The 56,272-nt window shown below is 64.6% G+C and carries 53 protein-coding genes and 1 pseudogene (1 of these 54 cut by a window edge); 21 read left to right on the top strand and 33 right to left on the bottom strand.

Annotation, left to right across the window (positions count from 1 at the left end):
• The 9 genes and pseudogenes from CAF78_RS17880 to rpsB form a co-directional block, all read right to left on the bottom strand.
• Positions 1–183: pseudogene (locus tag CAF78_RS17880) on the bottom strand (outer membrane assembly protein); the annotation flags it as partial.
• A gap of 74 nt (positions 184–257) precedes the next feature.
• Positions 258–1,610, bottom strand: coding sequence for a sigma E protease regulator RseP (gene rseP, locus CAF78_RS17885; protein ID WP_085673249.1), 1,353 nt, complete (start codon positions 1,608–1,610; stop codon positions 258–260).
• A gap of 48 nt (positions 1,611–1,658) precedes the next feature.
• Positions 1,659–2,849: a 1-deoxy-D-xylulose-5-phosphate reductoisomerase gene (gene ispC, locus CAF78_RS17890; protein WP_085673251.1), complete on the bottom strand. Its 1,191-nt coding sequence runs from the start codon at positions 2,847–2,849 to the stop codon at positions 1,659–1,661.
• Entirely contained in the window at positions 2,846–3,661 is an 816-nt protein-coding gene (locus CAF78_RS17895) for a phosphatidate cytidylyltransferase (RefSeq protein ID WP_085673253.1), read from the bottom strand. The genes ispC and CAF78_RS17895 overlap by 4 nt, the downstream gene beginning before the upstream one ends.
• Positions 3,661–4,416, bottom strand: a complete 756-nt coding sequence (gene uppS, locus CAF78_RS17900; protein ID WP_085673255.1) for a polyprenyl diphosphate synthase — start codon at positions 4,414–4,416, stop codon at positions 3,661–3,663. The genes CAF78_RS17895 and uppS overlap by 1 nt, the downstream gene beginning before the upstream one ends.
• 15 nt (positions 4,417–4,431) lie before the next feature.
• Positions 4,432–4,989 (bottom strand): ribosome recycling factor, encoded by a 558-nt coding sequence (frr, locus tag CAF78_RS17905; protein ID WP_016712934.1) that lies wholly within the window; start codon positions 4,987–4,989, stop codon positions 4,432–4,434.
• Entirely contained in the window at positions 4,986–5,729 is a 744-nt protein-coding gene (pyrH, locus tag CAF78_RS17910) for a UMP kinase (protein ID WP_003252294.1), read from the bottom strand. Before pyrH ends, frr begins: the two co-directional genes overlap by 4 nt.
• A gap of 180 nt (positions 5,730–5,909) precedes the next feature.
• Positions 5,910–6,773, bottom strand: coding sequence for a translation elongation factor Ts (tsf, locus tag CAF78_RS17915; protein ID WP_085673257.1), 864 nt, complete (start codon positions 6,771–6,773; stop codon positions 5,910–5,912).
• Between the two features lie 184 nt (positions 6,774–6,957).
• Positions 6,958–7,695, bottom strand: coding sequence for a 30S ribosomal protein S2 (rpsB, locus tag CAF78_RS17920; RefSeq protein ID WP_027920037.1), 738 nt, complete (start codon positions 7,693–7,695; stop codon positions 6,958–6,960).
• Between the two features lie 346 nt (positions 7,696–8,041).
• On the opposite strand from rpsB, the gene map reads away from it, so the two are divergent.
• From map to dapC, 3 genes are read left to right on the top strand one after another with little or no spacing between them, the layout of a single operon-like run.
• Positions 8,042–8,824: a type I methionyl aminopeptidase gene (map, locus tag CAF78_RS17925; protein ID WP_004375406.1), complete on the top strand. Its 783-nt coding sequence runs from the start codon at positions 8,042–8,044 to the stop codon at positions 8,822–8,824.
• A gap of 38 nt (positions 8,825–8,862) precedes the next feature.
• Positions 8,863–11,565 carry a [protein-PII] uridylyltransferase gene (locus CAF78_RS17930; protein WP_085673259.1) on the top strand — a complete coding sequence of 901 codons (2,703 nt, stop codon included), beginning with the start codon at positions 8,863–8,865 and terminating at the stop codon, positions 11,563–11,565.
• Between the two features lie 30 nt (positions 11,566–11,595).
• Positions 11,596–12,792, top strand: coding sequence for a succinyldiaminopimelate transaminase (dapC, locus tag CAF78_RS17935; protein ID WP_085673261.1), 1,197 nt, complete (start codon positions 11,596–11,598; stop codon positions 12,790–12,792).
• A 52-nt stretch (positions 12,793–12,844) separates the two neighbouring features.
• Here dapC and CAF78_RS17940 read toward each other — a convergent pair whose 3' ends face one another.
• A complete protein-coding gene (locus tag CAF78_RS17940) occupies positions 12,845–14,491 on the bottom strand; it encodes a Na+/H+ antiporter (protein ID WP_085673263.1) in 1,647 nt (548 codons plus the stop codon).
• A gap of 242 nt (positions 14,492–14,733) precedes the next feature.
• Between CAF78_RS17940 and CAF78_RS17945 the strand changes: the two genes are divergently transcribed.
• The 6 genes from CAF78_RS17945 (at position 14,734) to CAF78_RS17970 (ending at position 18,543) form a co-directional block, all read left to right on the top strand.
• Entirely contained in the window at positions 14,734–15,012 is a 279-nt protein-coding gene (locus CAF78_RS17945) for a type II toxin-antitoxin system RelE/ParE family toxin (RefSeq protein WP_085673265.1), read from the top strand.
• Positions 15,013–15,020: 8 nt separating this feature from the next.
• Complete coding sequence (gene graA / locus CAF78_RS17950; protein WP_085673267.1) at positions 15,021–15,323, top strand: type II toxin-antitoxin system antitoxin GraA; 303 nt, start codon at positions 15,021–15,023, stop codon at positions 15,321–15,323.
• A gap of 112 nt (positions 15,324–15,435) precedes the next feature.
• Entirely contained in the window at positions 15,436–15,783 is a 348-nt protein-coding gene (locus CAF78_RS17955; RefSeq protein WP_163986014.1) for an ArsC family reductase, read from the top strand.
• A 31-nt stretch (positions 15,784–15,814) separates the two neighbouring features.
• Positions 15,815–16,849 (top strand): 2,3,4,5-tetrahydropyridine-2,6-dicarboxylate N-succinyltransferase, encoded by a 1,035-nt coding sequence (dapD, locus tag CAF78_RS17960; RefSeq protein ID WP_085673271.1) that lies wholly within the window; start codon positions 15,815–15,817, stop codon positions 16,847–16,849.
• Positions 16,850–16,930: 81 nt separating this feature from the next.
• Positions 16,931–18,136 (top strand): cysteine desulfurase, encoded by a 1,206-nt coding sequence (locus tag CAF78_RS17965; RefSeq protein WP_085673273.1) that lies wholly within the window; start codon positions 16,931–16,933, stop codon positions 18,134–18,136.
• Complete coding sequence (locus CAF78_RS17970; protein WP_085673275.1) at positions 18,133–18,543, top strand: SufE family protein; 411 nt, start codon at positions 18,133–18,135, stop codon at positions 18,541–18,543. Before CAF78_RS17965 ends, CAF78_RS17970 begins: the two co-directional genes overlap by 4 nt.
• A 110-nt stretch (positions 18,544–18,653) precedes the next feature.
• Here the strand turns inward: CAF78_RS17970 and tcdA are convergent, their stop codons facing one another.
• Positions 18,654–19,463 carry a tRNA cyclic N6-threonylcarbamoyladenosine(37) synthase TcdA gene (tcdA, locus tag CAF78_RS17975; protein WP_085673277.1) on the bottom strand — a complete coding sequence of 270 codons (810 nt, stop codon included), beginning with the start codon at positions 19,461–19,463 and terminating at the stop codon, positions 18,654–18,656.
• Between the two features lie 132 nt (positions 19,464–19,595).
• Here tcdA and CAF78_RS17980 point away from each other — a divergent pair, with 132 nt between their 5' ends.
• The 4 genes from CAF78_RS17980 to CAF78_RS17995 all read left to right on the top strand — a co-directional run bounded on the left by CAF78_RS17980 (position 19,596) and on the right by CAF78_RS17995 (position 24,637).
• Entirely contained in the window at positions 19,596–22,187 is a 2,592-nt protein-coding gene (locus CAF78_RS17980; RefSeq protein ID WP_085673279.1) for a glycosyltransferase, read from the top strand.
• A gap of 91 nt (positions 22,188–22,278) precedes the next feature.
• Positions 22,279–23,430 carry a succinyl-diaminopimelate desuccinylase gene (gene dapE / locus CAF78_RS17985; RefSeq protein ID WP_085673281.1) on the top strand — a complete coding sequence of 384 codons (1,152 nt, stop codon included), beginning with the start codon at positions 22,279–22,281 and terminating at the stop codon, positions 23,428–23,430.
• Positions 23,430–24,242, top strand: coding sequence for a putative RNA methyltransferase (locus CAF78_RS17990; protein WP_085673283.1), 813 nt, complete (start codon positions 23,430–23,432; stop codon positions 24,240–24,242). Before dapE ends, CAF78_RS17990 begins: the two co-directional genes overlap by 1 nt.
• Before the next feature lie 17 nt (positions 24,243–24,259).
• Positions 24,260–24,637: a hypothetical protein gene (locus CAF78_RS17995; RefSeq protein ID WP_085673285.1), complete on the top strand. Its 378-nt coding sequence runs from the start codon at positions 24,260–24,262 to the stop codon at positions 24,635–24,637.
• A 64-nt stretch (positions 24,638–24,701) separates the two neighbouring features.
• Here the strand turns inward: CAF78_RS17995 and CAF78_RS18000 are convergent, their stop codons facing one another.
• Entirely contained in the window at positions 24,702–24,911 is a 210-nt protein-coding gene (locus tag CAF78_RS18000) for a cold-shock protein (RefSeq protein ID WP_003252255.1), read from the bottom strand.
• Positions 24,912–25,142: 231 nt separating this feature from the next.
• On the opposite strand from CAF78_RS18000, the gene plsB reads away from it, so the two are divergent.
• The 3 genes from plsB (at position 25,143) to CAF78_RS18015 (ending at position 28,823) form a co-directional block, all read left to right on the top strand.
• Positions 25,143–27,629, top strand: a complete 2,487-nt coding sequence (gene plsB / locus CAF78_RS18005; RefSeq protein ID WP_085673287.1) for a glycerol-3-phosphate 1-O-acyltransferase PlsB — start codon at positions 25,143–25,145, stop codon at positions 27,627–27,629.
• Between the two features lie 76 nt (positions 27,630–27,705).
• Entirely contained in the window at positions 27,706–28,104 is a 399-nt protein-coding gene (locus tag CAF78_RS18010; RefSeq protein WP_085673289.1) for a YbaY family lipoprotein, read from the top strand.
• 32 nt (positions 28,105–28,136) lie between these two features.
• A complete protein-coding gene (locus tag CAF78_RS18015) occupies positions 28,137–28,823 on the top strand; it encodes a DUF4197 domain-containing protein (protein ID WP_060512621.1) in 687 nt (228 codons plus the stop codon).
• A gap of 111 nt (positions 28,824–28,934) precedes the next feature.
• On the opposite strand, the gene CAF78_RS18020 is transcribed toward CAF78_RS18015, so the two are convergent.
• Together CAF78_RS18020 and CAF78_RS18025 are read right to left on the bottom strand one after the other, a co-directional pair.
• On the bottom strand, positions 28,935–32,000 hold the full coding sequence (locus tag CAF78_RS18020) for an efflux RND transporter permease subunit (protein ID WP_085673291.1): 3,066 nt from the start codon (positions 31,998–32,000) through the stop codon (positions 28,935–28,937).
• A gap of 6 nt (positions 32,001–32,006) precedes the next feature.
• On the bottom strand, positions 32,007–33,107 hold the full coding sequence (locus CAF78_RS18025) for an efflux RND transporter periplasmic adaptor subunit (RefSeq protein WP_085673293.1): 1,101 nt from the start codon (positions 33,105–33,107) through the stop codon (positions 32,007–32,009).
• 168 nt (positions 33,108–33,275) lie between these two features.
• On the opposite strand from CAF78_RS18025, the gene CAF78_RS18030 reads away from it, so the two are divergent.
• Positions 33,276–33,917, top strand: a complete 642-nt coding sequence (locus CAF78_RS18030) for a TetR/AcrR family transcriptional regulator (protein WP_085673296.1) — start codon at positions 33,276–33,278, stop codon at positions 33,915–33,917.
• A gap of 99 nt (positions 33,918–34,016) precedes the next feature.
• Here CAF78_RS18030 and CAF78_RS18035 read toward each other — a convergent pair whose 3' ends face one another.
• Positions 34,017–34,793: a class I SAM-dependent methyltransferase gene (locus tag CAF78_RS18035; RefSeq protein ID WP_085674099.1), complete on the bottom strand. Its 777-nt coding sequence runs from the start codon at positions 34,791–34,793 to the stop codon at positions 34,017–34,019.
• 103 nt (positions 34,794–34,896) lie between these two features.
• Here CAF78_RS18035 and CAF78_RS18040 point away from each other — a divergent pair, with 103 nt between their 5' ends.
• A complete protein-coding gene (locus CAF78_RS18040; RefSeq protein WP_085673298.1) occupies positions 34,897–35,517 on the top strand; it encodes an energy transducer TonB in 621 nt (206 codons plus the stop codon).
• Between the two features lie 2 nt (positions 35,518–35,519).
• Here the strand turns inward: CAF78_RS18040 and CAF78_RS18045 are convergent, their stop codons facing one another.
• From CAF78_RS18045 to ppc, 7 genes are all read right to left on the bottom strand, one after another.
• Positions 35,520–36,209, bottom strand: coding sequence for an extensin family protein (locus tag CAF78_RS18045; RefSeq protein WP_085673300.1), 690 nt, complete (start codon positions 36,207–36,209; stop codon positions 35,520–35,522).
• 6 nt (positions 36,210–36,215) lie between these two features.
• Positions 36,216–37,046: an oxaloacetate decarboxylase gene (locus tag CAF78_RS18050; protein WP_085673302.1), complete on the bottom strand. Its 831-nt coding sequence runs from the start codon at positions 37,044–37,046 to the stop codon at positions 36,216–36,218.
• Between the two features lie 28 nt (positions 37,047–37,074).
• A complete protein-coding gene (locus tag CAF78_RS18055) occupies positions 37,075–37,944 on the bottom strand; it encodes a DUF72 domain-containing protein (protein WP_085673304.1) in 870 nt (289 codons plus the stop codon).
• A gap of 3 nt (positions 37,945–37,947) precedes the next feature.
• Complete coding sequence (locus CAF78_RS18060; RefSeq protein WP_085673306.1) at positions 37,948–38,235, bottom strand: hypothetical protein; 288 nt, start codon at positions 38,233–38,235, stop codon at positions 37,948–37,950.
• Between the two features lie 131 nt (positions 38,236–38,366).
• Positions 38,367–39,041 (bottom strand): tRNA (adenosine(37)-N6)-threonylcarbamoyltransferase complex dimerization subunit type 1 TsaB, encoded by a 675-nt coding sequence (gene tsaB / locus CAF78_RS18065; RefSeq protein ID WP_085673308.1) that lies wholly within the window; start codon positions 39,039–39,041, stop codon positions 38,367–38,369.
• Between the two features lie 87 nt (positions 39,042–39,128).
• Positions 39,129–39,779, bottom strand: a complete 651-nt coding sequence (gene adk / locus CAF78_RS18070) for an adenylate kinase (RefSeq protein WP_028691565.1) — start codon at positions 39,777–39,779, stop codon at positions 39,129–39,131.
• 257 nt (positions 39,780–40,036) lie between these two features.
• The gene (gene ppc / locus CAF78_RS18075) at positions 40,037–42,664 is read right to left on the bottom strand and encodes a phosphoenolpyruvate carboxylase (protein WP_085673310.1); all 2,628 of its coding nucleotides are present in this window, start codon (positions 42,662–42,664) and stop codon (positions 40,037–40,039) included.
• Between the two features lie 169 nt (positions 42,665–42,833).
• Here ppc and CAF78_RS18080 point away from each other — a divergent pair, with 169 nt between their 5' ends.
• The 3 genes from CAF78_RS18080 (at position 42,834) to CAF78_RS18090 (ending at position 44,708) form a co-directional block, all read left to right on the top strand.
• A complete protein-coding gene (locus CAF78_RS18080) occupies positions 42,834–43,178 on the top strand; it encodes a pilin assembly protein (RefSeq protein WP_085673312.1) in 345 nt (114 codons plus the stop codon).
• 274 nt (positions 43,179–43,452) lie between these two features.
• Entirely contained in the window at positions 43,453–43,866 is a 414-nt protein-coding gene (locus CAF78_RS18085; protein ID WP_085673314.1) for a DUF4398 domain-containing protein, read from the top strand.
• Between the two features lie 50 nt (positions 43,867–43,916).
• Positions 43,917–44,708, top strand: coding sequence for an OmpA family protein (locus tag CAF78_RS18090; protein WP_085673316.1), 792 nt, complete (start codon positions 43,917–43,919; stop codon positions 44,706–44,708).
• A gap of 178 nt (positions 44,709–44,886) precedes the next feature.
• Here the strand turns inward: CAF78_RS18090 and CAF78_RS18095 are convergent, their stop codons facing one another.
• The 11 genes from CAF78_RS18095 to CAF78_RS18140 form a co-directional block, all read right to left on the bottom strand.
• Entirely contained in the window at positions 44,887–45,213 is a 327-nt protein-coding gene (locus tag CAF78_RS18095) for a hypothetical protein (protein WP_085673318.1), read from the bottom strand.
• Positions 45,210–46,133, bottom strand: coding sequence for an alpha/beta hydrolase (locus tag CAF78_RS18100; protein ID WP_085673320.1), 924 nt, complete (start codon positions 46,131–46,133; stop codon positions 45,210–45,212). Before CAF78_RS18100 ends, CAF78_RS18095 begins: the two co-directional genes overlap by 4 nt.
• On the bottom strand, positions 46,105–47,382 hold the full coding sequence (locus CAF78_RS18105) for a flavohemoglobin expression-modulating QEGLA motif protein (RefSeq protein WP_085673322.1): 1,278 nt from the start codon (positions 47,380–47,382) through the stop codon (positions 46,105–46,107). The genes CAF78_RS18100 and CAF78_RS18105 overlap by 29 nt, the downstream gene beginning before the upstream one ends.
• Before the next feature lie 140 nt (positions 47,383–47,522).
• Positions 47,523–48,071 (bottom strand): hypothetical protein, encoded by a 549-nt coding sequence (locus tag CAF78_RS18110; RefSeq protein WP_085673324.1) that lies wholly within the window; start codon positions 48,069–48,071, stop codon positions 47,523–47,525.
• Between the two features lie 29 nt (positions 48,072–48,100).
• Positions 48,101–48,805 carry a TetR/AcrR family transcriptional regulator gene (locus tag CAF78_RS18115; protein WP_085673326.1) on the bottom strand — a complete coding sequence of 235 codons (705 nt, stop codon included), beginning with the start codon at positions 48,803–48,805 and terminating at the stop codon, positions 48,101–48,103.
• A 126-nt stretch (positions 48,806–48,931) separates the two neighbouring features.
• On the bottom strand, positions 48,932–50,434 hold the full coding sequence (gene lysS / locus CAF78_RS18120; protein WP_085673328.1) for a lysine--tRNA ligase: 1,503 nt from the start codon (positions 50,432–50,434) through the stop codon (positions 48,932–48,934).
• A gap of 93 nt (positions 50,435–50,527) precedes the next feature.
• A protein-coding gene (prfB, locus tag CAF78_RS28160) for a peptide chain release factor 2 (protein WP_139831352.1) occupies positions 50,528–51,623 on the bottom strand; the annotation gives its coding sequence in 2 pieces (ribosomal slippage) (positions 50,528–51,550 and positions 51,552–51,623; 1,095 coding nt in all).
• 92 nt (positions 51,624–51,715) lie between these two features.
• Positions 51,716–52,720, bottom strand: a complete 1,005-nt coding sequence (gene wspR / locus CAF78_RS18125) for a Wsp signal transduction system regulator diguanylate cyclase WspR (RefSeq protein ID WP_085673331.1) — start codon at positions 52,718–52,720, stop codon at positions 51,716–51,718.
• 51 nt (positions 52,721–52,771) lie between these two features.
• Positions 52,772–53,785 carry a chemotaxis response regulator protein-glutamate methylesterase gene (locus tag CAF78_RS18130; RefSeq protein WP_085673333.1) on the bottom strand — a complete coding sequence of 338 codons (1,014 nt, stop codon included), beginning with the start codon at positions 53,783–53,785 and terminating at the stop codon, positions 52,772–52,774.
• Positions 53,782–56,064 (bottom strand): hybrid sensor histidine kinase/response regulator, encoded by a 2,283-nt coding sequence (locus CAF78_RS18135; protein WP_085673335.1) that lies wholly within the window; start codon positions 56,062–56,064, stop codon positions 53,782–53,784. Before CAF78_RS18135 ends, CAF78_RS18130 begins: the two co-directional genes overlap by 4 nt.
• On the bottom strand, positions 56,061–56,272 hold the end of the coding sequence (locus tag CAF78_RS18140; RefSeq protein ID WP_085673337.1) for a chemotaxis protein CheW. The gene runs 454 nt beyond the window's last position; the window shows 212 of its 666 coding nt (coding positions 455–666); its start codon lies off the right edge, out of view — the gene reads right to left on this strand; its stop codon occupies positions 56,061–56,063. Before CAF78_RS18140 ends, CAF78_RS18135 begins: the two co-directional genes overlap by 4 nt.

Raw genomic sequence — 56,272 nt, forward strand, 5'->3', positions numbered from 1 at the left:
GGAGTCCACCAGGCGGCGATCGTCGGCCTGGTCGCCGACGTTGAGCGGCAAGGCGCCGAACACGCTGCCAGCGGATACCCGCTGCAGGCCGTTGACGCGAATATCGGAGATAGTGAAGGACTCGGCGTGAACTTCAGCGATCATCAGTGCGGACATGACCGCAGTTAGCAGCAGACGTTTCATGAAGTCCTTTTATTCCAACTGGCAATAAACAACCCGCCGCATGGAGGCGGCAGGTTCGCAATTGAGCGAAGCTTTTAAAGTCGACCCAGATCGTTGATCAGGGCGAGCAACATCACCCCTACGACCAAACTGATACCGATCTGGACCCCCCAACCTTGCACCCGTTCCGACAGCGGACGACCGCGCGCCCACTCGACCAGGTAAAACAGCAAATGCCCCCCATCCAGTACTGGAATGGGCAGCAGGTTAAGAACCCCCAGGCTAATGCTCAGGTAGGCCAGGAAATTCAGGAAATCCCCCACGCCGGACTGGGCTGAAGCGCCCGCCACTTTAGCAATGGTTATCGGTCCGCTCAAGTTTTTTACCGAGAGCTCCCCGAACAGCATTTTCTTCAGCGACTCGAGGGTCAGAACACTCATGTTCCAGGTCCGCGAGAGGCCCTCCCCCACGGCCTCCAGCGGGCCATAGCTGACTTCGCGAAGCATGCTGGCCGGCCATTCGCCGCCCTTGACACCGGCCCCGAGATAGCCGCCGGCCGCCTTGCCTTCACCTTTGCGAGCCAGCGTGACCGGCACATCCAGGGCCGCACCATCGCGCTCGACACGCAGCACCACCTGGGCATCCGGGCGGGCGCGAACGCTGTCCACCACCTGCTGCCAATCACTCAGCGCAGCACCGTCGAGCGCAAGCAACCTGTCGCCAGTCTTCAGACCAGCGGCAGCGGCCGGGCCTCTCGGATCGATCTCGGCCAGTACCGGCGACACCGCCGGCCGCCACGGGCGCAGGCCAAGCGACTGGATAGGGTCCGGCTCGTCAGCCCCCTTAAGCCAATGGTCCAGTTTCACCTGCAGCTGGCGCTCGGCACTGGCACCCTCGTCGCGCACACCTACCTGCAGTGTGCCGCTCTCGCCCAGACGCCGAACCAGTTGCAGATTGACCGCCGACCAACCGCTGGTCGCCTTGCCATCAATAGATACAATTTCCTGACCAGCGGCGAGGCCGGCCGACGCGGCCAGGCTCCCGGATTCGACCGCGCCGATGACCGGGCGGACCTGCTGGGTGCCGAGCATGGCCAACAGCCAGAAGAAGACGATGGCCAGGAGGAAGTTGGCAATCGGGCCTGCCGCCACGATCGCGATGCGCTGACGCACCGACTTGCGATTGAAAGACTGATGGGCGAGCGCCGCAGGCACATCGCCTTCACGCTCGTCCAGCATCTTGACGTAGCCGCCCAGCGGGATCGCCGCCACCACGAACTCGGTGCCCTGGCGGTCGTGCCAGCGCAGCAGCGGCGTGCCGAAGCCGACGGAGAAGCGCAGCACCTTGACCCCGCAACGGCGGGCGACCCAGAAGTGGCCGAATTCGTGGAACGTGACCAATACACCCAGGGCCACCAGGGTGCCGACAATCATGTAGAGCGCAGTCATATCAATCTCCGAATGACGTTCAGCAGAACCCTGGCAGAACGACCAGCCTCAACGGCCGTGACGCCTCAGCCACTCGCGAGCCAGCTCGCGGGCGCGCTGGTCGGCCGCGAACACGGCCTCCAGCGACAGCAGCGGCACCACAGGTTCCTGATCCAGCACCTGTTCGATCATACCCGCGATCTCCGGGAAGCGGATACGCCGCTGGAGAAATGCCTCGACCGCGACCTCGTTGGCCGCGTTAAGCACCGCAGGTGCACTGTTCCCGGCCTCGGCCGCCTGGCGCGCAAGGCGCAGGCAGGGGAAGCGTTGTTCGTCCGGCGCCTGGAAGTCCAGACGGGCGATGGCGAACAAGTCCAGCGGGGCAACCCCCGAATCGATACGCTCTGGCCAGGCCAGGGCGTTGGCGATCGGGGTGCGCATGTCCGGATTGCCCAACTGGGCCAGCACCGAACCATCGACGTAATCGACCAGCGAGTGGATCACGCTTTGCGGATGCACCACCACTTCGACCTTGGCCGGCGCCGCATCGAACAGCCAGCAGGCTTCGATCAGCTCCAGGCCCTTGTTCATCATGCTGGCCGAGTCCACCGAAATCTTCCGGCCCATGGACCAGTTGGGGTGGGCGCAGGCCTGCTCCGGCGTGACGTCGACCAGGGCCGCCTGGGGCGTCTCGCGGAACGGCCCACCCGAGGCAGTCAGCAGGATGCGGCGCACGCCAACCTGGCTCAGGCCACGGGCATAATCGCCGGGCAGGCACTGGAAGATCGCATTGTGCTCGCTGTCGATCGGCAACAGCACCGCCCCACTGCGACGCACGGCGTCCATGAACAACGCGCCGGACATCACCAGCGCTTCCTTGTTGGCCAGCAATACCTTCTTGCCTGCCTCGACCGCTGCCAGGGTCGGGCGCAAGCCGGCAGCACCGACAATGGCCGCCATCACCGCATCCACTTCAGGGGCCGCTGCGACCTCACAGAGGCCCGCCTCCCCTTCCAGCACCTGCGTGGCACAGCCGGCACCTATCAGGCCATCACGCAGGCGCGCAGCGGCCTCGCCATTGGGCACCACGGCATACACCGGACGGTGCTTGACGCACAGGGCCAACAGCTCGTCGATGCGCGAATAGCCGCTCAGCGCGAAGACCTGGTAACGCTCGGGGTGCCGTGCAATCACGTCGAGGGTGCTGAGGCCGATCGAGCCGGTAGCACCCAGGACGGTAATACGCTGCACGCTGCTCACATCACACCCCATTCGGCGGCCCACAGCAGCACGGCAAAGATCGGGATCGCTGCCGTCAGGCTGTCGATGCGATCGAGCACACCACCATGGCCTGGCAGCAGGTTGCTGCTGTCCTTGATGCCGGCACGGCGCTTGAACATGCTCTCGGTCAGATCGCCGATCACCGACGACATAACCACCAGCGCAGCACCCAGCAGCCCCAGCAGAAGCTGGCCGAAGCCCCAGTCACGGCTGATGCCGACCACCAGGGTGATCACCAGGCTGACCGCCAGGCCGCCATAGACGCCTTCCCAGCTCTTGCCCGGGCTCACCTGCGGCGCAAGCTTGCGCCTGCCGAAGGCACGGCCGGAGAAATAGGCACCGATATCGGCCGCCCAGACCAGCACCATGACCGACAGGATCAGCCAGTTACCCAACTGCCAGTGCTTGAGCAGGATCAGCCCTTGCCAGGCCGGCAACAGGATCAGCAGGCCGATCAGCAGCTTGCAGGCCGCACTGGCCCACAGCTCGCTGCTGCGCGGATAGGTCAACACCAGCCAGGTGGCCAGCCCCCACCAGATGACAGAAGCGCCGAGCACCCAGGGTGCCAGATCCGGCATGAGGTGGAGCAGCATCAGCGCTCCGGCGACCACGGCGGCATAGGCGATGCGCAGCGGCTGGGCCACAAGCCCGGCCAGGCGCGCCCACTCCCAGGCACCGAGGGTCACCACGAAGCCGATGAACAGGGCGAAGTCCCCACCGTTGAGCAGGAAGAAACCGCCCAGCGCGACCGGCAACAGGATCAGCGCAGTAATGATGCGTTGTTTAAGCATTAAGCACGAGCTCCAGCCTCGACCTGCTCGCTGGTCTTACCGAAGCGGCGCTGGCGCGAAGCGAAATCGGCCAGGGCTTTGCGCATGGCCTCGTGTTTGAAATCCGGCCAGTAGAGGTCGGAGAAGTACAGCTCGGCGTAGGCCAGCTGCCACAGCAGGAAGTTGCTGATACGGTGCTCGCCACCGGTGCGGATGCACAGGTCGGGCAAGGGCAGCTCGCCTGTGGCCAGGCAGGTCTGCAGCAGGCCCGGGGTGATGTCGTCCGGGCGCAGATGGCCGGCCTGAACCTCACGCGCCAGGCGCTGGGCGGCCTGGGCGATATCCCACTGACCGCCGTAGTTGGCGGCGATCTGCAGGATGAAGCGGTTGCTGCCCGCGGTCAGCGCCTCGGCTTCGCGCATGGCAGCCTGCAGTTCGGGGTGGAAACGCGAACGGTCGCCGATGATGCGCAGGCTGATGTTGTTCTCGTTGAGGCGCCGGGCCTCACGGCGCAAGGCCGAGAAGAACAGCTCCATCAACGCCCCGACCTCGTCGGCCGGGCGCTGCCAGTTCTCACTGGAGAACGCGAACAGGGTCAGCACCTCGACCCCGGATTCGGCACACACCTCGATGACCGCGCGCACCGCATCGACGCCGGCCTTGTGCCCGGCGACGCCGGGCAAAAGGCGCTTCTTCGCCCAGCGGTTGTTGCCATCCATGATGATCGCGACATGACGCGGCACCGACGATGGTGCCGCCAACTTGGACTTTTCCATTAAAAAACCTCGGCCTTAAACGGCCATCAGGTCCTTTTCCTTGGCTTTGTAAGCAGCATCGACTTCAGCAATGAACTTGTCGGTCAGCTTCTGGATTTCATCAGCGGCGCGACGTTCTTCGTCTTCGCTGATTTCCTTGTCCTTGGTCAGCTTCTTCAGGTCACCCAGGGCATCACGACGCACGTTGCGCACGGCCACCTTGGCGTCTTCGGCAACGCCGCTGGCCTGCTTGGTGTAGCCCTTGCGGGTCTCTTCGGTCAGGGCCGGCATCGGGACGCGGATGGTGGTACCGGCGCTGGACGGGTTCAGGCCCAGGTCGGAGGTCAGGATGGCCTTCTCGATGGCCGCGCTGAGGTTCTTGTCGTGCGCGACGATCTTCAGGGTGCGGGCGTCTTCGACGGTGATCGCAGCTACCTGGTTCAGCGGCATCTCGCTGCCCCAGGCCGTGACCTTGACACTGTCCAGGATGCTTGGGTGGGCGCGACCGGTACGGATCGCCGCCAGGTTGCGTGCCAGGGCTTCGATGGACTTGCCCATGCGCTCCTGCGCGTCTTTCTTGATGTCGTTGATCATGCTTGGCCTTCCTCGATCAGAGTACCTTCAGCGCCACCCACCACGATGTTCAGCAGGGCGCCAGGCTTGTTCATGTTGAATACCCGCAATGGCATCTTGTGGTCACGGCACAGGCAAATTGCGGTCAGGTCCATCACACCCAACTTGCGATCCAAGACCTCGTCATAGGTCAGGTGATCGAACTTCTCGGCATGCGGATCCTTGAATGGGTCGGCAGTGTACACGCCATCGACCTTGGTCGCCTTCAGCACCACGTCGGCATCGATTTCGATGGCGCGCAGGCAGGCTGCAGAGTCGGTGGTGAAGAACGGGTTGCCGGTACCGGCAGAGAAAATTACCACATCCCCGGAGTTGAGGTGGCGAATAGCTTTGCGACGATCGTAATGATCGGTGACGCCAACCATGGAAATGGCCGACATGACCAGGGCCGGGATGTTCGAACGCTCCAGCGCATCGCGCATGGCCAGGCCGTTCATCACGGTAGCCAGCATGCCCATGTGGTCGCCGGTGACGCGGTCCATGCCGGCTGCGCTGAGCGCTGCGCCGCGGAACAGGTTGCCACCACCGATCACCAGGCCGACCTGAACGCCGATCCCTACCAGCTGGCCGACTTCAAGGGCCATGCGATCCAGCACCTTCGGATCGATCCCGAAGTCTTCCGAGCCCATCAGGGCCTCGCCGCTAAGTTTGAGCAAAATGCGTTTATAGCGAGGTTGGCGACCACTCACCTGCTGAGCCATTGCGAGTCTCTCCTGCGGCGTACTTTTAGAAAATTCGTGCGAGCCGTTTTCGGCTTGCTAACTGTAGCGTGGCACCGTTTTGGTGCCAGCAGCATCGGGCCTTATAAACCCTTTGCCGTTTTGACAAAGAGGCTGCGCGCGTGAGCGGGCAGCCTCTTTGGGGCGACAGACGGGGCTGTCTTACTGCTTGGCAGCGGCTACCTGAGCGGCAACTTCAGCAGCGAAGTCGTCGACCGGCTTCTCGATGCCTTCGCCAACCTTGAAGTAGGTGAAGGAAACGATTTCAGCGCCGGCTTTCTTGGCCAGCTCGCCAACTTTGACTTCTGGGTTCATGACGAAGGCTTGCTCTTTCAGCGAGGCTTCGGCCTTGAACTTGGCGATACGACCGTTGACCATGTTCTCAACGATGTTTTCCGGCTTGCCGGCGATCTTGTCAGCGTTCAGCTGCAGGAAGACGCCCTTCTCGCGCTCGATGGCCTCGGCGGAGATTTCCGACGAATCCAGGAACTCTGGGTTCGAGGCTGCAACGTGCATGGCGATGTTCTTGGCCAGCTCGATGTCGCCGCCCTTCAGGACAACGGCAGCGCCGATCTTGTTGCCGTGCAGGTAGGCGCCAACGACGTCACCTTCAACGCGCACCAGGCGACGGATGTTGACGTTCTCGCCGCACTTGGCAACCAGGGCTTCACGAGCAGCTTCACGCGAGGCGATCAGCGGGGCAGCGTCGGTCAGCTTCTGAGCGAAGGCTTCTTCCAGGCTTTCGGCCACGAAGTTCTTGAAGTCGTCTTGCAGGGCCAGGAAGTCGGTCTGCGAGTTCACTTCCAGCAGAACGGCGGCTTTGCCGTCGGTCTTGACGGCGATAGCGCCTTCAGCAGCCACGTTGCCAGCCTTCTTGGCGGCCTTGATGGCGCCCGAGGCACGCATGTCGTCAATGGCTTTCTCGATGTCGCCGCCGGCCTTTTCCAGGGCCTTTTTGCAATCCATCATGCCTTCGCCGGTACGCTCGCGCAGTTCTTTGACCAGCGCCGCAGTAATTGCTGCCATTTCAAAATCCTCTTGGAAAGTTTTTCAACCATTCCACCCGCTCGTCACGGGCGTTAAATTCTGCAAATCGCTGCCTTTATATCAGCTCGCCCATCATGCGGGGCCGTTGCTGACAGCAGGATTTCAAGGTGGCAAAAAGGGGGCAGAGCCCCCTTTTCGCGTGCCAAGTAGACGCTAGCGCCTATTACTCAGCAGCAGGTGCAGCCGCTTCTTCAGCGTAGACTTCAGTGCCGCCGGCAACGTTGTTGCGGCCGCGGATGACGGCGTCAGCCATCGAAGTCATGTACAGCTCGATAGCGCGGATGGCGTCATCGTTACCTGGGATAACGAAGTCAACGCCTTCTGGGCTGCTGTTGGTATCGACAACGCCGATAACCGGGATGCCCAGCTTGTTGGCTTCGGTGATAGCAATGCGCTCGTGGTCAACGTCGATCACGAACAGGGCATCAGGCAGGCCGCCCATGTCCTTGATACCACCCAGGCTGCGGTCCAGCTTTTCCAGATCGCGCGAACGCATCAGGGCTTCTTTCTTGGTCAGCTTGGCGAAGGTGCCATCTTCGGCCTGGGTTTCCAGGTCGCGCAGACGCTTGATCGAAGCACGGATGGTCTTGTAGTTGGTCAGCATGCCGCCCAACCAACGGTGGTCAACGTATGGCGAACCTGCGCGAGCAGCTTGCTCGGCAACGATCTTGCCGGCGGAACGCTTGGTGCCGACGAACAGGATCTTGTTCTTGCCCTGGGCCAGGCGCTCTACGAACGACAGAGCGTCGTTGAACATCGGCAGGGTTTTTTCCAGGTTGATGATGTGGATCTTGTTACGCGCGCCGAAAATGTACTTGCCCATTTTCGGGTTCCAGTAACGGGTCTGGTGGCCGAAGTGCACACCGGCCTTCAGCATATCGCGCATGTTGACTTGGGACATGATAGTTCCTTGATAAGTCGGGTTGGGCCTCCACGTATCCCAATGACCAACCCACGAATCATGCGATCCGGGGCACCCAGGTCATCGTGTCGACACGTGTGTGGGTTTGGAGCTGACGGGGTCGTCCCCGAAAGCGGCGCATTTTATACCACAGACCGCGAGCGAACGGAACCCGGATCAGGTCGCGTCCGTCAGCAGTTTTTGCAGCACCCTGGCAAACAGGCCAGAATGCCTCCTATAGACCGCAGCATGGCCGCCTTTATCCCGACAGAATGCCGCCCTGCTCTGCTAGAATCCGGCCTTTCCCGTTTGTTCGCGCCGCCTGCGGCGCCGTAGAGAGCCTGTAATGACCGTCACCATCAAGACTGCAGAAGACATCGAGAAGATGCGCATCGCCGGCCGCCTGGCCGCCGAGGTGCTGGAAATGATCGAGGAACACGTCAAGCCCGGCGTCACCACCGAAGAGCTCGACCGCCTGTGCCACGACTACATCGTCAACGTCCAGCAGGCCATCCCGGCGCCCCTCAACTACAAGGGCTACCCGAAGTCGATCTGCACCTCGATCAACCATGTGGTCTGCCACGGCATCCCCAACGACAAGCCGCTCAAGGACGGTGACACGCTCAACATCGATGTCACCGTGATCAAGGACGGCTACCACGGCGACACCAGCCGCATGTTCCACGTCGGCACCGTGCCGGTCTGGGCCGAACGCCTGTCCAAGGTCACCCAGGAATGCATGTACAAGGCCATCGAGCTGGTCAAGCCGGGCTGCCGCCTGGGCGACATCGGTGAAGTGATCCAGAAGCACGCCGAGAAGAACGGCTTCTCCGTGGTGCGCGAGTTCTGTGGCCATGGCATCGGCAAGGTGTTCCATGAAGAGCCGCAGATCCTCCACTACGGCCGCGCCGGCACCGGCATGGAGCTCAAGGAAGGCATGACCTTCACCATCGAGCCGATGATCAACCAGGGCAAGGCCGACACCAAGGTGCTGGGCGACGGCTGGACCGCCATCACCAAGGACCGCAAGCTCTCGGCCCAGTGGGAGCACACCCTGGTGGTGACCGCTACCGGCTACGAGATCTTCACCCTGCGCAAGGACGACACCATCCCGCGCACCTCGGCCTGATTGCACCCAAGGCAACCCCTAGACAGGAACGCGACGCGATGCCCCAGGTGGATCCCGAGCTGTTCGACCGCGGCCAGTTCCAGGCGGAACTGGCCCTCAAGGCGAGCCCCATCGCCGCCTTCAAGAAAGCCATCCGCCAGGCCGGCGAGGTGCTCGACAAGCGTTTTCGCGCAGGCTGCGAAATCCGCCCGCTGATCGAAGCCCGTGCCTGGCTCGTCGACAATATCCTGCAACAGGCCTGGAACCAGTTCGACTGGGGCGACCCGAGCGGTATCGCCCTGGTGGCGGTTGGCGGCTATGGCCGCGGTGAACTGCACCCGCACTCGGACATCGACCTGCTGATCCTGCTCGGCGCCGCCGAGCATGAGCAGTACCGCGAGGCCATCGAGCGCTTCCTCACCCTGCTCTGGGACATCGGCCTGGAGGTCGGCCAGAGCGTGCGCACCGTCGGCGAATGCGCCGAGCAGGCTCGTGCCGACCTGACGGTGATCACCAACCTGATGGAAAGCCGCACCATCGCCGGCCCCGAAGACCTGCGCCAGCGCATGCTCGAGGTGACCAGCACCACCTACATGTGGCCGAGCAAGGAGTTCTTCCTGGCCAAGCGCGCCGAACTCAAGGCCCGCCACCACAAGTACAACGACACCGAGTACAACCTCGAGCCCAACGTCAAAGGCTCGCCCGGCGGCCTGCGCGATATCCAGACCGTGCTCTGGGTGGCCCGTCGCCAGTACGGCACGCTGAACCTGCACGCCCTGGCCGGCGAAGGCTTCCTGCTGGAAAGCGAGAACGAACTGCTGGCCTCGTCCCAGGACTTCCTGTGGAAAGTGCGCTATGCCCTGCACATGCTCGCCGGCCGTGCCGAGGACCGCCTGCTGTTCGACCACCAGCGCAGCATCGCCGCGCTGCTCGGCTACAGCGACGACAACCCCAAGCGCGCCATCGAACAGTTCATGCAGCAGTACTACCGGGTGGTGATGAGCATCAGCCAGTTGTGCGACCTGATCATCCAGCACTTCGAAGAAGTCATCCTCGCCGATGACGACAGCGGCACCACCCAGCCGCTGAACGCGCGCTTCCGCCTGCACGACGGTTATATCGAAGCGGTCAGGCCGAACGTGTTCAAGCGCACCCCGTTCGCCATGCTGGAGATCTTCGTGCTGATGGCCCAGCACCCGGAGATCAAGGGCGTGCGCGCCGACACCGTGCGCCTGCTGCGCGAGCACCGGCACCTGATCGACGACACCTTCCGCAACGACATCCGCAACACCAGCCTGTTCATCGAGCTGTTCAAGTGCGAGATCGGCATCCACCGCAACCTGCGGCGGATGAACCGCTACGGCATCCTCGGCCGCTACCTGCCGGAGTTCGGCCTGATCGTCGGGCAGATGCAGCACGACCTGTTCCACATCTACACGGTCGATGCGCACACCCTCAACCTCATCAAGCACCTGCGCAAGCTGCAGTACACGCCGGTGTCCGAGAAATTCCCGCTGGCCAGCAAGCTCATGGGCCGCCTGCCCAAGCCCGAACTGATCTACCTGGCCGGCCTGTACCACGACATCGGCAAGGGCCGCCAGGGCGACCACTCGGAGATCGGTGCGGTGGATGCGCAGAAGTTCTGCGAGCGCCACCAGCTGCCGGCCTGGGACAGCCGGTTGATCGTCTGGCTGGTGCAGAACCACCTGGTGATGTCGACCACCGCCCAGCGCAAGGACCTGTCCGACCCGCAGGTGATCAACGATTTCGCCCTGCATGTGGGCGACGAAACGCGCCTGGACTACCTCTATGTGCTGACCGTGGCCGACATCAACGCCACCAACCCCAGCCTGTGGAACTCCTGGCGCGCCAGCCTGCTGCGGCAGCTGTACACCGAGACCAAGCGTGCCCTGCGCCGCGGCCTGGAAAACCCGCTGGATCGCGAGGAGCAGATCCGCCAGACCCAGTCGGCCGCGCTGGACATCCTCGTGCGCGAGGGCACCGACCCGGATGATGTCGAGCAGCTGTGGTCGCAGCTGGGCGATGACTACTTCCTCAAGCACACCGCCGCCGACGTGGCCTGGCACAGCGATGCCATCCTCCAGCAACCGGCCGATGGCGGGCCGCTGGTGCTGATCAAGGAAACCACCCAGCGCGAATTCGAGGGCGGCACGCAGATCTTCATCTACGCGCCCGACCAGCACGACTTCTTCGCCGTGACCGTGGCGGCCATGTCGCAGCTGAACCTGAACATCCATGATGCGCGGATCATCACCTCGAGCAGCCAGTTCACCCTCGACACCTACATCGTGCTCGACAACGACGGTGGCTCGATCGGCGACAACCCGCAGCGGGTCAAGCAGATCCGCGACGGCCTGACCGAAGCGCTGCGCAACCCGGAAGACTACCCGACCATCATCCAGCGCCGAGTGCCGCGCCAGCTCAAGCACTTCAACTTCCCGCCGCAGGTGACCATCCTCAACGATGCCCAGCGCCCGGTGACCATCCTCGAGATCACCGCACCGGACCGCCCTGGCCTGCTGGCGCGGATCGGGCGGATCTTCCTGGAGTTCGACCTGTCGCTGCAGAACGCCAAGATCGCCACCCTCGGCGAGCGGGTGGAGGACGTGTTCTTCATCACCGATGCCGACAACCAGCCGCTGTCCGACCCGCAGCTGTGCAGCCGCCTGCAGGAAGCCATCGTGCAGCAGCTGCAGGCCGGCCAGGCCAGCGATGCCAGCCCGACCCGCGTGACTTTTTAACGATTAGACGATTGACGAGACCTTGCGCCGATGAACCATGCCTTGACCCAGCTTCAGCCCTACCCGTTCGAGAAACTGCGCGCCCTGCTGGGCACCGTGAAGCCGGCGGCGGACAAACGCGCCATCGCCCTGTCGATCGGTGAGCCGAAGCACGAATCGCCGGCATTCGTCGCCCAGGCCATGGCTGACAACCTCGACAAGCTGGCGGTGTACCCGAGCACCCTCGGCCTGCCGGCCCTGCGCCAGGCCATCGGCCAGTGGTGCGAGCGCCGTTTCGGCGTGCCAGCCGGCTGGCTGGATGCCGACCACCATATCCTGCCGGTCAATGGCACCCGCGAAGCCCTGTTCGCCTTCACCCAGGCCGTGGTCAACCGTGCCGATGACGGCCTGGTAGTCAGCCCCAACCCGTTCTACCAGATCTACGAGGGCGCAGCGCTGCTGGCCGGTGCTACCCCGCACTACCTGCCCTGCCTGGAAGACAACGGCTTCAACCCGGACTTCGACGCCGTGCCGGCCGAGGTCTGGAAGCGCTGCCAGATCCTCTTCCTGTGCTCGCCGGGCAACCCCACCGGCGCGCTGGTGCCGATGGACACCCTGAAGAAGCTGATCGCCCTGGCCGACGAGCACGACTTCGTGATCGCCGCCGACGAGTGCTACAGCGAGCTGTACTTCGACGAAGACGCGCCGCCACCGGGCCTGCTGAGCGCCTGCGCCGAGCTCGGCCGCAGTGACTTCAAGCGCTGCGTGGTGTTCCACAGCCTGTCCAAGCGCTCCAACCTGCCGGGCCTGCGTTCGGGCTTCGTCGCCGGTGATGCGTCGATCATCAAGCCGTTCCTGCTGTACCGCACCTACCATGGCTGTGCCATGCCGGTGCAGACCCAGCTGGCCAGCATCGCTGCCTGGCAGGACGAGGCCCATGTGCGCGAGAACCGCGACCAGTACCGTGCCAAGTACGATGCCGTGCTCGATATCCTGCAGCCCGTGCTCGACGTGCAGCGCCCGGATGGCAGCTTCTACCTGTGGGCCAAGGTGCCGGGCGATGACGCCGCGTTCACCCGCGACCTGTTCGAGGCCCAGCATGTGACCGTGGTGCCGGGGTCGTACCTGTCGCGTGACGTCGACGGTGTGAACCCGGGGGCTGGCCGGGTGCGCATGGCGCTGGTTGCGCCGCTGGCCGAGTGCATCGAGGCGGCCGAGCGGATTCGCGCTTTCCTGCAGAATCGCTGACTGACAGGGGCGCTTTGCGCCCCGACTTGCCCGCGAATGGCCTCAAGCAGATCTACCTGACCTGGCCCAGGTTCGCTTCACTCATATCCAGCTCACCTAGCACCTGCCTGACCACCTCATCCCCAACCAGATGCTGGCGATGCAGGTTATACAGCTCCAGCCGCTGCGCCCGCAGCGCGCGTAAGCGCAAGCGTCGCTCCAGCAAGTCCATCTGTTCGGCCAGCGCCCGTGCCTCGGCCGTATCGTTGTAGCTGTCCAGTTCATCCCGATACTCGGCCATCAACCGCGCCTTCAGCTCCGTGGCCAAGGTCGCCTGGGCCGCGTCCTGAGGCGCGCTTGCGTCGATCACTTCTTCAGCCTCAAGCGCATGGATCGCCGCCTCGGCCGTACGTCGCCAGGCTTCCTGCACTTCCTGATGCAACCGTTCGTCCGGGCTTCTGGTGACTCCGCGCAGCAGCAGCGGCAGGGCAAGACATGCACTGATCAACGACAACAGGATCACCCCGGCAGCGATGAAGATCAGCAAGTCACGCTCAGGGAACGCCTGGCCGGCCCCCATCAGCAACGGTACCGACATCACACCTGCCAGGGTCACCGCCCCACGCACGCCACCCAAGGTCAGCAGCCAGCAGGAGCGTGCAGTGGGCATCAACACCAGCGCCGGCTTGCCACGCCAGCGGCGCACCACGCCGATCGAGCGCCAGATACTCTGCACCCAGACAAAACGCAGCAGAATCAGCGCGGCGAAGATCGCCAGCACGTCCAGGCAACGCCAGGCCAGGGTCGGCCAGACGGTGGCCTCGTGGCTGACCACGGCCTTGATGATGTCCGGCAGCTGCAGGCCCAACAGCAGGAAGATCAGGCCATTGAAGGCGAACTCCAGCAGCGACCAGACGCTGCGGTTGAGCAGCCGCGTGCTGGTCTGGCGCGGCAACAGGTCGAGCCAGCTCTGCATCATGCCGGCGGCCACTGCCGAGAGAATGCCCGACACGCCCAGGCGTTCAGCCAGGACATAGGCGGCAAATGGCAACAGCAGCATGAACACCACATGGGTGGCCGGGTCATCCCAGCCACGGGCGATCATCCAGGCACGCAGGCGGCCGATCAGCCAGCTCAGGGCCACGCCCACCGCCAGGCCGCCGAGGGCGACCAGGACGAAACTGAAGCTGGCATCGGCCAGCGAGAATGCCCCGGTGATGGCGGCGGCCAGGGCGAATTTGAAGGTCACCAGGCCCGAAGCATCGTTCATCAACGCCTCACCTTGCAGCATGTGCATCAGCGGGGTCGGCAGGCGATCCTGGGTGATGGCCGACACCGCCACGGCGTCGGTGGGCGACAGCACGGCGGCCAGGGCGAAGGCCACCGGCAGCGGAATGCTCGGCAACAGCCAGTGGATGAAGTACCCGGCGCCGACCACGGTGAACAGCACCAGCCCCACGGCCAGCGCCACCACGGGCCCACGGATGCGCCACAGTTCGCGCTTGGGAATGCGCCAGCCGTCGGCGAACAGCAGGGGTGGCAGGAACAGGAACAGGAACAATTCGGGGTCCAGTGCCACATGCAGGCCCAGGGTCGGCCACGCCAGCAGCGCGCCGGCGGCGATCTGCACCAGCGGCAGCGGCAACGGGATCACCCGCCCGACCAGTTTCGACACGCTTACCAGCGTCAGCAGGATGAGGACGGTGTAGGCGGACTGCATCCGTGAAAGCTTCCTTTGTGAACCAAAAACGACAGCGGGGGCGAGAGATCGCCATTGAAACAACATGTTAGCGGGGTAAAGTGAAACGAGGCCGCTGCACGATAGTCGCAGGTGGTGGATGAATATGTAACACGATGATACCCAGCCATCGTTACCGATGCTTACCCGCCTGGTACGGGCTTGAAATGCTGCTGGCAGATCGTATAATCAACCTTAACGAATAACGTTAAGCATTCAGGTCGATGATTCGAAGCTTCAGCTGTGCTGATACGGAAGCACTCTTCACAACCGGAAAAACACGACGATGGTCGGATATCAAGTCTGTCGTGGAGCGCAAGCTGGCCATTCTGGAAGCCGCAACAGAACTTCGGGACCTGCGCTCGCCACCTGGCAATCGCCTTGAGGCATTGAGCGGAAACCGCGCGGGCCAGCACAGCATTCGTATCAACGATCAATGGCGCCTGTGCTTCATCTGGACCGAAAACGGCCCGGCCAACGTTGAAATTGTCGATTACCATTGAGGTGCATCATGCTCAAGAACGGTATGCGTCCAGTACATCCAGGTGAAATCCTGCGCGAGGACTTCCAGAAAGAAATGGGCTTCAGTGCCGCTGCACTGGCCAGGGCGCTCGGCGTCGCCACGCCAACCGTCAACAATATCCTGCGCGAGCGGGGTGGTGTGTCCGCCGACATGGCACTGCGCCTGTCCATCTGCCTGGACACCACCCCCGAGTTCTGGCTCAACCTGCAGAGCGCCTTCGATCTGCGCACGGCCGAACAACAACATGGCGATGAGATCATCGGATCAGTACAGCGCCTGGTCGCCGCCTGATCAGCAATCAGGGGCGCCACGGGCGTGGCGCCGCGAGAATGCTTCCCGCATAATCCCGCGACTGAAATCGGAAATGGAGAGATTGGGGCAGCCTGTGGCCTCAATGCACACAATGACCTACACGCTCTACGGCATCAAAGCCTGCGACACCATGAAGAAGGCGCGCACCTGGCTCGAAGACAAAGCCATCGCCTACGAATTCCACGACTACAAGACCCAAGGCATCGACCGTGACAGCCTGAACCGCTGGTGCGACGAGCACGGCTGGGAAGTCATCCTCAACCGTGCCGGCACCACCTTCCGCAAGCTCGATGACGCCAGCAAGGCCGACCTCGACCAGGCCAAGGCCGTCGAACTGATGCATGCCCAGCCGTCGATGATCAAGCGCCCGGTGCTCGACCTTGGCGAGCGCACGCTGGTCGGCTTCAAGCCCGACCTGTACGCCGCCGCGCTGGCCTGAGCCCCTACCCTATTTCGCACGAGGTAATCACATGTCCAATACCCTGTTCAGCCTGGCCTTCGGCGTCGGCTCCCAGAACCGCCAGGGCACCTGGCTGGAAGTGTTCTACGCACAGCCCCTGCTCAACCCGAGCGCCGAGCTGGTTGCCGCAGTAGCGCCAATCCTCGGCTACGAAGGTGGCAACCAGGCCATCGCCTTCAGCAACGCCCAGGCCGCCCAGCTGGCCGAAGCCGTCAAAGGCGTCGACGCCGCCCAGGCAGCCCTGCTGACCCGCCTGGCCGAAAGCCACAAGCCGCTGGTCGCCACCCTGCTGGCCGAAGACGCCGCACTGGCTTCGACCCCGGAGGCCTACCTCAAGCTGCACCTGCTGTCGCACCGCCTGGTCAAGCCGCACGGCCTGAGCCTGGCCGGCATCTTCCCGCTGCTGCCGAACGTGGCCTGGACCAACCAGGGTGCCGTCGACCTGAGCGAACTGGCCGAGCTGCAACTGGAAGCACGCCTGAAGGGCGAGCTGCTGGAAGTGTTCTCGGTAGACAAGTTCCCGAAGATGACCGACTACGTGGTCCCCGCCGGCGTGCGCATCGCCGACACCGCCCGTGTGCGCCTGGGCGCCTACATCGGCGAAGGCACCACCATCATGCACGAAGGCTTCGTCAACTTTAACGCCGGCACCGAAGGCCCGGGCATGATCGAAGGCCGCGTTTCCGCAGGCGTATTCGTCGGCAAGGGCTCGGACCTGGGCGGCGGCTGCTCGACCATGGGCACCCTGTCCGGTGGCGGCAACATCGTCATCAAGGTCGGCGAAGGCTGCCTGATCGGCGCCAACGCCGGTATCGGCATTCCGCTGGGCGACCGCAACACCGTAGAAGCCGGCCTGTACATCACCGCTGGCACCAAGGTGAACCTGCTCGACGAGAACAACGAGCTGGTGAAAGTGGTCAAGGCACGCGACCTGGCCGGCCAGACCGACCTGCTGTTCCGCCGCAACTCGCTGAACGGCGCCGTGGAGTGCAAGACCCACAAGTCGGCCATCGAGCTGAACGAGGCGCTGCACGCCCACAACTGAAAACCTTCCAGCGTTTGAAGTGCTAAGATCGGGTCTGGCGCGCACGCGCCAGACCCGATTTTCATTCCAGGCCCCGCGAACATGTTCCAGCCCTCTCCCTGGCGCGCCGATTTCCCTGCCATCGCCGCCCTGCAACGGCAGCACCAGGCCTACCTGGACAGCGCCGCCACCACCCAGAAGCCCCAGGCGTTGCTTGATGCCCTGAGCCATTACTACGGCCACGGCGCCGCCAACGTGCACCGCGCCCAGCACCTGCCCGGCGCGCTGGCCACCCAGGCTTTCGAGGCCAGCCGCGACAAGGTGGCCGCCTGGCTCAATGCCGCGGACTCACGTCAGATCGTCTTCACCCATGGCGCCACCTCGGCGCTGAACCTGCTGGCCTATGGCCTGGAACACCGGTTCGAAGCGGGCGACGAGATTGCCATCAGCGCGCTGGAACACCACGCCAACCTGCTGCCCTGGCAACAACTGGCCCGGCGTCGCAACCTGCGCCTGGTGGTGCTGCCGCTGGACGCGCATGGCCGTATCGACCTGGACCAGGCGCTGCAATTGATCGGCCCGCGTACCCGCGTGCTCGCCGTCAGCCAGCTGTCCAACGTGCTCGGTACCTGGCAACCCCTGCCTGCGTTGCTGGCCCACGCCCGCGCACAAGGCGCGCTGACCGTGGTCGATGGTGCCCAGGGCGTGGTGCATGGCCGCCATGATGTGCAGCAACTGGGTTGCGACTTCTATGTATTCTCATGCCATAAGCTGTATGGGCCGGAAGGTGTCGGCGTGCTGTACGGCCGTGGCCAGGCCCTGGAACTGCTGCGCCACTGGCAGTTCGGCGGTGAAATGGTGCAACTGGCCGACTACCAGAGCGCCAGCTTCCGTCCCGCACCGCTGGGCTTCGAAGCCGGCACCCCACCGATCGCCGGAGTGATCGGGCTGGGCGCGACGCTGGACTACCTGGCCAGCCTCGATGGCCGTGCTGTCGAGGCCCACGAAACCAGCCTGCACCAGCACCTGTTGCGCGGCCTGGCCGACCGCGAGGGTGTGCGCGTCCTTGGCACACCACAGGCGGCCCTGGCCAGCTTCGTCATCGAAGGCGTACACAACGCCGACATCGCCCATATGCTGACCGAGCAAGGCATTGCCGTACGCGCAGGGCATCACTGCGCCATGCCGCTGCTCAAGGGAATGGGGCTGGAGGGGGCGATCCGGGTGTCGCTGGGGCTGTACAACGACAGTGACGACCTGCAACGGTTCTTCGAGGCGCTGGACCAGGGCCTGGAGCTGTTGCGGTGAGTTTGCCGGTACAGGCCCAGGAGGCATTGGCCAGTTTCGAACAGGCCCGTGGCTGGGAACAGCGGGCGCGCCTGCTGATGCAATGGGGTGATCGGCTGGCGCCGCTGAGCGAGGCGGAGAAGGTCGAGGCTAATCGCGTGCATGGCTGCGAAAGCCTGGTGTGGCTGGTCGCCGAACAGGTCGAGGGGCAGTGGCGATTCAAGGCGGCCAGTGATGCGCGGTTGTTGCGCGGGTTGCTGGCCCTGTTGCTGGTGCGTGTACAAGGGCTGGCCAGTGCGGAACTGGCCGAGCTGGATCTGCCTGAGTGGTTTACTCGGCTAGGTCTGGAGCGGCAATTGTCGCCATCGCGCAGCAATGGGCTGCATGCGGTATTGCTACGGATGGCGGAGCTGGCGGCCACCTGCTGAATCGGCGGTGCCTGCTTCGCGGGCAAGCCCGCTCCCACAGACATAGCGCCAGCCGTCAGGACAACGCGTTACCTGTGGGAGCGGGCTTGCCCGCGAAGAACCCAACACGACTATTCGGGTTTTACCCGTTCCGAGGGCCGTCGCGCCCCGGCCACCAGCTTCTCGATCGCCTTGCTCGCCGCCACCATGCCGAAGGTCGCGGTCACCATCATCACCGCACCAAAGCCCCCCGCGCAGTCCAGGCGCACGCCTTCACCGACAAAGCTCTTCTGCAGGCAGACACTGCCGTCGCCCTTCGGATAACGCAGCTGCTCGCTGGAAAACACACAGGGCACGCCATAGTTGCGGCTGGTATTGCGCGAGAAGTTGTAGTCCCGGCGCAGGGTCGAGCGCACCCGCGAAGCCAGCGGGTCGTTGAAGGTCTTGTTGAGGTCGCCAACCTGGATCTGTGTCGGGTCGATCTGCCCGCCGGCACCACCGGTGGTGACGATGGCAATCTTGCGGCGCCGGCACCAGGCGATCAGCGCGGCCTTGGCCATCACGCTGTCGATGCAGTCGATCACTGCATCCATCGCTTCGGTGATGTATTCGGCCATGGTCTCACGGGTGACGAAATCCGCCACCGCGTGCACCGTGATCGCCGGATTGATCGCCCGCAGGCGCTCGGCCATCACCTCGACCTTGGGCCGCCCCACCTGGCCTTCCAGGGCGTGAGCCTGGCGGTTGGTGTTGCTGACACAGACATCGTCCAGGTCGAACAGGGTGATTTCACCCACGCCACTGCGCGCCAGCGCTTCGGCCGCCCACGAGCCGACCCCGCCGATGCCGACGACCGCCACGTGGGCGTTGTTCAGACGCTGCAGGCCCTCGTCGCCGTACAACCGGGCAACCCCGGCAAAGCGTGGATCTTCTGTGCTCATGTCACTACCCCGAAACTCATACCCAAAAATCGGCGCGCATTATAGGCCAGCGGCCGCTTTGACCTCCATTGTTAGGAAACACCCGGGCATTGCTGCTTTAATATCCCACCACTTAGACAGAAGCGGACCACAATGTCATCACGCAAATTCGGCCTCAACCTCGTGGTGGTCCTGGCCATCGCCGCGCTGTTCACCGGGTTCTGGGCACTGATCAACCGCCCGGTCTCCGCGCCTGCCTGGCCGGAACAGATCTCCGGCTTCTCGTACTCGCCGTTCCGCCTGGGGGAGAGCCCGCAAAAAGGCCAATACCCCAGCGAAGAAGAGATGCGCCAGGACCTGGAGCAGATGAACACGCTCACCGACAACATTCGTATCTACACCGTCGAGGGCACTCAGGCCGAAGTCCCGCGGTTGGCCGAAGAATTCGGCCTGCGGGTGACCTTGGGCATCTGGATCAGCAAAGACCTGGAGCGCAACGAACGCGAGATCGAAAAAGGCATCGAGCTGGCCAACCACTCGCGCAGCGTGGTGCGGGTGGTGGTCGGCAACGAAGCGCTGTTCCGCGAAGAAATCACCCCCGAAGAGCTGATCAAGTACCTCGACCGCGTACGCGCCGCCGTCAAGGTGCCGGTCACCACCAGCGAACAGTGGCACATCTGGAAGGAACACCCGGAACTGGCCAAGCACGTTGACCTGATCGCCGCGCACATCCTGCCGTACTGGGAATTCGTGCCGATGAAAGACTCGGTGCAGTTCGTCCTCGACCGCGCCCGCGAGCTGCGCCACCAGTTCTCGCACAAGCCGCTGCTGCTGTCGGAAGTCGGCTGGCCGAGCAACGGCCGCATGCGCGGCGGTGCCGACGCCACCCAGGCCGACCAGGCCATCTACCTGCGCACGCTGGTCAACACCCTCAACCGCCGTGGCTACAACTACTTCGTCATCGAGGCCTATGACCAGCCCTGGAAGGCCACTGACGAAGGCTCGGTGGGCGCCTACTGGGGCGTGTACAACGCCGAGCGCCAGCAGAAGTTCAATTTCGAGGGGCCGGTGGTGGCGATCCCGCAGTGGCGGGCCCTGGCGGTCGCCTCGGTGGTGCTGGCCATGATCGCCCTGGCCGTGCTGCTGATCGATGGTTCGGCCCTGCGCCAGCGTGGCCGCACCTTCCTCACGTTCATCACCTTCCTGTGCGGGTCGGTGCTGGTGTGGATCGCCTATGACTACAGCCAGCAATACAGCACCTGGTTCAGCCTCACCGTCGGCGTGCTGCTGGCGCTCGGCGCACTGGGCGTGTTCATCGTGCTGATGACCGAGGCCCACGAACTGGCCGAAGCGGTATGGACCCTCAAGCGCCGGCGCGAATTCCTGCCGGTGCAGGGCGACAGTGCCTACCGGCCCAAGGTGTCGGTGCATGTGCCGTGCTACAACGAACCCCCGGAAATGGTCAAACAGACCCTCGACGCCCTCGCCGCGCTGGACTACCCGGACTATGAAGTGCTGGTGATCGACAACAACACCAAGGACCCTGCCGTGTGGGAGCCGCTCAAGGCCCACTGCGAAAAGCTCGGCGAGCGCTTCAAGTTCTTCCACGTTGCGCCCCTGGCCGGCTTCAAGGGCGGCGCACTGAACTACCTGATCCCGCACACCGCCAAGGACGCCGAAGTGATCGCGGTGATCGACTCGGACTACTGCGTCGACCGCAACTGGCTCAAGCACATGGTGCCGCACTTCGCCGACCCGAAGATCGCCGTGGTGCAGTCGCCACAGGACTACCGCGACCAGAACGAGAGCGCCTTCAAGAAACTCTGCTATAGCGAATACAAGGGTTTCTTCCATATCGGCATGGTCACCCGCAACGACCGTGACGCGATCATCCAGCACGGCACCATGACCATGACCCGGCGCAGCGTGCTGCAGGAACTGGGTTGGGCCGAGTGGTGCATCTGCGAAGACGCCGAACTGGGCCTGCGGGTGTTCGAGAAAGGCCTGTCGGCCGCCTACGCCCACAACAGCTATGGCAAGGGCCTGATGCCCGATACCTTCATCGACTTCAAGAAACAGCGCTTCCGCTGGGCCTATGGCGCCATCCAGATCATCAAGCACCACGCCAGCGCCCTGCTGCGCGGCAAGGGCAGCGAGCTGACCCGGGGCCAGCGCTATCACTTCCTGGCGGGCTGGCTGCCGTGGATCGCCGATGGCATGAACATCTTCTTCACCGTCGGCGCGCTGCTGTGGTCGGCCGCGATGATCATCGTGCCGCACCGGGTCGACCCGCCGCTGATGATCTTCGCCATCCCGCCGCTGGCGCTGTTCTTCTTCAAGGTCGGCAAGATCATCTTCCTCTACCGCCGCGCAGTAGGGGTGAACCTCAAGGATGCCTTTGCCGCGGCACTGGCGGGGCTGGCGTTGTCGCACACCATCGCCAAGGCGGTGCTGTACGGGTTCTTCACCAGCAGCATGCCGTTTTTCCGCACACCGAAGAATGCCGACAGCCATGGCTTGCTGGTGGCGATTTCCGAAGCGCGGGAAGAGCTGTTCATCATGTTGATGTTGTGGGGCGCGGCGTTGGGCATCTTCCTGGTGCAGGGGCTGCCGAGCTCGGACATGCGCTTCTGGGTGGCGATGTTGCTGGTGCAGTCGTTGCCCTATGTGGCGGCGTTGGTGATGGCGTTCCTGTCGTCGCTGCCCAAGCCCGCAGAAAAGGCTGCCGAACCGCAACAGGCTTGAGATTTTTGGGGGCGCTTTGCGCCCCAATGGTCCATCGGTTTGATATAAGATAACGCCCCTCAGATTTCCCGCCTTGCCCCCGGAGTTCCCCATGACGGCCCCTGCCGAGCTCTCGCCTACCCTTCAACTGGCCTGCGACCTGATCCGCCGCCCCTCGGTCACCCCCGTCGATGCCGACTGCCAGGCGCAGATGATGAACCGCCTGGGCGCCGTGGGCTTCCAGCTGGAGCCGATGCGCATTGAAGACGTCGACAACTTCTGGGCCACCCACGGTACCCAGGACGGTCCGGTACTGTGCTTCGCCGGCCACACCGACGTGGTCCCCACCGGCCCGGTGCAGCAGTGGCAGCACGAGCCGTTCGAAGCGCTGATCGATGCCGACGGCATGCTCTGCGGCCGCGGCGCCGCCGACATGAAAGGCAGCCTGGCCTCGATGGTGATCGCCAGTGAGCGTTTCGTGCAGGATTACCCGGGCCACCGCGGCAAGGTCGCCTTCCTGATCACCAGCGACGAGGAAGGCCCGGCCCACCACGGCACCAAGGCTGTGGTCGAGCGCCTGAAAGCGCGCAACGAGCGCCTGGACTGGTGCATCGTCGGCGAGCCATCGAGCACCACCCTGCTCGGTGACGTGGTCAAGAACGGCCGCCGCGGCTCGCTCGGCGCCAAGCTGACCGTACGCGGCAAGCAAGGCCACGTGGCCTACCCGCACCTGGCGCGCAACCCGATCCACCTGGCCGCCCCGGCCCTGGCCGAGCTGGCTGCCGAGCACTGGGACGAAGGCAATGCGTTCTTCCCGCCGACCAGCTTCCAGATCTCCAACCTCAACGCCGGCACCGGCGCCACCAACGTGGTCCCGGGCGAGCTGACCGCGCTGTTCAACTTCCGCTTCTCCACCGAGTCGACCGTCGAAGGCCTGCAGGCGCGGGTATCGGCGATCCTCGACAAGCATGAGCTGGACTGGTCGGTGGACTGGGCGCTGTCGGGCCTGCCGTTCCTCACCGAGCCGGGCGAACTGCTCGATGCCGTGGCAGCCAGCATCAAGGGCGTCACCGGCCGCGACACCCAGCCGTCGACCAGCGGCGGCACCTCCGATGGCCGCTTCATCGCCACCATGGGCACCCAGGTGGTCGAGCTCGGCCCGGTCAACGCCACCATCCACCAGGTCGACGAGCGGATCCTGGCCAGCGACCTCGACTTGCTGACCGAGATCTACTACCAGACCCTGGTCCGGTTGCTCGCCTGATGCTCGCCTGCCCCCTCTGCCAGGCTGCCCTGTCGCGGCTCGACAACGGTGTGGTGTGCCCGGCCGGCCACCGCTTCGACCGCGCCCGCCAGGGTTACCTGAACCTGCTGCCGGTGCAGCACAAGAACAGCCGTGACCCGGGCGACAACCAGGCCATGGTCGAAGCCCGCCGCGATTTCCTCGACGCCGGCCACTATGCCCCGGTGGCCCGCCGCCTGGCGGAACTGGCCGTCGAGCGCCAGCCCGGCGCCTGGCTGGATATCGGCTGCGGTGAGGGTTACTACACCGCACAGATCGCCCAGGCCCTGCCGGCTGCCGATGGCTATGCCCTGGACATCTCCCGAGAGGCGGTCAAGCGCGCCTGCCGCCGAGCGCCCGAGGTGACCTGGATGGTCGCCAGCATGGCCCGCGTGCCGCTGGCCGATGCCAGCTGCCAATTCATCGCCAGCGTGTTCAGCCCGCTCGACTGGGACGAAGCCAGGCGCCTGCTGAGCCCCGGCGGTGGCCTGATGCGCGTGGGCCCGACCAGCGGCCACCTGATGGAGCTGCGCGAAGTGCTCTACGATGAAGTGCGCCCCTACGCCGACGACAAGCACCTGGCCCTGGTGCCAGAGGGCATGGTCCACGCCCACAGCGAAACCCTCGAGTTTCGCCTGAGCCTGGCCGCACCCAAGGCCCGTGCCGACCTGCTGGCGATGACCCCGCACGGCTGGCGCGCCAGTGCCGAGAAGCGCGCCCGGGTGATCGACCAGCCCGAGCCCTTCGAGGTGACGGTTTCCATGCGTTATGACTATTTCGTGCGCCAGCACTGAGCACACCCGGAGCCCTTATGCGCCAACCCGATATCGAGATCTACCTGAAGGACGCCGACGTCGACCACAAGCAGATTGCCGAGTGGCTCAGCCAGGCGATCGGCCCGTGCAGCGAATGGAAGCAGAAAGGCCAGACCTTCAAATGCCAGGCCGGTAACATTCCGGTCACCTGGTTACCCAAAGCTGTAGGGAAATGGAACAGCCTGTACCTGGAAAGCGACCAGACTCCGTGGGCCGATGACGTCGCCTGCGCCCGCGCTGCGTTCGCCGCACTGAACGTCGAAGTGCGTTGTGCGCCGGGTGGCTGGGTCGAGGAAGACGGAGAAGAAGATGCTGATCGCTGGATCCGCATCAGCGCCGACGGTGAAGAGGAAATCACCTGGCGCACCAGCTGAAACCGGTTGCTTCAGGCTGCAAGTTACACGGTCAACTTGCAGCTTGAGGCTTACCACCAGAGGCTCAGAGCCCGACTACGTCCTCGGCTTGCAGGCCTTTCTGGCCCTGCACGCAGGCGTACTCCACCCGCTGCCCTTCGACCAGGGTACGATGCCCCTCACCGCGGATCGCCCGATAGTGGACGAACACATCCGCACCACCTTCGCGCTGAATGAAGCCATAACCTTTGGCATCGTTGAACCACTTAACATTCCCAGTCTCACGAGACGACATCTGAACTACTCCGGATTTTTATTGTGAAGATCGCCTTGTAGACACAGGGTGTCCTCCCTATGTCGACGCCGCTTGCCGAAATATCCTGCAAGTGGCAGGCCGAGTATATGACACAGAACAAAAAAATTTCATGACCGTCGCGCTATTTACCGAATTTTGCTGAACTTGCGCCGATACGGCAGACTAAATAGCTGTCCATTCTCAGAAATTCATACCCAGGGCACTCACCCCATGACCCGTTCCCCCCTGCGCCGCCTGATCTTCGGCGCCCTGCGTCGCCTGATGTACCTGTGGGTGCGCTCCGAGACCATCAACCAGTCGTCCCTGACCCTCCAGCTCGACCGCAGCCGCCCGGTGTTCTACGCCCTGCCCTCGCCGTCGCTCACCGACCTGGCAGTGCTTGACCGTGAATGCACCAAAGCGGGGCTGCCGCGCCCGGTGCTGCCGGTCGTGGTCGGCCCGTTGCACGAACCTGCCGCGTTCTTCTACCTGACGCCAGACCCTGACTGGCTCGGCCGCCACGACAAGCGCGGCGCGCCACCGACCCTGGAGCGCCTGGTCGCCGCCATCAGCCAGCACGCCGAGGAAGACGCGCAGATCATTCCGGTCAGCGTGTTCTGGGGGCAGACCCCGGCCAGTGAAAACAGCCCGTGGAAGTTGTTGTTCGCCGACAGCTGGGCCGTGACCGGGCGCCTGCGCCGGCTGCTGACCGTGCTGATCCTGGGGCGCAAGACCCGCGTGCAGTTCTCCGCGCCGATCCACCTGCGCGAACTGGTGCAACACAACAAAGGCCACGAGCGCACCGTGCGCATGGCCCAGCGCCTGATGCGCGTGCATTTCCGCAACCTCAAGACTGCCGTGATCGGCCCGGACCTCTCGCACCGGCGCAACCTGGTCAAGGGCCTGGTGCATGCCCCGCTTGTCCGCCAGGCCATTGCCGACGAAGCCCAGCGCGAGAACATGCCGGTGGCCAAGGCCGAAGCCCAGGCGTTGCGCTACGGCAACGAAATCGCTTCGGACTACACCTACACCGCGATCCGTTTCCTGGAAGTGGTGCTGAGCTGGTTCTGGAACAAGATCTACGACGGCATCAAGGTCAATCACATCGAGCAGGTGCAGGGCATCGCCCCGGGCCACGAAGTGATCTACGTACCCTGCCACCGCAGCCACATCGACTACCTGCTGCTGTCCTATTTGCTGTTCCGCAACGGCCTGACGCCGCCGCACATCGCCGCCGGCATCAACCTCAACATGCCGGTGATCGGCGGCCTGCTGCGCCGTGGCGGCGCCTTCTTCATGCGCCGCACGTTCAAGGGCAACCCGCTGTACACCGCCGTCTTCAACGAATACCTGCACACCTTGTTCACCAAGGGCTTCCCGGTCGAGTACTTCGTCGAAGGCGGCCGTTCGCGCACGGGGCGCATGCTGCAGCCACGCACCGGGATGCTGGCGATCACCCTGCGCAGCTTCCTGCGCTCGTCGCGCACGCCGATCGTGTTCGTGCCGGTGTACATCGGCTACGAGCGGGTGCTCGAGGGCCGTACCTACCTGGGCGAACTGCGTGGCGCGAGCAAGAAGAAGGAGTCGATCTTCGACATCTTCAAGGTCTTCGGCGCACTGAAGCAGCGCTTCGGCCAGGTCTACGTCAACTTCGGCGAGCCGATCCGCCTGGCCAGCTTCCTCGACGAGCAGCAACCCGGCTGGCGCGAGCAGGAACTGGGCCCGCAATTCCGCCCGGCCTGGCTGAACGCAGCCACCACCCGCCTGGGTGAAACCGTGGCCCGTCACCTCAACGAAGCGGCGGCGGTCAACCCGGTCAACCTGGTGGCCCTGGCACTGCTCTCCACCAGCCGCCTGGCGCTGGACGAGCGCGCCCTGACCCGTGTGCTGGACCTGTACCTGGCGTTACTGCGCCAGGTGCCTTATTCCGAGCACACCACCTTGCCCGAAGGTGACGGCCAGGCACTGATCGAGCACGTTCGCGGCATGGACCTGCTGGCCGAGCAGAAGGACGCCCTTGGCCGCATCCTCTACCTGGATGAAGCCAACGCGGTTCTGATGACCTACTACCGCAACAACGTCCTGCACATCTTCGCCCTGCCGGCGCTGCTGGCCAGCTTCTTCCTCAGCAGTTCGCGCATGAGCCGCGAATTGCTCGGCCAGTACGTACATGCGCTGTACCCGTACCTGCAGGCCGAGCTGTTCCTGCGCTGGACGCCTGCGCAACTGGACGAGGTGATCGACCAGTGGCTGGCAGCGCTGGTCGAACAGGGCCTGCTGCGCCACGAGAACGGCCTGTACATGCGCCCGGCGCCGAGCTCGCGCCCGTTCGTGCTGCTGACCTTGCTCGCCCGCACCATCACCCAGACCTTGCAGCGCTTCTACATGGCCACCTCGTTGCTGCTCAACAGCGGTCAGCACACCCTGAACGCCGAAGAACTGGAGGACCTGTGCGTGATGATGGCCCAGCGCCTGTCGATCCTGCATGGCCTGAACGCGCCGGAATTCTTCGACAAGACCTTGTTCCGCCACTTCATTCAGACCCTGGTCGAACAGGGTGTGCTACGCCCGGATGGCAACGGCAAGCTGGGTTACCACGACAAGCTCGGCGAACTGGCCGAAGGCGTGGCCAAGCGCGTGCTGTCTGCCGAGCTGCGCCTGTCGATCCGCCAGGTGGCGCTGCACCGTGAAGACTCGCTGGCCACCGCCGCGATCTGAGCCCCCATCTGCCAGGAAAATCCGCTAAAGTCCCTGGGGTTGGCCACAAGCCAGCGCCAAGGACACCGGAGATTCCATGAAAAAACTCTTTATGCTGTGTTGCGCATCCCTGCTTGCAGCCTGTTCCAGCCAAACCCCGCCCCACCAGGCCAGCCTGGATGTCGAAGTCTTCTACCTGCAGCGCATCGCCCTGCCACCGGCCGCCACCTTGAGCGTCGAGTTGCAGGATGTCTCGCTGATGGACGCCCCCGCCGTGACCCTGGCCCGCCAGGCCGGCCCGGTCAAAGGCAACGTACCGCTGCCGTTCCACCTCACTTATGACCCGCCCCAGGTCAAGCCCGGCCACCGCTATGCGGTGAGCGCGCGGATCGAACTGGACGGCAAGCTGCTGTTCATCAACACCGAACACCACGGTGTCGCACTCGACGGCAGCGACCAGCAGCCGGTACGGGTCAAAGTCGACCCGGTACGCTGAACCGGCCCCACTTCATCGATAAGGAAACACCCATGATTCGCGCCTCCCTGCGCTTCACTACCCTGTGCGCCGGCCTGCTGCTGTCGGCCAGTGCCCTGGCCCTGTCGCTTGGCGACCTGAGCCAGTCCGACGCCACTGGTGGCCTGAAGGACGCCCTCACCCAAGGCGCGCAGATTGCCGTCAAGCAATTGAGCACCCCTGGCGGTTTCAGCAACAACCCCGATGTGCGCATCGAACTGCCGGGCAACCTCGGCAAAGCCGCCAAGGCCATGAAGATGTTCGGCAAGGGTGACCAGGTCGACGCCCTGGAAACCAGCATGAACAAGGCCGCCGAGGCCGCCGTGCCGCAGGCCCAGGCGATCCTGGTGGACGCCGTGAAGAAGATGACCGTGACCGATGCCAAGGGCATCCTCAGCGGTGGCCAGGACTCGGCCACCCAGTACCTGAACAAAAGCAGCCGCGAGCAGATCCGCGCCAAGTTCCTGCCGATCGTCAAGCAGGCCACCGACAAGGTCGGCGTAGCCCAGCAGTACAACGCGTTTGCCGGCCAGGCCAAGGGCCTGGGGCTGATCAAGGATGACGCCAACATCGAGAACTACGTGACCGAGAAGGCGCTGGACGGGTTGTTCGAGATGATTGCCAAGCAGGAAGAGAGCATTCGCCAGAACCCGGCACAGGCCGCTACCAGCCTGGCCAAGAAAGTCTTCGGCGCGCTCTGAAGATTATTCTGCAGCCATTCGCGGGCAAGCCCGCTGCCACAGGGGATCAACTCAGGCCCTGTGGGAGCGGGCTTGCCCGCGAATGGAGGGCAAAGCCCTCCCCCGCGATCGTCAGCCTTTCCTCACCCTGAACCATGCCGCATACAAGGCCGGCAAGAACAACAGGGTCAACGCCGTGGCCACGATCAACCCGCCCATGATCGCCACCGCCATCGGCCCGTAGAACACACTCCGGGACAACGGAATCATCGCCAGCACCGCCGCCAGCGCGGTCAGCACGATCGGCCGGAAGCGCCGCACCGTGGCCTCGATGATCGCCTGCCAGCGGTCCAGCCCCGAGGCGATATCCTGCTCGATCTGGTCCACCAGGATCACCGAGTTGCGCATGATCATCCCCGCCAGGGCGATGGTGCCGAGCATGGCGACGAAGCCGAACGGCTGGCGGAACACCAGCAGGAACAAGGTCACGCCAATCAGCCCCAAAGGCGCGGTGAGGAACACCATCACCGTGCGCGAAAAGCTGCGCAGCTGGATCATCAGCAGGCTCAGCACCACCACGATGAACAGCGGCATGCCGGCGTTCACCGACTTCTGCCCGCGCTCCGAGTCCTCCACCGTGCCACCTACTTCCAGCAGGTAGCCATCCGGCAGTTTGGCCTTGATGTCCTGCAGCGTCGGCAAAATCTGCTTCACCAAGGTCGCCGGTTGCTCCTTGTCATAGATGTCGGCACGCACGGTCACCGTCGGCAGGCGATTGCGGTGCCAGATGATGCCTTCCTCGAAGCCATATTCCAGGGTTGCCACCTGCGACAGCGCCACACTCTGGCCGTTGCTGGTAGGTAGCGCCAGGCTGCCGAGGTTGGCCAGCTCGCCACGCTCCTGCTGGGTGCCACGCAGGAGGATCTCGATCAGTTCGTTGTCCTCGCGGTACTGGCTGACCGTGGTACCGGTCAGCGAGCTCTGCAGGAAGCTCGACAGCTGCGCGGTGCTCACGCCCAAGGCTCGCGCGCGGTCCTGATCGATCTCCAGGAACACCGCCTTGCTCGGCTCTTCCCAATCCAGGTGCACGTTGACCACATGCGGGTTCTCACGCACCTTGTCCGCCACTTCGCGGGCCAGGGCACGGGCCTTCTCGATATGCTCGCCGGTGACCCGGAACTGCACCGGGTAGCCCACGGGCGGGCCGTTTTCCAGGCGTGTGACGCGGGCGCGCAGGTCGGGGAACTGCTGGTCGACGGTGTCGATCAGCCAGCTGCGCAGGCGCTCGCGGTCCTCCATCGACTTGGCCAGCACCACGAACTGGGCAAAGCTGGCGGCCGGCAGTTGCTGGTCCAGCGGCAGGTAGAAGCGTGGCGAGCCGGTGCCCACATAGGCCACGTAGTTGTCGATGCCGTCCTGCTGCTTGAGCAACGCTTCCAGTTGCTTGACCCGCTCTGCGGTGTTGGCCAGCGAGGCGCCTTCGGCAAGTTTCAGGTCGACCATCAGCTCCGGGCGCCCCGAGGCCGGGAAGAACTGCTGGGGCACGAAGCGGAACAGCAGGATGCTGCCGACAAAGGCGGCAATGGTCAGCAGGATCACCGTCTTGCGCCGCCGCACGCACCACTCCACCACGCGCCGCACGCGCTGGTAGAACGGCGTGCCGTAAGGGTCTGGCGCCTGCCCGTCCTTGCCATGGCGGGCGGCATGCAGCCTGGCCAGGTCCGGCAGCAGCCGTTCGCCCAGGTAAGGCACGAAGACCACCGCCGCGACCCATGAGGTCAGCAAGGCGATGGTCACCACCTGGAAGATCGAGCGGGTGTACTCGCCGGTGCTCGATGCCGCCGTGGCAATCGGCAGGAAGCCCGCCGCCGTGATCAGCGTACCGGTGAGCATCGGGAAAGCGGTGCTGGTCCAGGCGTAACTGGCCGCCTTGAGGCGGTCGAAGCCCTGCTCCATCTTGATCGCCATCATCTCCACGGCAATGATCGCGTCGTCCACCAACAGGCCCAGCGCCAGCACCAGCGCCCCCAGCGAGATCTTGTGCAGGCCGATGCCGAAGTAGTGCATGGCGGCGAAGGTCATGGCCAGTACCAGGGGAATGGCCAGGGCCACCACCAGGCCGGTGCGCAGGCCGAGGGAGAAGAAACTCACCAGCAGCACGATCACCAGCGCCTCAACCAGCACCTGGACGAATTCGCCGACACCGGCCTTGACCGCGGCGGGCTGGTCAGACACCTTGCGCAGCTCCATGCCCGCCGGCAGGTTGCGCGCCAGGCGCTCGAACTCGCCCTCCAGCGCCTTGCCCAGCACCAGAATGTCGCCGCCATCCTTCATCGACACCGCCAGGCCGATGGCGTCCTCGCCCATGAAGCGCATACGTGGCGCGGGCGGGTCGTTGAAGCCACGGTGCACGTCGGCCACATCGCCGATGCGGAACGTACGATCGCCCACGCGGATGGGGAACTGACGGATCTGGTCAACGCTGTCGAAGCGCCCGCTCACCCGCAGTTGCAGGCGTTCACTGGGGGTTTCGAAGAAGCCGGCGGTACTGACCGCGTTCTGCTCGCGCAGCGCCTGCTGCACCGCCTCCAGTGGCACACCGAGGGTGGCGAGCTTGAGGTTGGACAGCTCGATCCAGATCTTCTCGTCCTGCAGGCCGATCAGTTCGACCTTGCCCACGTCCTTGACCCGCTGCAGCTGGATCTGGATACGGTCGGCGTAGTCCTTGAGCACCGCGTAATCGAAGCCGGCGCCGGTCAGCGCATAGATATTGCCGAAGGTGGTGCCGAATTCGTCGTTGAAGAACGGCCCCTGGATCTCCGGCGGCAAGGTATGCCGAATGTCCGCGACCTTCTTGCGGATCTGGTACCACAGCTCGGGGATGTCCTTGGAGTGCAGCGAATCACGGGCCATGAAGGTGACTTGCGATTCACCCGGGCGCGAGAACGAGACGATCTTCTCGTACTCGCCGGTTTCCATCAGCTTCTTCTCGATGCGTTCGGTGACCTGGCGCGAGACTTCCTCGGCCGTGGCCCCCGGCCACAAGGTACGGATGACCATGGCCTTGAAGGTGAACGGAGGGTCTTCACTCTGCCCCAGCTTGGTGTAGGACATGGCGCCAATGGCAGCCAGCAGAATCATCAGGAACAGCACGATCTGGCGGTTACGCAACGCCCACGCGGAAAGGTTGAAACCCATCGGGACTTACTCCTTGGCCGTCAGGTTCACCACGCGGTTGGTGCGGTCCACCGGCCGCACCGCCTGCCCCTCGCGCAGCACATGGCCACCCGCAGCGACCACCCAGTCGCCCGGCGCAAGGCCTTCGAGCACCGGCACGGTTTCACTGCCATACGGGCCCAGGCGCACCACGGCGCGCTCCAGGCGGCTGTCCTTGTTGACCCGCCAGACATAGGCCTGGCCGTTTTCCGCCGTGACGGCCGACAATGGCACCGCCAGCGGAATCACCCCACCATGGGCGATGAACACGCGCGCGCTCTGGCCGAGTTCGGCGGGCACCTTGGCCGAGGTGAAGGCAATCCGTGCGGCGAAGGTGCGTGAACGCGGGTCGGCTGCAGGTGACAGCTCGCGAATACGCCCCTGGAAGCGCTGGTTGGGGTGCGACCACAATTCGATGCTGACATCCTGGCCCACGGCAAAGCGGGCGAACTGCTGTTCAGGCAGACCGATGGCCACTTCACGCTCACCGTCGGCGGCAAGGGTGAACACGGTCTGCCCGGCCGCGACCACCTGGCCGACTTCCACCTGACGCTTGGCGATGACGCCCGCCTGCGGCGCACGCAACACGGCGTAATCCGCCTGGTTGCCAGCCACGTCGAATTCGGCCTTGGCCTGCTTCACGCGGGCAAGGCCTGCACGGTAGAGATTTTCCGCGTTGTCGTACTGGGAGTGGCTGACCATCTGCCGATCCAGCAGTTTCTGGTAGCGGTCACGCTCGGTGCGCACCAGCGACAGGTTGGCCTCGGCTGCCGCCAGTTGGGCGCGGTTGGCCTCCAGCTGCAGGTGCACGTCCTGCGGGTCGAGCTCGGCCAGCGGCTGCTCGGCCTTGACCCGCTGCCCCTCCTCGACCAGGCGCTTGCTGACCTTGCCGCCGATGCGGAAAGCCAGCTCCGGCTCGAAGCGCGCGCGCACTTCGCCAGGGTAACTGTCGGCAGCGGCTTCGGCCGGCTGCGGCTGGATCACCAGGGCCGGGCGCGGTGCGGCAGGCGCGGCGGCTTCCTGGCCGCAGGCTGCCAGCAACAGGGCGGCAGCGGCGGGCAGGGCGAGGGACAAGGCATGGCGCAACATGATGAATCCTTTCGCGAAGTGCACATCGAATATTTATACTGGCGAGTATATTAAGTCAGGGAACCGAGGCCGGGAAGCCAGCGTCGGAAAGAAAATCAACATTAACGAAGGTCGTGACCTGCAGCCGGGAGCCGTTCGAGCCGGTAAGATGGGCGCCCCTTCATCCAGATGCGGATTCCAATGTCCAACGACGCACCCAACGGCCCGGGCCGGCCCAAGGACCTGGCCAAGCGCGAGGCCATCCTCGAAGCCGCCAAGGCCCTGTTCCTCAGCCTTGGCTATGCCAACACCAGCATGGATGCGGTCGCTGCGGCGGCAGGTGTTTCAAAGCTCACGGTCTACAGCCACTTCACCGACAAGCAGACGCTGTTCGGCTCGGCGGTCATGGCGACCTGCCAGAACCAGTTGCCCGACCTGATGTTCGAGTACCCCGAGGGGGCGCCAGTGGAAGATGTGCTGCTGAATATCGGCCGCAGCTTCCAGGCGCTGATCAGCAGCGACGAGGCAGTCAAGCTCAGCCGCCTGATCATGGCGCTGGGCAGCCAGGATCCAGGGTTTGGCGAGTACTTCTATGAAGCTGGGCCGAAGCGCGTGCTGGCGGGGATGGAAGCGCTGTTGCGCGGGATCGACGAGCGTGGATTGCTGCGCATCGACAACCCCCTGCACGCGGCGGAACATTTTTTCTGCCTGGTCAAGGGCGCGCCGGATTACCGCTTGCTGCTGGGCTGTGCCGGGCCGCTCGAAGGGGAAGAAGCCGAGGCGCATGTGCGCGAAGTGGTCGGGTTGTTCATTCGGGCTTTCAAGGCCTGAGTCAGCCTGTGATGGCCTCTCGCGGCTAAAGCCGCTCCTACAGGTACGCCGCGATCCCTGTAGGAGCGGCTTTAGCCGCGAAGAGGCCGGTGCAGCTGGTCAGGCCTTCAAGGCTTTCTTCGGGTAGATGTCATACCGGCTCGACTTGCCTTCCATGCTATGGCTCGGCTTCGGCCCTTCAATGATCGGCGCCTTGCGCGGCCGCTTCACCACCACCCGGTGACTGGCCAATGCCAGCGCTGCCTCCAGCAATGCAGGCGCATCCAGGTCATCGCCCACCAGCGGCCGAAACACGCGCATTTCCTTTTTAACCAACGCGCTCTTGTCACGGTGCGGAAACATCGGGTCGAGGTAGATCACCTGCGGCGCCTCGCCTTCCCAACTGCGCATACGCTCAATGGCATTGCCGGTCAGCAGGCGCATGCGCCCGACAATCGGCACCACCTCTTCATCGAGGCGGGCTCGTGCCAGACCATCTTCCAACAACGCGGCAATCAACGGCTGACGTTCGATCAACGTCATCTGGCAGCCCAGGCTGGCCAGCACGAACGCATCCTTGCCCAGCCCCGCCGTGGCATCCAGCACCTGCGGTCGCACACCCTGGGCAATACCCACGGCCTTGGCAATCATTTGCCCGTTGCCACCGCCAAACTGGCGCCGGTGCGCGGCCTGGCCGTCCACGAAGTCCACCCGCACTGGCCCCGGTGCCTGCGGACCCAACTGCTGGATCTGCAAGCCGTCGGCGCCCACCTGCACGGCAAACCCGGCTGCGTCGTCCTGCAGCGGCAGCGCCAGGCGCTCGGCCCATGCGGCAGCTTGCGCCTCGAATTCAGCCGACAGCGCCTCGACCCGGATACCTGTGCCCTGCTCTTCCATCATTCACACCTAAAAATTGAACCATGCCCCTCATGTATCGGCCGCCACGGCCGATACAGGCAATATCCCGCTATTCTGCCAGAGCACAGCGCGCACGACTGCCATGACAGATACTCTTCCCATCGGTTTGACCTACTTGTCGCCTGTCGGCAACTACGGTCGGCAGAATACCCAGGCACTCGGGGGCGTCAGCCACCTGTGGCAGGATTTCTTTGCCCGCGCGATGGCCGAACAGCAAGCGGAGGAACCCGACAGCGTCAGCCAGGCCATGGTCCAGTATGACCAGGCCAGCGGCGAGCCGATCGGCGGGGCCAAGGCCCTGGCGATGATCGAAACCCAGCGCGCCTGCCCGGTGCAGGACACCATCGTCGCACCCCCCGAGCCCTTGTTCCTGCCCAAGGCCGAGCTCGAGGCCAACCTGCTGGAGCCGGCGCCGGAGCCGTTCAGCGTCGCCGAAATGATCCAGCAGCAGCGCCAGCTCGATATCAGCAACACCTGGCTGCGCCCGGTCGTGATGAGCCAGGGCCACCCGCTCCCCGAGCCAGGCCCGGGCCCCTCCCCCCGCCCGCTGCACCTGCCGATCGCCGAATTCGAGATGAACCTGCTCGACCCCGCGCCAACGCCGTACGACGAGGCGACCAAGGCCAAGCAGCAGAACGACCTGGAATTCGACATGCACTGGGCCCGCCCGGTGGTGCTGAACAACGTTCGCGCGCACGCCTGAGATCAGCGGCAGACCTGCCAACGCCCCATGTCCAGGTGAAAGTGATTGTGGTGGGCGGCGTTGTAGTCCGGCCCCAGCACTGTACTGAAACTGTCGCAGGCCGCTTGCCGAACCTGCCTCAGAAATTCGCCCTTCTGCCCACCCGCCTGCCAGTCCCGCGCCAGCACGATGCGCTGACCGTCCTGCAGGCGAAAGCCGCTGATATCCAGCGCATTGGCCGTAGCGTGCTGGCTCAGACGCCCTTGCTTGCGGTTGTACACATTGCGGCAGGCAAAGCTGCCCAGGTGATCCACCTGCGCAACAGGCTGGCCGAATACCCGCTGCGCAGCCGCTTGCAGCCCATGCTGCTCGAACAGCGCATACGCCACTGCCAATGGGCAACTGGCAAGGAAGCTGCTGTTCAGCCGGGCTTGCCCCTGCTCGATGCGCCATACGTTCTGCAGCGGGCAGCTGGCCGATGCCGGGCTGTCGGCTTGCGCCCGGTAACGCAGGCCGGAAGTCTCCAGCGTCTGGCGGCACAAGCCGGGGTCGTTGCGCAGCCGCGACAGCTTGTAGGTTGTCAGCCAGTTGGCCGGCTGGCGCACATCCAGCGTCGCCCAGGGGTTCCAGGCGTCGGGCAGGCGCCAGCCGAACTGCCAGGCCAGCCCCGCCGTCAGCAACAGCAGGCCGCACAACAGCATCAGCGCGCGCATGGCGCCTCAGCGGCGGAACAGGTCGTTGAGCTGGGCGAACGGCAATGCCTGCTCGCCATAGCTGAACGTACCTTGATCACGAATTTCCAGAGCCGCACGCTGCAATGCCCCCAGCGCAGCACGTGCCAGTGAAGAACCAACGCTGATGCGGCGCACGCCCAGGTCCTGCAGCTGGTTGACGCTTAATGGCACACCGGCCAGACCCATCAGCACGTTGACCGGCTTCGGCGCCACGGCCTGCACCACCGCACGTACCTCATCGACACTGCGCAGCCCCGGCGCATAGAGCACATCGGCCCCCGCCTCGGCGAAGGCCTGCAGACGCAGGATGGTGTCGTCCAGGTCCATGCGCCCGTGCAGCAGGTTTTCCGCACGGGCACACAAGGTGAACGGGAATGGCAGGCTGCGAGCGGCCTGCACCGCGGCACGGACCCGCGCCACGGCCAGGTCGAAGTCATAGATCGGCGCCTCGACGCGGCCGCTGGCGTCTTCGATCGAACCGCCGACCAGCCCCGTTTCAGCGGCACGCAGGATGGCCTGTGCGCAGTCTTCCGGCAGGTCGCCGAAACCGTTTTCCAGGTCGGCGGCCACTGGCAAGGGCGTGGCATCGACGATCACCCCGGCATTGTCCAGGGTTTCATCCAGGCTCAGGGCGCCTTCGGCATCCGGCCGCCCAAGGCTGAAGGCCAGGCCCGCGCTGGTGGTGGCCAACGCTTCGAAGCCGAGGCTGGCCAGCAGCTTGGCGGAACCGGCATCCCAGGGGTTGGGGATGACGAACGCGCCGTCACGCTCGTGCAGTGCCTTGAAGGCTTCGGCTCGCAGGGTCTGTACATCCATGGTCACAATCTCCGGGGTCAGGGAATGGTCAGAGTAGCCCCAGTTGTTCGACCTCGGGGGCACGCGGCAATTCAGGCAAAGGTGCCAAGCCGGGCAGGCGGGCCATCAGCCGCTGGTGGAAGCGCTGAGCCAGCGCGGCGGCCTGGCGGTTGTCGGACGTGTGCAGGAACACATAGGGGCTGCGCCCTTCCTCGATCCACGCGGCGACCTTGTCGACCCAGGGGGTAAGGAAGGTTTCGTTGGCCGCAAGCTGCGGATGGCCGATGAAGCGCACCTGCGGGTACTGGCTGAAGGCAGCGGGGCGCGGGGGCACCTTGGGCTTTTTCGACTGCGCGTGCAGCACGGCGGGGTCACGAGAGGTGCAACTGAACAGGGCGCGGGGGTCGAGGCAGATGCGCTCCACACCGCGCTCGTGCAGCAGGCGGTTGAGCAGCCGCTCTTCCTCGCCCTTGGCGAAGAACGCCGGGTTGCGCACCTCCACGGCCACCGGCACGCCGATTTCGTCGAGGAAGTGGCACAGCTCGCCGAGCCGTGCCGGGCCGAACTGGGCTGACAGCTGCAGCCAGTAAGGCGATACACGCTGGCCCAGTGGCGCCATCAGGCGGGTGAAATCAAAGGCAGGCTCAAGCTGATCACGCAGGTCTCCCTCATGGCTGATGTCCCCGGGAAACTTGGCCGTGAAACGAAAGTGCGGGGGCATGATCTGCGCCCAGCGCGCGATGGTGCCGGGTGCGGGGCGCGCATAGAACGTGGTATTGCCCTCGACGGCGTTGAACACCTGGCTGTAGTAGCCAAGCATCTCACCGGTGCTGGCGTCGGCGGGATACAGGTAGTCGCGCCAAGCGTTTTCGCTCCAGGACGGACAACCCACAAAATAAGGCAGGGGTGAAGGATTCATCCTTCAAATGTACAGGTCGAGCCCCAGTACTTCCATGTCCCAATCGGTAAAGCCGGCCGTGCTGAGGTAGCTGGCCAATGCCGTGGCGGTGCGCCGGTCTCGGGCGCGAGGGAACACCATGTCCTGCTGGCGGGCCGGCAAGCCTGCCGGACGACGACGGGCAGCCGTTTCCTGGGTGACTTCGCTCTCTTCGATCAGCTCGGCATCGTCGACGCTCTCGTCGCGCACCGCTGCCTTGCGCGGCGTGCGCTTGATCGGGTAGGACTGCGATGAGAAACCGTCGATACGCATGACGTGAGCACTCAGGACCAATGATGGCAATTTAGCAGCATCAGGGATCCGTCGCTAATGCTCGAGTGATAACTGGACCACAGTTTGCGCCGAAGGTTTTATCGTCAACCGCGATAACCGACGAACAGCACTCAGCGCGCCTTGGGCGTGGCTACATTATCGCGCAAGTAAACCGGTTGCGCCTGTTCGGCGACAATGGCCTCGCCACGTGCCCAGGCAAAGCTGGCCAGGCTGAGGATGTCCAGCGCATTGGGCAGTGCCGCAGGGTTGCTGGCGCTGGCCTGCACGGCCAGGCGCTCGGCATAGCCCCAGCCGGTGCCGGCGCCGAACCAGTCACCGCTGCTGCCTTCAGGCAGGGCCACGCGCTCCGGCGGCAGCACTGCCTCCAGCCCCTGCAGGCGCATCTCGCCGGCTTCGGCCTGGTAGCAAGCCCAGTACACTTCATCCATGCGCGCATCGATGGCGGCTGCCACCTGTTGCACACCGTGCTCACGCAGCGCGCCCTGGGCCAGTGCGGCCAGGTTGGACACCGGCAGCACCGGGCGCTCCAGCGCAAACGCCAGGCCCTGCACCACGCCGATGGCGATGCGCACACCGGTGAATGCGCCCGGGCCGCGGCCGAAGGCGATGGCATCCAGTGCATTCAGCGCCACGCCGGATTCCGCCAGCAGCTGCTTGATCATCGGCAGCAGCTTCTGCGCATGCATGCGCGGGATCACCTCGTAATGGCTGGTTACCTTGCCGTCATGCAGCAGCGCGACGGAACAGGCTTCGGTGGCGGTATCCAGGGCCAGCAGGGTGGTCATCGAACGGGTATCCAGGTACTAGGGAAAAGAGCGGCAGTATAAACGACAACGGCCCGCAAGCGGGCCGTCGTGACGTGTGGCGTTGAATCAGCTCAGCGCTGCCAGCACCTTGGCGGTGATCGACTCGACCGAGCCGACGCCTTCGATGTGGCTGTACTTCGGCTTGCCGGCATTGGCAGCCGACAGCTTCTGGTAGAAGTCCACCAGCGGCTTGGTCTGGCTGTGGTAGACCGACAGGCGGTGACGCACGGTTTCTTCCTTGTCGTCGTCGCGCTGGATCAGGTCTTCGCCGGTGACGTCGTCCTTGCCTTCCACTTTCGGCGGGTTGTACTGAATGTGGTAGGTGCGGCCCGAAGCCAGGTGCACACGGCGGCCCGCCATACGGCCGACGATTTCTTCGTCGTCGACGGCGATTTCAACCACGGCGTCGATGTCCACGCCTGCAGCAACCATGGCTTCAGCCTGCGGAATGGTGCGCGGGAAGCCGTCGAACAGGCAGCCATTGGCGCAATCCGGCTGGGCGATGCGCTCCTTGACCAGGCTGATGATCAGCTCGTCGGAAACCAGCTGGCCGGCATCCATGACTTTCTTCAGTTCCAGGCCCAGTGGGGTACCGGCCTTGACGGCGGCACGCAGCATGTCACCGGTGGAGATCTGTGGAATACCGAACTTCTCGGTGATGAACTTTGCCTGAGTACCTTTACCGGCCCCGGGAGCTCCCAGCAGAATTACGCGCATCTCGTGCTCCTCAAATTTTTTTATGAAATTCAATGGATTCGGCAATCGAGGCCAAGTCCGGAAAATCGGGTATGACCATAAATCGGTCAGAAGGCTGCTCAAGATACACAGCGCCCGGCAGCCAGACAAGCGTCCCAAAGTTGCAGCAATGCGCCATTTGGGCGCTTAGCCACAGGTGGTTGCGCCCAGCGCAACCACCCCATGTGCCCACTTCTGGCCCATTATCTGCTTCAGTGCACCGGCATCGCCAACGGGCCTCAACCGGTGTTGCGCAAGCCTGCGGCAATACCCGCCACGGTCACCAGCAAGGCCTGCTCCAACGGGCTGTCCAGAGCGGCTTCGCGGCGGCGCGAACGGGCCAGCAACTCGGCCTGCAGGCGGTGCAGCGGGTCCAGATAGGTATTGCGCAGGCTGATGAATTCCAGGGTCTCGGGGCTGTGCGCCAGTAGCACCGGCTGCCCGGTCAGGCCCAGTACCACCTGGCACGACTGCGACAATAGGTCGCGCAGGTGCGCACCTAAAGGAAGCAAGCCCGGTTGCACCAGACGTTCGTCGTAGGCCTTGGCAATTTCCGCGTCGGCCTTGGCCAGGACCATTTCCAGCATGTCGATGCGGGTACGGAAGAACGGCCACTGCTCGCGCATCTGCGCCAGCAGCTCGCCCTGGCCCCGCGCCAGGGCATTGCTCAGGGCCGTTTCCCAACCCAGCCAGGCCGGCAGCATCAGGCGCGTCTGGGTCCAGCCGAAGATCCACGGGATCGCCCGTAAGCTTTCGATGCCACCGGCACGGCGCTTGGCCGGGCGGCTGCCCAACGGCAGGCGGCCCAGTTCCTGCTCGGGCGTGGACTGGCGGAAGTATTCGACGAAGTCCGGGTTTTCCCGCACCACGCCACGGTAGGCCTTGAGGCCATCGGCCGCCAGCTGGTCCATCAGCGCGCGCCAGGCCGGTTCTGGCGGTGGCGGCGGCAGCAAGGTGGCTTCGAGCACGGCGGCCAGGTACAGGTTGAGGTTCTGTTCGGCGATGCCCGGCAAGCCGAACTTGAAGCGGATCATCTCGCCCTGCTCGGTGGTGCGGAACCGCCCTGCCACCGAACCTGGCGGCTGCGACAGGATCGCCGCATGGGCCGGGCCGCCGCCACGGCCGACGGTACCCCCGCGGCCATGGAACAGCAGCAGCTCCACCTGATGCTCGCGGCAGATGCGCACCAGGTTTTCCTGGGCGCGGTACTGGGCCCAGGCCGCCGCCGTGGTGCCAGCGTCCTTGGCCGAGTCGGAGTAGCCGATCATCACCTCCTGCGGCCCCCGCAGGCTGGCGCGATAGCCCGGCAGGCCAAGCAGGCGCTGCATCACCGGCCCGGCGTTATCCAGGTCGGCCAGGGTTTCGAACAGTGGCACCACGCGCATCGGCCGGGTCAGGCCGGCTTCCTTGAGCAGCAGTTGCACGGCCAGCACATCGGAGGCGGCGCCCGCCATCGAGATCACATACGAGCCCAGCGAGGCGCCCGGTGCAGCGGCGATCTCACGGCAGGTGGCCAGCACCTCTGCAGTCTCCGCCTGCGGTTTGAAATGCGCCGGCAACAAGGGCCGGCGGTTCTTCAACTCGGCCTGGAGGAATTCGATACGCCGTTCTTCGTCCCAGTCGGCATAGCTGCCCAAGCCCAGGTAATCGGTGATTTCGGCCAGTGCATCGCAGTGCCGGGCCGCATCCTGGCGCACGTCCAGGCGGCCGAGGAACAGGCCGAAGGTCACCGCCCGGCGCAGGCTGTCGAGCAGCGGGCCATCGGCGATCACGCCCATGCCGCACTCATGCAGCGACTGATAGCACAGCTCCAGCGGGGCGATCAGGTCGCGGTTGTCCACCAGCACTTCGGCGCTGGCCGGCTGGCTGCTGGTCAACGCCACCTGGGCCCAGGTGCGGGTGGCACGCAGGCGGTCGCGCAGCTGCTTGAGCAGCGCCCGGTACGGCTCGGCACTGTCCCCCACCCGCTCACGCAATGCCTGGCTGGCCTGCTGCATGGACAGCTCCGCCGCCAACGCATCGACATCACGCAGGAACAGGTCGGCCGCCATCCAGCGGGCCAGCAGCAGCACTTCACGGGTCACGGCGGCCGTGACATTAGGGTTGCCGTCACGGTCACCGCCCATCCACGAGGCGAAGCGGATGGGCGCCGCTTCCAGCGGCAGGCGCAGGCCGGTGGCTTCGAACAATGCCTTGTCGACCTTGCGCAAGTGGTTGGGGATGGCATGCCACAGCGAGTGCTCGATCACCGCGAAGCCCCATTTGGCCTCGTCCACCGGGGTTGGCCGGGTGCGGCGGATTTCCTCTGTGTGCCACGCCTCGGCGATCAGCCGGCGCAGGCGTTCGCGCACCTGCTGGCGCTCGGCGGCGGTCAGGTCGCGATGGTCCTGCACCGCCAGCTGGCCGGCGATGGCGTCGTATTTCTGGATCAATGTGCGCCGCGCCACTTCGGTGGGGTGTGCCGTCAGCACCAGCTGGATATCCAGCTTGGCCAGCTGCCGCGCCAGCGCGTCGTCCTTGTGCCCGGCCTGCTTCAACCGCGCCAGCAGTTCGGGCAACACCCGCGCTTCGAACGGCTCTGGCTGGCCAGCATCGCGCCGGCGGATCAGCTGGTACTGCTCGGCCATGTTGGCCAGGTTGAGGAACTGGTTGAAGGCCCGCGCCACCGGCAGCAGGTCTTCTTCGGCAAGGTCCGCCAAGGTCGAGCTCAACTGCTCGCCAGCGCCACGGCGATCGGCCTTGGCACTGTGGCGGATGTCTTCGATCTTCTGCAGGAATGCATCACCGTGCTGCTGGCGAATGGTCTCGCCCAGCAACTCCCCCAATACATGGACATCTTCACGCAAGCGCACATCGATATCAGTCATTGGCCCTCTCTTCGGCGCGGCTCGCCCGCACCCTGCCCAGGAAACAGCACTGGCCCAAGAGTGCCCACTGCCGAGGCGCAATGGCAAGCCGCGATCGCACAAAGCAAACTAAAATCAAGGCACAGCAGTCCGAAGCAATGCAGCCTTTCTGGCGTTGACAGAGGTCATCATGAAAATCCGCGAACTCGCCCAGCACTGGGAACAGAATGCCGCCGGCACCCTGAGCCCCACCGGCCACGCCTTGCACCTGGACCTGGAGTCCGAGGCACGCCTGGCCGCCCTGATCGACATGTACCCCAAGCGCACGGCCGAGGAACTGCTCGGCGAACTGGTCGCCGCCGCGCTGGAAGAACTGGAAGCCAGCTTCCCCTATGTGCAGGGCCGAAAGGTCATTGCCACCGACGAGGAAGGTGACCCGTTGTATGAAGACATCGGCCCCACTCCCCGCTTTCTGGCTTTGTCACGGCGGCATCTGCACGACCTCAGCAACACCGGCGACGACAGCGGAAACTAAGCTTCATCCTGAAATTCCGGGCCTGCAACGGGCCCGGAAACCACTCCAGATACAGAAAGTTCCCGGCAAAACCTGCTGACCGATTAGTCAGAAATAGATAGGTAGCCCAGGCAACTTTTTCTGAACCTTTCAAAAAACGCTCAAGTCCCAGCCAATAGCCATCACGCTAAAACCCTGCACACCTGCCGTGGTGCATCGTTCGGCGCAAGCGCAGGCAATGCCAGGGATTGAGCGATGGACTGCTACGGACATCGTCGTTATCAGGAGTGATCCAATGGAGCTGACCACCATGAAGACCCGCACTGCAAAACCCCTATCCACCCACGTGCGCGGGCTCAAGCTGGCCGCGCTGGCCCTCGGCAGTAGCCTGGTCCTGGCCGGCTGTGCGGGCAACCCGCCCACCGAGCAGTACGCCGTTACCCAGTCCGCCGTGAACTCCGCTGTCAGCGCGGGCGGCACCGAGTTCGCCGCCGTGGAAATGAAAGCGGCCCAGGACAAGTTCAAGCAGGCTGAAATTGCCATGCACGACAAGAAGTATGACGAAGCCAAGCTGCTGGCCGAGCAGGCCGAATGGGATGCCCGCGTCGCCGAACGCAAGGCCCAGGCAGCCAAGGCCCAGAAGGCCGTGCAGGATGCCCGCCAGGGCGTTCAGGACGTACGTCAGGAAGGCATGCGCAGCGCTGAATGAGCGCCGCCACGCCAACCCGAGCCTTCGCAACCGATCAAAGGATGAACACTATGCGCAACTACGTCATGATTCCCGCCCTGCTGGCCCTGAGCGTCGGCCTCGCTGCCTGCTCCCACGACCCGAACCCGAACCTGGAGTCGGCCCGCACCAATTTCTCGGCGCTGCAGAGCGACCCGCAGTCGAGCAAGGTTGCCGCGCTCGAGACCAAGGATGCCCAGGACTGGCTGAACAAGTCCGACAAGGCCTTCATGGAGCGTGAAGACAGCAAGAAAGTCGACCAGCTCGCCTACCTGACCAACCAGCGCATCGAAGTGGCCAAGCAGACCATCGCCCTGCGCACTGCCGAGAACGAGCTGAAGAATGCCTCGGCCCAGCGGGCCCAGGCCAAGCTCGATGCCCGCGACGCGCAGATCGCCAAGTTGCAGGACAGCCTCAACGCCAAGCAGACCGACCGCGGCACCTTGGTGACCTTCGGTGACGTGCTGTTCGACTTCAACAAGGCCAACCTCAAGAGCAACGCCTACCCGAACATCACCAAGCTGGCCCAGTTCCTTCAGGAAAACCCGGAGCGCAAGGTGATCGTCGAGGGCTACACCGACAGCGTCGGTTCGGCCAACTACAACCAGGGCCTGTCCGAACGCCGCGCCGCCAGCGTGCGCATGGCGCTGGTGCGTGCAGGCGTGGACCCGGCGCGCATCGTCGCCCAGGGCTATGGCAAGGAATACCCGGTGGCAGACAACGCCAGCAACTCGGGCCGCGCGCAGAACCGTCGGGTGGAGGTGACCATCTCCAACGACAACCAGCCGGTGGCACCGCGTTCGGTGAGCCAGGTCAGCCAGTAAGACCGGTTGGCTAAAACGACAAGCCCCGCGATCGATGCGGGGCTTTTCTTTGCCTGTACCGGCCCTTTCGCGGGCAAGCCCGCTCCCACAGGTATATCGCAAGCCTGAGGGCAGCGCCGTACCTGTGGGAGCGGGCTTGCCCGCGAACAGGCCGGTACAGGCACCTACAAGGTTCGGGTCACTGCACCTGCTGCGGGGTCTCCTCGCCCATGCAGCGCACCGCGCGCTTGCGGCTGTCCACCAGCACGCCGGTCAGGCCCTTCTGCTCGGTATCGAACAGCACCAGCACGCCATCCACGCACTGGGCCACCTGTGGCGCCGGGTCCAGCGAGACCTTGTAGTCTTCGCCGGGGATGGTCTTGAGCATGGTGAAGTCCTGCAGCAGCAGCGCATCCTCAGGTTTGGCGAAATGCAGGTAGCCGTAGTACCAGAGGGCCCCCACCGTCACGATGATGCTGCCGACGCCGGTCAGGATCAGCGGGATGGCGTTGCGTTCTTCACTCATTGCTCGTTCTTCTCGTCAGGGTAGTTGGGCACTTCGGCAAGCCGCCGCAGGCCGTTGAAATGGCTGGGGTCATCAAGGAAGCGCAGCATCACCTGGCGCCACACCGGGTCGGCGAAGGTCTGCACGTGGCCACCTCGGGTCAGCTGCAGTACTCGTGGCGCCGGTGCCTGCTGGTACAGGCGGATGCCACTGTCCATCGGCACCAGGGCGTCGTCGATACTGTGGAAGAACAGCTTCGGCGGGCTGCTCAGTTGCCCAATCGAGCGAATCGCACTGTCGCCGTCCGGTACCAGCCAGGACAGCGGCACCTGCAGCGGCCAGGTCATCCACGAGGTGCTCAAGGCATAACGGCCGACCCCACGGTAACTGGCCGGCACGCCGTCGAACACCAGGGCACTGAACCGCTGGCGCTGCTCAGGGTGCTGCGCCAGGTAGTGGATCGCCATCGCCCCACCGAGGCTCTGCCCGAGCAGCACCAGGGGCTTGCCCTTGACCTCGGGGGCCTGGCCCAGCCACGCCATCGCCGCATCGATGTCCTGGTAGACCTCAGGCAAGCTCGGCGTGCCCTCGGACAGGCCATAGCCGCGGTAATCGACCATCAGCACCTGGTAGCCCTGCTCCGGCAACCAGTAACTGCCGCCCAGGTGGCCCGGCAGGTTGCCGCCATTGCCGTGCAGGTGCAGCACCGTGCCCTTGACCGCCACCCCCGCCTTGGCCGGCAGCCACCAACCATGCAGGCGCAGGCCATCGGCGGTGGTAAGGCTGATGTCGCGGTATTCCAGCTTGGCCCGCTCCGGGGTGAACGGCTGGCCGGGTTCGGGGTAGAACAACAGGCTGCTGCAACCGCCCAGCCCCAGCAACAGCAGGCCCAGGGCGAGCAGGCGGCAACGCTCAGAGAATGTTCGCGTAGTCGGCTTCAATGCGATCCAGGCTCAGGTGGTTGAGGAAGTTGGAGAAGCACATCCAGGCCGACAGTGCATTGAGGTCGCGGAACTGCTCCGGCAGGTACTTGGGTGGCTCCACCAGCCCCTCCTCGACCAGTTGGCGCAGGGTGCGCATGTCTTCCAGGGTGGTCTTGCCGCAGAACAACAGCGGAATCTGTTCGAGCTTGCCCTTCTTCACGGCCAACTGAATGTAGTTGTAAACCATGATGAAGCCCTTGAGGTAGGACAAGTCCTTGGTGAATGGCAGGCCATTGGGCACCGAGCCGCGGAACACCCGGCTGGCGTTGCTGTAGCTCTGCGCCATCTCGAAGCCCTGCTCGCGGAAGAAGTCGAACACCTGCAGGAAATCGGCGCCCTCCTCGACCATGTGGATGGCACGGGTACGGTTGGTCAGCTTGCGCAGCCGGCTGGGGTAGGAGGCGAAGGCGATCACCTCCATGAGGATCGCCAGGCCTTCCTGGGTCACCGTCGACGAGGGCGGGCCCTTGGCCAGGAAGGTGCAGATCGGCTGGTTCAGGCCGTTGAGGGTGGTGCCCACGTGCACCAGCCCTTCATGTACCTCCAGCGCGCGTACGTCGCGGTTGTTGAACATGGCATCGGCGCGCACCTTGATGTAGTCGGCACCGGCTGCGGCATCGGCGACGATACCGTCCGACTCGAACACCCGGATGGTTTCCTCGGCCTCGCCGAACACCTTGTTCAGGCGACGCTGGAGGATGTCCACGGCCTCCTTGGCGGTCAGGTTCTTCGGCTCGTCCTTGAGGTCGCCACGGCCGTCGATGTTGTTCAGGTAGTCCGAGAGCATCAGCCCCAGGTCGGCCAGGGTCGGGTCCCCGGCGTGGAAGGCGTCGGAGGCCGCGCCGTACAGCTCCTGGGAGATCAACCCGAAGTCTTCGGTACCGCGGGCCTCGAGCATGCGCACGACCATGCGGTACTCGCGGCACATGCGTTTCATGATCTGCCCGACCGGGTTGAACTGGCCGAGCTGGCGAATGATGTCACGCTCGATGGCCTGGAACTCGGCCTTCACCGCGCTGGAGTCGAACGAAAGCGGGCGGGCCAGGTAATACGCGCGGTCAACGGCGGGCGGCTCCTTGCCCTTGGCCTTGAGGAAGCCCTGGCGAATGTTGTCGTCCCATTTCACCGCGTCCAGGACCCGGATCGGGGTCTGCGCCGCGACGATGCGGTCGGACAGGGCGCGGATGGTTTGCTGGTATTCGTCCACCGGGGACTCCTTTCTAGAACAAGATACCTGTGCCGGCCCCTTCGCGGGCACGCCCGCTCCCACAGGTATTGCACCAAGCTTGAAACCAGCGTGGTCCCTGTGGGAGCGGGCATGCCCGCGAACATACCGGCACAGGTGATTTACTTGCCGGAGCGCTGGAAGCGCGCCACTTCGACGAACAGGTCGGAGTTGGCCGGGTCATCCAGATAGGCCAGCACCCGCGTCGATGGGCTGTCGATCAGCACACCTTCGCCGTTCTCTTCCGGCACCTGGGTCGTGCGCCCGGTCAGTTCCTTGTGCTCGACCGCCTGCTGCACCTGTTCGATGTCGAGGTTGTAGACCACCAGTTCCTTGCCATCGATGATGTCGAAACCGCCGATCAGGAAGTTGCCGCCCAGGCGCTTGGGCACGCCAGCCGACAGGTACCAGCGGTTGCCATGGCGCGAGACGGTGAAGGTGTATTCCTCGGGCGCCTTGCCCTTGGCCGTGGCCACAGCCTTGTAGGCATCGCCGCCGCTGCGGCTGATGGTCAGCTTCAGCGGCTCGCCCCAGGCGTCCTTGCTGCTCCACTTGCCGAGCAAGGCCTTGGGCGCCGCCTGGTTGCTCGGCAGCGGCTCATGAAAGGTCACCAGACAACCGCCCAGCAGCAGGAATGACAACGTCAACAACACCACACGCCAGGCTTTCATCAGGTTCTCCTTGAAAGTTCGGTCTCAGCTCAAGCCGATGCCAGCACCAGGTGCAGGTAACGGGTAAGCATAGCGAGCATCTGCCCATCGGCTTGCGCATCGGCATCCTTGAGCAGGCCCTGATATTCCATCTGCTCGATAATCGCCGTCAACATTTGGGCGTCCTGTTCCGGTTGCTGCGAGCCAACCACCTGCAGCAGCTGGCGGGCGCCGTGCAGCAGAATCTGCTCGTGGGCGCACACCAGTTCGGCCAGGCGCGGGCACAGCAGCGCCTCCTGGCGGAAGGCCTGTTCGGCCATCATGAAATCGCGGCGGTTGAGCAACTGGCGCTGGACGTAGTCGACGGTCATGCGGGCGATTTCGTCGGCCAGCCGTGCCCGCGACTGCACGCTGCCATCACCCTGGGCGAGCAGCTGGCGCAGGACCACCTCGGTGTTGGCCCAAAGCTTGGCCATGTAGTCGGCGCTGCGCTCGACGTACTGGGCGAAGGTATCGGTGAGCAGGTCCTCGATGTCCTTGAAGTAGTAGGTGGTGGCCGACAGCGGCACACCCGCCTCGGCGGCCACGGCGCGGTGGCGCACGCCACGCACGCCATCGCGCACGACGATGCGCATGGCAGCGTCGAGGATCAGCTGGCGGCGCTGTTCGCTGCCTTGACGGGCGGTCTTGCGACCCTGGTACTGCACGCTTTCGGCGACGGCGGTGGCGATGCCGGCGGCGCCTTGTTGGGCCATTGCGGGTGTCACAGTGGTTACCTCATGGACAGTGGTCGACCTGTACCGCCGCGAAGAGGCCGGTACAGCCAATACAAGTGTACAGGCAAGAAAAAGCCGCCCCGAAAGGCGGCTTGTTCAGATCAGTCAGGCCTGTGGGCGCATGTGCGGGAACAGGATCACGTCACGGATCGACGGCGAGTTGGTCAGCAGCATCACCAGGCGGTCGATGCCGATACCTTCACCGGCGGTCGGCGGCATGCCGTACTCCAGCGCCCGCACGAAGTCGGCGTCGTAGTGCATGGCTTCGTCGTCACCCGCGTCCTTCTCGGCCACCTGGGCCAGGAAGCGCTCGGCCTGGTCTTCGGCATCGTTGAGCTCGGAGTAGGCGTTGGCGATCTCGCGGCCACCGATGAACAGCTCGAAGCGGTCGGTCACGGCCGGGTTGTCGTCGTTGCGACGGGCCAGCGGCGAGACTTCGAACGGGTACTCGGTGATGAAGTGCGGCTGCTCCAGCTTGTGCTCGACCAGCTCTTCGAAAATCATCACCTGCAGCTTGCCCAGGCCTTCGTGGCCCAGCACCTTGGCGCCGGCTTTCTTGGCAATGGCACGGGCCTTGTCGACGTCCTGCAGGTCGGCGGCAGTCAGCTCAGGGTTGTACTTGAGGATCGAGTCGAACACCGACAGGCGCACAAACGGCTCGCCGAAGTGGAACACCTTGTCGCCGTATGGCACGTCGGTGGTGCCCAGCACCAGCTGCGCCAGCTCGCGGAACAGTTCCTCGGTGAGGTCCATGTTGTCGCGGTAGTCGGCGTAGGCCTGGTAGAACTCGAGCATGGTGAATTCTGGGTTGTGACGAGTCGAAACGCCTTCGTTACGGAAGTTGCGGTTGATCTCGAACACTTTTTCAAAACCACCGACCACCAGGCGCTTGAGGTACAGCTCCGGCGCGATACGCAGGAACATGGCCATGTCCAGGGCATTGTGGTGGGTTTCGAACGGCTTGGCCGCGGCGCCGCCCGGGATGGTCTGCAGCATCGGCGTCTCGACTTCGAGGAAGTCGCGCTCGATGAGGAACTTGCGGATGTGCGAGATCACCTGCGAACGCACACGGAAGGTGTGGCGGGTTTCTTCGTTGACCATCAGGTCGACGTAGCGCTGGCGGTAGCGCTGCTCGGTGTCGGTCAGGCCGTGGTGCTTGTCTGGCAGCGGGCGCAGCGACTTGGTCAGCAGGCGCACGTTGGTCATCTCGACGTACAGGTCGCCCTTGCCGGAGCGGGCCAGGGTGCCTTCGGCGCTGATGATGTCGCCCAGGTCCCAGGTCTTGACCGCAGCCAGGGTCTCTTCCGGCAGGGTCTTGCGGTTGACGTAGACCTGGATACGGCCAGTCATGTCCTGGATGACCATGAACGAGCCACGGTTGAGCATGATGCGGCCGGCAACCTTGACCGGGATCGCGGCTGCTTCCAGCTCTTCCTTGGTCTTGTCCGCGTACTGTTTCTGCAGGTCGTTGCAGTAGCTGTCGCGACGGAAGTCGTTGGGGAAGGCATTGCCCTTGGCACGCTCGGCGGCAAGTTTTTCCTTGCGCAGGGCGATCAGGGCGTTTTCTTCCTGTTGCAGGTCTTGCGATTCGGTCTTGAGGTCGCTCATGTCGTCATTCTTTCCATCAGGTATTCGTTGCCCTTTTCGGGCAGGGCACGCGCCACCGGCAGCTGGCCAGGTAGCGCGGCAGTGGTGTACGGCTTACAGGCCCTGCTTGAGGCTCGCTTCCAGGTACTGGTCGAGGTCGCCGTCCAGGACCTTCTGGCAGTCGCTGCGCTCGACGCCGGTGCGCAGGTCCTTGATGCGCGAGTCATCCAGCACGTAGGAACGGATCTGGTGGCCCCAGCCGATGTCCGACTTGCTGTCTTCCAGTGCCTGCGAGGCGGCGTTGCGCTTCTGCATTTCCAGCTCGTACAACTTGGCCCGCAGCATTTTCATGGCGGTGTCCTTGTTGGCGTGCTGGGAACGTTCGTTCTGGCAGGCCACCACGGTGTTGGTCGGCACGTGGGTGATACGCACCGCCGAGTCGGTGGTGTTGACGTGCTGACCACCGGCACCAGAGGAGCGGTAGGTGTCGATGCGCAGGTCGGACGGGTTGATCTCGATCTCGACCTTGTCGTCGATCTCGGGGGACACGAACACCGCCGAGAACGAGGTGTGGCGACGCGCGCCGGAGTCGAACGGGCTTTTGCGCACCAGGCGGTGCACGCCGATCTCGGTGCGCAGCCAGCCGAAGGCGTACTCGCCCTTGATGTGCACGGTGGCGCCCTTGATGCCGGCGACTTCACCTTCGGACAGTTCGATGATGGTGGCGTCGAAACCACGCTTGTCGGCCCAACGCAGGTACATGCGCAGCAGGATGTTGGCCCAGTCCTGCGCCTCGGTGCCGCCGGAGCCGGCCTGGATGTCCAGGTAGGCGTTGTTCATGTCCATCTCGCCGCTGAACATGCGACGGAACTCAAGCTGGGCCAGGGATTCTTCCAGGGCCTGCAGCTCGGTCTCGACGTCGCTGACGGCGCCTTCATCACCTTCCTCGACAGCCATGTCGAGCAGGTCCTTGCAGTCGGCCAGGCCGTTGGCCATCTTGTCCAGGGTCTCGACGACCTGGGCCAGCATGGCACGCTCGCGGCCCAGGGCCTGGGCGTACTCGGGCTTGTTCCAGACGGCAGCGTCTTCCAGCTCGCGGTTGACTTCGATCAGGCGGTCATGCTTGTGATCGTAGTCAAAGATACCCCCGAATGGACAGGGAACGCTCGGTGAGGTCCTTGATGGTGTTCAGAATCGGTTGGATTTCCATGGGCGGGCTGCTCTCGTGCGAATTCGGTGAAAAGCCCGCGAGTATAACCGATCCAGGGAACTGCGGCAGCCCGTTGGGCAGCCGCATCAGCCTCAGGCGATGCCGACCTGGTTGCGCCCGTTGTTCTTGGCCAGGTACAGGCCCTTGTCCGCCGCCGAAATCAGCTGCCGGCAATGGCTGCCGATGGCTGGGGTCTGGGTCGCCAGGCCGATGCTCACGGTCAGCAGTGAATCCGCGGTCGGCGCGCTGTGCGCAATGTTCAGGCCGAGCACAGTCTGGCGCAGCTTTTCGGCGACCAGGCGCGCGCCGCCGGGCGAGGTATTGGGCAACACCAGGGCGAACTCCTCGCCACCGTAGCGCGCCGGCAGGTCGGTCGGCCGCGAGCAGGAGCCGCGAATGGCCTCGGCCACCTGGCGCAGGGCCTCGTCGCCGGCGAGGTGGCCAAAGCTGTCGTTGAACACCTTGAAGTAATCGACATCGATCATCAGCAGCGACAATTGCTGCTGCTCACGCATGGCCCGGCGCCATTCCAGCTCCAGGTACTCGTCGAAGTGACGGCGGTTGGACAGCCCGGTGAGGCCGTCGGAATTCATCAGCCGCTGCAGCATCAGGTTGGTGTCGAGCAGCTGCTGCTGGCTCACGCGCAGGGCGCGGTAGGCCTCGTCGCGCTGCAGCAGGGTCAGGTAGGAACGCGAATGGTAGCGGATGCGCGCCACCAGCTCGATGGTGTCGGGCAGCTTGACCAGGTAATCGTTGGCCCCGGCGGCGAAGGCCGCGCTCTTGACCAGCGGGTCTTCCTTGGTCGACAGGACGATGATCGGGATGTCCTGGGTGGCCGGGTTGTTGCGGTACTCGCGCACCAGGGTCAGGCCGTCCAGGCCGGGCATGATCAGGTCCTGAAGGATCACCGTGGGCTTGATGCGCATGGCCTGGGCCACGGCCTGGTGCGGGTCGGCGCAGAAGTGGAAGTCGATGTTCTCTTCGTGGGCCAGGCCACGCCGCACCGCTTCGCCGATCATCGCCTGGTCGTCGACCAGCAGGACCATGGCCGAATTCTCGTTGGGCGTCGCGAAGCCTTCGATCGGTAGATCAGTCATTCGAATTCACCTGACCACGGCCGCCGATGCGGCGCGATTCAATACGTGTCGTCATTTTGCAAAGAGTTCCATCAAGCGCCCGGCAATTCGCTCAAGCGGGCGGATTTCTACCGCTGCATCGATAGCCGCAGCGGCCTTGGGCATGCCGTAGACCGCGCTGCTGGACTGGTCCTGGGCAATCGTCATAAAGCCCTGCTGGCGCATCAGCTTAAGGCCCTGGGCGCCATCACGCCCCATGCCGGTGAGCAGCACGCCCACCGCATCGCCGCTCCAGTAGCGCGCCACACTCTCGAAGAACACGTCGATCGAGGGCCGGTAGATTTCGTTGACGGGTTCGGCAGTGTAGGCCAACTGCCCGCCCTGTAGCAGGCGGATGTGGTGATTGGTGCCGGCCAGCAGCACCTGCCCGGGTTGTGGCGGCTCGCCTTCGCGGGCCAGGCGCACCGGCAAGCCACAGGCGCTGGCGAGCCACTCGGCCATGCCGGCAGCAAACACCTGGTCAACATGCTGGACCAGCACGATCGACGCCGGAAAACCACGTGGCAGGCCTTTGAGCAGCACCTCGAGCGCGGCAGGGCCGCCCGCGGACGAGCCGATGGCCACCAGGCCGCTGCGCTGGGAGGCCTCGCGCAGGGGGGCGGCGACCGACTTGCTCGCGCCGGGCCGCTGCTGGCCGATCAGCCAACCGATATTGAGGATCTTGCGCAGCAGCGGCGCCGCTGCCTCACGGGCGTCACCGGCGCCCAACGCGGGGGTGTCGACCACATCCAGGGCGCCATGGCCCATGGCCTCGAACACCCGGTGCACGTTCTGTTTGCGGTCGACGGTGACGATCACGATGGCACAGGGCGTTTCGGCCATGATCCGCCGGGTCGCCTCGACGCCGTCCATCACCGGCATGATCAGGTCCATGAGGATCAGGTCGGGGGTGTCCTCGGCGCACTTGCGCACGGCTTCGGCACCATCGCCGGCCACCCAGACCACCTGGTGCGCCGGCTCGAAGGCCAGGGCCCGGCGCAAGGCTTCTACTGCCATGGGCATATCGTTGACGATGGCGACCTTCATCCCTGAGCACCTCCGATCAGTTCCACCACGGCATCCAGCAACGCATCGTCGTGGAAGCTGGCCTTTGCCAAATAGTAGTCGGCGCCAGCGTCCAGGCCACGTCGACGATCTTCTTCACGGTCCTTGTAGGACACCACCATCACCGGCAACGATTGCAACCGTTGGTCGCGGCGCACCAGGGTGACCAGTTCGATGCCGTCCATGCGCGGCATGTCGATGTCGGTGATCAACAGGTCGAAGTCCTCGCCGCGCAGGGCGTTCCAGCCGTCCATGCCGTCCACCGCCACCGCGACGTCGTAGCCACGGTTGCTCAGCAGCTTGCGCTGCAGTTCGCGCACGGTGAGCGAGTCGTCGACCACCAGGACGCGCTTGCGGCTGACGCCCCGCGCGCCCTGCGCGCCGCGCTCGATACGTTCCAGGCGGCCTGTGCTGAGCAGTTTCTCGACCGAGCGCAACAAGTCTTCGACATCGATGATCAGCACCACCGAGCCATCGTCCAGCAACGCCCCGGCAGAAATGTCCTGAACCTTGCCCAGGCGCGGGTCGAGCGGCATCACCACCAACACCCGCTCGCCGATCAGGCGCTCCACGGCCACCCCGTACAGTTGCTCGCGCTCACGGATCACCACCACCCGCAGGCTGCTGGCCTGGCCCTGCCCTGCCGGCCGGTTGAGCAACTGGCTGGCCGCCACCAGGCCGATATGCCGGCCTTCGTGCCAGAAGTGCTGGCGCCCCTCGATCTGCACGATCTCATCGGCTGCCACTTCGAGGGTGCGCTCGATATGCGCCAGCGGGAACGCATACGCCTCATCGCCCACCTCCACCACCAGGCTGCGTACCACCGACAGGGTCAGGGGTACTTCCAGGTGGAAGCGGCAGCCCTGGCCAGCCACCTGGGTCAGCTCGATCGAACCACGCAGGTCACGCACCATGTGTTGCACGGCATCCAGGCCGACACCGCGCCCAGACACTTCGGTGACCTTGTCGCGCAGGCTGAAGCCCGGCAGGAACAGGAAGGTCAGCAGTTCGGCCTCGCTCATCTGCGCCACGGTGTCGGCTGGCGACAGGCCGCGCTCGACGATGTTGCGTTTCAGGCGCTCAAGGTCGATGCCAGCGCCATCATCGCTCAGCTCAAGGATCAGCAGCCCGGCCTGGTGCGAGGCGCGCAGGCGGATCGTGCCTTCTGCGGGCTTGCCCGCCAGCAGGCGCCGCTCGGGCAGTTCGATGCCATGGTCGACCGCATTGCGCAGCAAGTGGGTCAACGGCGCTTCGAGCTTTTCCAGCACGTCGCGATCGACCTGGGTCTTTTCGCCATCGATCTGCAGTTGCACCTGCTTGCCAAGCGAACGGCCCAGGTCGCGGACCATGCGGCTCTGGCCAGTGAGCACGTCGGCAAACGGGCGCATGCGGCAGGCCAATGCCGTGTCGTACAGCAACTGGGCACGCTGGCTGGCCTGCCAGCCGAACTCGTCGAGGTCGGCGGCCTGCTGCTGCAGGATCTGCTGGGTCTCCAGCAGCAGGCGCTGGGTCTGGGCCAGGGCGTCGAGCACTTCGGGGCTCTGGCCGCTGTCTTCAAGCTGCGTTTTCAGGCCGTCGAGGGCCCGCATGCCTTGGCCATGCATGCGTTTGAGGCGCTGCAAGGTGGCCAGGTAGGGCTTCAGGCGCTGGGTCTCGACCAACGACTTGCTCGACAGGTCGAGCAGGCTGTTCAGGCGGTCGGCGGTCACCCGCAACACCCGCTCACCGCCCTCGACCGCGCGTTTGCCGGCCTTGCGCGGTGCGGCGGGTTCCACCTCGGCCTCGACGGCCGGCGCCACTGGTTCGGGCTGGGCTGGCGCAACCACGGGCAACGGTGGTTCAAGCGCAACTGTAGTGGGGGCTGGCACCGCACCGGGGTCGAGCAAGCTGGCCATCTGCAACAGGAACGCCGGGACCAACGCTTCGCCATTCGGGTCACCAGGCGTGGCGATATGCAGTAGCAGGTCGGTGCCGCGCAGCAGCGCATCGATGTGTTCGGCGCGCAACAGCAGCCGGCCTTCCTGGGCCGCCACCAGGCAATCTTCCATGACATGGGCGACGCTGACCCCGGCATCGATGCCGACGATGCGCGCCGCCCCTTTCAACGAATGCGCTGCACGCATGCAGGCTTCCAGCTGGTCGGCCTGGGCCGGGTTGCGCTCCAGTGCCATCAGCCCGGTGCTGAGCACCTGGGTCTGCGCCTCGGCCTCCAGGCTGAACAGTTCGAGCAGCGATGCGTCGCGCATTTGCTCTGGGGTCATGACAGGCTCCGCTGCACGGCAGACAGTAATTGTTGATCGTCCAGCACCCGCACGCTGCGCCCGCGCCACTGCAATACCGCGGCGGTGAACGGCGCGGCATCTTCGCCAGCGTCCAGCTGCGTGGCATCGAGCCGGTGAATGCCGTCGATCTCGTCTACAGCCATGACCACCGGCCCACCCGTCGCCGCCAGTATCAGCATGCGCGGCA

The organism is Pseudomonas sp. R28(2017), from assembly GCF_002112505.1.
GTDB lineage: Bacteria > Pseudomonadota > Gammaproteobacteria > Pseudomonadales > Pseudomonadaceae > Aquipseudomonas.

What these genes read in the sequence shown, in the direction of transcription:
- rseP (WP_085673249.1), bottom strand. Translation starts at nt 1,610, where the DNA reads ATGACTGCGCTCTACATGATTGTCGGCACCCTGGTGGCCCTGGGTGTA.
- CAF78_RS17895 (WP_085673253.1), bottom strand. Translation starts at nt 3,661, where the DNA reads ATGCTTAAACAACGCATCATTACTGCGCTGATCCTGTTGCCGGTCGCG.
- uppS (WP_085673255.1), bottom strand. Translation starts at nt 4,416, where the DNA reads ATGGAAAAGTCCAAGTTGGCGGCACCATCGTCGGTGCCGCGTCATGTC.
- frr (WP_016712934.1), bottom strand. Translation starts at nt 4,989, where the DNA reads ATGATCAACGACATCAAGAAAGACGCGCAGGAGCGCATGGGCAAGTCC.
- pyrH (WP_003252294.1), bottom strand. Translation starts at nt 5,729, where the DNA reads ATGGCTCAGCAGGTGAGTGGTCGCCAACCTCGCTATAAACGCATTTTG.
- tsf (WP_085673257.1), bottom strand. Translation starts at nt 6,773, where the DNA reads ATGGCAGCAATTACTGCGGCGCTGGTCAAAGAACTGCGCGAGCGTACC.
- rpsB (WP_027920037.1), bottom strand. Translation starts at nt 7,695, where the DNA reads ATGTCCCAAGTCAACATGCGCGATATGCTGAAGGCCGGTGTGCACTTC.
- map (WP_004375406.1), top strand. Translation starts at nt 8,042, where the DNA reads ATGACCGTCACCATCAAGACTGCAGAAGACATCGAGAAGATGCGCATC.
- CAF78_RS17930 (WP_085673259.1), top strand. Translation starts at nt 8,863, where the DNA reads ATGCCCCAGGTGGATCCCGAGCTGTTCGACCGCGGCCAGTTCCAGGCG.
- dapC (WP_085673261.1), top strand. Translation starts at nt 11,596, where the DNA reads ATGAACCATGCCTTGACCCAGCTTCAGCCCTACCCGTTCGAGAAACTG.
- CAF78_RS17940 (WP_085673263.1), bottom strand. Translation starts at nt 14,491, where the DNA reads ATGCAGTCCGCCTACACCGTCCTCATCCTGCTGACGCTGGTAAGCGTG.
- CAF78_RS17945 (WP_085673265.1), top strand. Translation starts at nt 14,734, where the DNA reads ATGATTCGAAGCTTCAGCTGTGCTGATACGGAAGCACTCTTCACAACC.
- graA (WP_085673267.1), top strand. Translation starts at nt 15,021, where the DNA reads ATGCTCAAGAACGGTATGCGTCCAGTACATCCAGGTGAAATCCTGCGC.
- CAF78_RS17955 (WP_163986014.1), top strand. Translation starts at nt 15,436, where the DNA reads ATGACCTACACGCTCTACGGCATCAAAGCCTGCGACACCATGAAGAAG.
- dapD (WP_085673271.1), top strand. Translation starts at nt 15,815, where the DNA reads ATGTCCAATACCCTGTTCAGCCTGGCCTTCGGCGTCGGCTCCCAGAAC.
- CAF78_RS17965 (WP_085673273.1), top strand. Translation starts at nt 16,931, where the DNA reads ATGTTCCAGCCCTCTCCCTGGCGCGCCGATTTCCCTGCCATCGCCGCC.
- tcdA (WP_085673277.1), bottom strand. Translation starts at nt 19,463, where the DNA reads ATGAGCACAGAAGATCCACGCTTTGCCGGGGTTGCCCGGTTGTACGGC.
- CAF78_RS17980 (WP_085673279.1), top strand. Translation starts at nt 19,596, where the DNA reads ATGTCATCACGCAAATTCGGCCTCAACCTCGTGGTGGTCCTGGCCATC.
- dapE (WP_085673281.1), top strand. Translation starts at nt 22,279, where the DNA reads ATGACGGCCCCTGCCGAGCTCTCGCCTACCCTTCAACTGGCCTGCGAC.
- CAF78_RS17990 (WP_085673283.1), top strand. Translation starts at nt 23,430, where the DNA reads ATGCTCGCCTGCCCCCTCTGCCAGGCTGCCCTGTCGCGGCTCGACAAC.
- CAF78_RS17995 (WP_085673285.1), top strand. Translation starts at nt 24,260, where the DNA reads ATGCGCCAACCCGATATCGAGATCTACCTGAAGGACGCCGACGTCGAC.
- CAF78_RS18000 (WP_003252255.1), bottom strand. Translation starts at nt 24,911, where the DNA reads ATGTCGTCTCGTGAGACTGGGAATGTTAAGTGGTTCAACGATGCCAAA.
- plsB (WP_085673287.1), top strand. Translation starts at nt 25,143, where the DNA reads ATGACCCGTTCCCCCCTGCGCCGCCTGATCTTCGGCGCCCTGCGTCGC.
- CAF78_RS18010 (WP_085673289.1), top strand. Translation starts at nt 27,706, where the DNA reads ATGAAAAAACTCTTTATGCTGTGTTGCGCATCCCTGCTTGCAGCCTGT.
- CAF78_RS18015 (WP_060512621.1), top strand. Translation starts at nt 28,137, where the DNA reads ATGATTCGCGCCTCCCTGCGCTTCACTACCCTGTGCGCCGGCCTGCTG.
- CAF78_RS18020 (WP_085673291.1), bottom strand. Translation starts at nt 32,000, where the DNA reads ATGGGTTTCAACCTTTCCGCGTGGGCGTTGCGTAACCGCCAGATCGTG.
- CAF78_RS18025 (WP_085673293.1), bottom strand. Translation starts at nt 33,107, where the DNA reads ATGTTGCGCCATGCCTTGTCCCTCGCCCTGCCCGCCGCTGCCGCCCTG.
- CAF78_RS18030 (WP_085673296.1), top strand. Translation starts at nt 33,276, where the DNA reads ATGCGGATTCCAATGTCCAACGACGCACCCAACGGCCCGGGCCGGCCC.
- CAF78_RS18035 (WP_085674099.1), bottom strand. Translation starts at nt 34,793, where the DNA reads ATGGAAGAGCAGGGCACAGGTATCCGGGTCGAGGCGCTGTCGGCTGAA.
- CAF78_RS18040 (WP_085673298.1), top strand. Translation starts at nt 34,897, where the DNA reads ATGACAGATACTCTTCCCATCGGTTTGACCTACTTGTCGCCTGTCGGC.
- CAF78_RS18045 (WP_085673300.1), bottom strand. Translation starts at nt 36,209, where the DNA reads ATGCGCGCGCTGATGCTGTTGTGCGGCCTGCTGTTGCTGACGGCGGGG.
- CAF78_RS18050 (WP_085673302.1), bottom strand. Translation starts at nt 37,046, where the DNA reads ATGGATGTACAGACCCTGCGAGCCGAAGCCTTCAAGGCACTGCACGAG.
- CAF78_RS18055 (WP_085673304.1), bottom strand. Translation starts at nt 37,944, where the DNA reads ATGAATCCTTCACCCCTGCCTTATTTTGTGGGTTGTCCGTCCTGGAGC.
- CAF78_RS18060 (WP_085673306.1), bottom strand. Translation starts at nt 38,235, where the DNA reads ATGCGTATCGACGGTTTCTCATCGCAGTCCTACCCGATCAAGCGCACG.
- tsaB (WP_085673308.1), bottom strand. Translation starts at nt 39,041, where the DNA reads ATGACCACCCTGCTGGCCCTGGATACCGCCACCGAAGCCTGTTCCGTC.
- adk (WP_028691565.1), bottom strand. Translation starts at nt 39,779, where the DNA reads ATGCGCGTAATTCTGCTGGGAGCTCCCGGGGCCGGTAAAGGTACTCAG.
- ppc (WP_085673310.1), bottom strand. Translation starts at nt 42,664, where the DNA reads ATGACTGATATCGATGTGCGCTTGCGTGAAGATGTCCATGTATTGGGG.
- CAF78_RS18080 (WP_085673312.1), top strand. Translation starts at nt 42,834, where the DNA reads ATGAAAATCCGCGAACTCGCCCAGCACTGGGAACAGAATGCCGCCGGC.
- CAF78_RS18085 (WP_085673314.1), top strand. Translation starts at nt 43,453, where the DNA reads ATGGAGCTGACCACCATGAAGACCCGCACTGCAAAACCCCTATCCACC.
- CAF78_RS18090 (WP_085673316.1), top strand. Translation starts at nt 43,917, where the DNA reads ATGCGCAACTACGTCATGATTCCCGCCCTGCTGGCCCTGAGCGTCGGC.
- CAF78_RS18095 (WP_085673318.1), bottom strand. Translation starts at nt 45,213, where the DNA reads ATGAGTGAAGAACGCAACGCCATCCCGCTGATCCTGACCGGCGTCGGC.
- CAF78_RS18110 (WP_085673324.1), bottom strand. Translation starts at nt 48,071, where the DNA reads ATGAAAGCCTGGCGTGTGGTGTTGTTGACGTTGTCATTCCTGCTGCTG.
- CAF78_RS18115 (WP_085673326.1), bottom strand. Translation starts at nt 48,805, where the DNA reads ATGGCCCAACAAGGCGCCGCCGGCATCGCCACCGCCGTCGCCGAAAGC.
- lysS (WP_085673328.1), bottom strand. Translation starts at nt 50,434, where the DNA reads ATGAGCGACCTCAAGACCGAATCGCAAGACCTGCAACAGGAAGAAAAC.
- wspR (WP_085673331.1), bottom strand. Translation starts at nt 52,720, where the DNA reads ATGACTGATCTACCGATCGAAGGCTTCGCGACGCCCAACGAGAATTCG.
- CAF78_RS18130 (WP_085673333.1), bottom strand. Translation starts at nt 53,785, where the DNA reads ATGAAGGTCGCCATCGTCAACGATATGCCCATGGCAGTAGAAGCCTTG.
- CAF78_RS18135 (WP_085673335.1), bottom strand. Translation starts at nt 56,064, where the DNA reads ATGACCCCAGAGCAAATGCGCGACGCATCGCTGCTCGAACTGTTCAGC.